The organism is Pseudomonas sp. TE31087, assembly GCF_057284075.1.
Genome location: NZ_JBXVNN010000001.1, coordinates 5,836,090 through 5,893,244 on the forward strand (window position 1 = coordinate 5,836,090; position 57,155 = coordinate 5,893,244).

Below are 57,155 nucleotides of genomic sequence, written 5' to 3' on the forward strand. Positions count from 1 at the left end.
GAGGAAGTGAGCAGGCAATCGATCGCGTTGCCCACCAGCGTGTCGAGTCGGCTGCCAAGGCCAGTGTCATCGGGGTCAATGCGCCTGCGGGCGAGGCCGTGGATAGCTACGTTCCCCCACCGAGCGTAGGTGCGCAGGCCGCCGAGCTGGTGGCGCAGGAGCCGGGTATCGGCGCTCGCCCCTGGATTGCGGGTGTCACTCGCCTGCCGGATAGCCAGTACACGAGCAAGCCGCACAAGTATCTGATCGAAACCAATCCGGTGCTGACCGACCTCAAGCAGTTCATGAGCTCCGATTACCTGCTTGGCAACCTGGGCTTCGATCCGGACAAGAGCTGGAAGCGTCTGGGTGACGGCTTTTACGAGCAACGCCTGATCCAGCAGGCGGTGGTGGCTCGCACCGGCCAGCAGTTCATCGATGGCCAGACCTCCGGCGAGCAGCTGTACAAGCACCTGATGGACAATGCCATCCGCAGCAAAGACCAGCTCAACCTGAGCCTGGGTGTCGGTTTGACCTCCGCCCAGGTCGCGGCGTTGACCCACGACATCGTCTGGCTCGAAGCACGCGAGATCAATGGTGAGCAGGTACTTGCGCCAGTGCTGTACCTGGCCCATGCCAATGGCCGACTGGCGCCTGACGGTGCGCTGATCGCGGGGCAGGACGTCCAGTTGATCGCCGGGGAGAATCTCGACAACGTAGGCACGCTGCGTGCCTCGCGCAACCTCAGCGCCACCGCCGGCAAGGACCTGACCAACACCGGCCTGGTCCAGGCCGGCGAGCGCCTGGACCTGCTGGCCGGCAACAGCCTGGTCAACAGTGCCGGTGGCATCGTCTCCGGTCGTGACGTCAGCCTGACCGCCATCAACGGTGACCTGATCAACCGACGCGATCTCACGCGCACGGACATCGTTTACGGCAGCGTGCGTGAGCAGAAGGATTATCTTGAAAGCGCCGCGCGTATCGAGGCCGGCAACAGCCTCAGCCTCAAGGCCGGGCAGGACATCAAGAACGTCGCCAGCGTGATCCAGAGCGGCGGCGACCTGTCGCTCAGTGCCGGTCGTGATGTGAGCCTGCTGTCGGTCGAGGAACGTCAAGGCTTCTACACCGATCGCCAGCGCAGCAGCACGGTGCAGCAGCACGGCGCCACGGTCAGCGCCGGCCGCGACCTGAGCCTCGGCGCCGGCCGCGACCTCACCGCCGTGGCCAGCCAGATCGACGCGGGCCGCAACCTTACCCTGGCCGCCGGCGAGGACCTGAACCTGACCTCCGCCGCCAACGAAGCCCACAGCTTCAGCCGCAGCAAGAAGGTCACCCAGTCCAATGACCAGGTCACCCAGGTCTCGACCACGGTCAAGGCCGGTGGTGACGTGTCGCTGTCTGCCGGCCAGGACATGGCCATCGTCGCCAGCCAGGTCAAGGGCAAGGGCGCTGTCGACATCGACGCCGAGCGCGACTTGACCATCGCCTCCGAGCAGAACGAAAGCGCTTCGTACTACCTGAAGAAGAGCAAGGGGTCGTTCGGTCGCGGCAGCTCCAAGCAGCAGGAGAGCTACCACAGCACCAACGTCGCCTCGGTGATCGAGGCCGGTGGCGACCTCACGGTCAACGTCAGCAAGAAGGACGGCGGCGGCATTGCCCTGGACGGTGGCCGCGATGTCTCGGTGATCGGCAGCCAGCTCAAGGCCGGCGGCGATGTCATGCTCGGTGCCACCGGCGATGTGGCGGTGCTGTCCGGCGTCGAGGAGCACGGCGAGTACAGCAAGAAGACCAAGTCCGGCTTCCTGGGCCTTTCGAAGAGCGGCAAGAGCCAGCTGCAGACCCACGCCACGCAGGTCGGCAGCAAGCTGGATGCGGGTAACGACATCGTTATCGCCGCAGGCAGCGATGTGCGCCTGCGCGCCAGTGAGGCCAATGCCGGCAAGGACGTCGAGCTGCGTGCGGGGTTGATCGACAAGGCGGGTGACATCAACCTGGTATCGGCCAATGACACGGCCTATAGCCGGTCGGAGGAATACAAGAAGAAGTTCAAACTGTCGCTTTCCCCCGAGATCATCCTGAACCCGGCAGCGCTGATGATGCCGATCGCACCGGGCACGGTCCTGCCATCGGTGTCGATCGGTTCGGCCAAGGCTTCCGGGCAGGAGGCTCGCAGCAGCACCAGCGTCGGCAGTCAGGTGAGTGGAGAGCGTGACGCCACCCTGCAGGCGGCCCGCGATATCAACGTGCTGGGTAGCGGCGTCAGCGCCGGACGCAACGTCAGCCTCAACGCCGGGCGCGATGTCAATGTCAGCGCCGCGCAGAACCAGAGCGACAACTCGCACTGGTCGAGTTCGAGCAAGACAGGCCTGCGTTTCGACAGTGACGACAACGGCATGAACTTCTTCGCCGGTGTCGAGAAGGAGAAGGCCAAGGACCGTCTGCGCGAGCAGCTGGCTGCGGGTAGTCGCATCCAGGCCGGGCAGGATCTGGATGTCAAGGCCGGTCGCGACATCAACCAGACTGGCTCCGACCTGGTGGCCGGCCATGACATCAGCCTGGGGGCTGGTCGCGATATCAACATCGACGCGGGACGCGAAACCCGTATCCAGGAACTGGAGCGTGAGTACGAGGGGCATGGTATCAGTGGCTCGATCAACCATAACCTGGGCAAGACCAAGGACGCGCTGAGCAACACCGGCAAGGGCGAGAATGGGGTGAGCAAGGGCTCCAGCGCCCTGCAGACCCTGGATGCGATCAGTCAATTCCTCGCCGGCCCGACCGGTGACGGCAAGATCGGCAGCAGCAAGCAGACCAGCAGCCAGCAAAGTGTCGAACAGAACAACCGTCCCTCGACGCTGGACGCTGGCAACGATGTGAAGCTACAGGCGGGCAACGACGTCAATATCAAGGGCAGCCAGGTGCAGGCCGGGCGGGATATCGACGTCAAGGCGCGCGATATCAACATCGATGTGGCCAAGGGCAGCAGCAGCCAGGAAAGCAACCGGTCGCAGAGCTGGGGGGGCATCCACGGCGGTACCAGCGGTGGCTTCAAAGTTGGTATTGGTGGCAGTCACGGTACTGCGGGTGCCGATGGCACCCAGGGCAACTCGACGCCGAGTCAGCTCGAGGCGGGGCGCGATATCAAGCTCGACGCCAGCCACGACCTGAACATCGTCGGTTCGCAGGTCAAGGCCGGGCGTGACATCGACCTGGCCGCAGGCAATGACCTGAACATCCGCGCTGCGCAGAACGACTCGCACTACGAGCAGAACCGCCGCAGCGGCGGAGGTGAAGTCGGCCTGGCGTTCGGCTCGGAAGGGGTAGGTATCTATGCCAGCGTCAACCTTGGCAAGGGCGCGCTGGAGCGCGATGCCCAGCGTCACCAGGAGGCCTATGTCTACGCGGGCGACCAGCTGAAGTTCAGCAGCGGCAAGGACACCAACATCCAGGGTGCCCAGGTGCGCGGGGACGAAGTCATCGGCCGTGTGGGGGGCGACCTGAACGTGGCCTCGGCCATTGACACCGGCAAGGTCAAGGGCAAGGAGTTCGACCTGAGTGCCACCGTCACCATCGGCCCGGGCTCGGGTATCAGTGGCTCGGTCGGCAAAGGCAAGACCACGGGTGAAACCGAGTGGGTGGAGAACCAGACCCGCATCAGCGCTCGGGACAAGGTCGATATCCGTACCGAAAACCACACCCAGCTCGATGGTGCCTTGATCGCCTCCGACAACGGCAACCTCAAGCTCGACACCGGCACGTTGGGGCACCGTGATATCGCGGGCAAGGACCAGGAGCATGGTTATTACCTGAATGTCGGTGGCAGCTGGAAGCCGGTCAAGAATGCCAAGGACGAGAAGAGTGCAACCGTCAGTGGCTGGGAGTACGAGAAAGACCGCGAGCAGATTGTCCGTGCCACCGTTGGTGCCGGCGACATCACAGTGCGCGGGGATGCCGCCACCGGCCAGGACTCCACGGTCGGTCTGAATCGGGACCTGGACAAGGCTTACCAGATCACTCGAGACCACGAGTCGCGCACCGACCTCTACATCAGTGACACGGCGGTCAACGATGCGCTTCATCCAGTAGCCACGGTGAACAGGTGGTCCAACGAGCTTCGCAACTATGACAAGACTGCGCTGAAGAACCTCGAGCAGGCCGGCAATGTCGTCAATGTTCTGGTCAATCGCTTCGAGCGCCTTCAAGGGCGTCAGTTGGATGCAGGTGCCGTGGCCATTGGCGGGGTGAAGCTCGCAGAGGACACCTATGAAGCCCTGCTGATGGCGAACTTCAAGCCTGATGAAGCCAAGGCGCTCATGCGCACGCCGAGTTTCCAGCAGGAGGTGCTGGCACGCCTTAACCAGATCGAACATGTGTTCGATAAGCACGAGGAGTCGACGAACGAGCTTGCCCGTCTGTGGGGGGCGATTGAGCTTGACCCTACGCCGATCACTGAACGTCGTGGTCCGGTGCAGATGGCGCTGACCTATAGCTCGCAAATCAATGAGTATCTGGATGCAGACCCGGAGCGAGGTCAGAAACTGGCTCTGGCTCTGGCGATGATCCAGGGGCCCAAGGCGGTTATACAGCTGGCGGTGTCGACAGCGATTGGGCAGACGGAGCTCGGTCAAGACCTCAATGAACAGTACGACCGTGCCATGACCCGAGTCGGCACGATGCTTGCCGAGCACATGGAAGGCGGCGGTGTTGTCCTGAATGGGGAGTCTGACAGCGACAAGTTTCTGGTGGGGGGCGGCAAGCTCATCAGCAGCATGATTCTGGGTGTTGCCTCGGGGCGCAAAGGGAGTGGTGGGCATGAGGCCAAAAAGCCAACGACTACTCCTGTGGAGTTGCCAGGGGGCGGGAAAGATGTCATAGATGGTAAAAAAGGGGGAGCTGCTAGCTCCGGCGCTGAAAATGCAGCCTTGTATCCAAAGCTGAAGGATCAACTGATACAAGAAAATCTGAGCAATATTGCGGCTCAGGACTCAAGATTAGCTGCAGCTGTGAACGGCAGTGGAACGAAAAATCCGAACTTCTCTATAGGTCAAGGTACATCTTCCGAAGCTAATCAGTTGGGTAAAACCTGGGTTGGAGATGGTGCAACAAAAACAAGTGATGGGCTTGGTTTGATTAGCGCAGACGGCACTCGTGTATATAGGCCGCCAACACCAAAAGATTCATCTTTTGCAACGACAGGCGTGCAGGCCAATTTTGAAATGTACAACATCAACCCGGTAACAGGTCAGCGCGTAAAAGTAAGTAACGGCCATCTGAATGTGACTGACTAGGAGGAATGATGCGTGCTGTTATAAAAGGTATTTCTAATGATTTATTTGATGTCGAGACCTACGTTCCTGAGGATGTAGACAACTTTTCTTTGAGTCTTCGTATTCGAATTGGGCTTGATATTACACAAGGGGCAGATGATTTTGAGCTTTTCATCTGCACTCCAAAGTGGTTGGAAGAGACGATGTGGGAGCCTCGTTGGGGGAGAGGTCTATTAATTGTTCGAGAATATGATTATTCGACTATTAATGGGTTAATTCATGAGTATGTGAGTCGCTGCGAGGGGGATGGCTGGGAAACTATCGTGATAAAGCTGGGGAAGGTATTTGCCTGGGAGTTTGATGATTACCAATCCTAATTAATAAGATTGTTTATCTAACGCCGGTCATGTACCGGTGTTGCTTTATCTGTAGAAGTCTCAGGCTTGATCTGACACCCTGACGCCGACCTTGGGGAAAAAGGGGACAGACCCGGAGCGAGGTCAGAAACTGGCGCTGGCTCTGGCGATGATCCAGGGGCCCAAGGCGGTTATACAGCTGGCGGTGTCGACAGCGATTGGGCAGACGGAGCTCGGTCAAGACCTCAATGAACAGTACGACCTTGCCATGACCCGAGTCGGCACGATGCTTGCTGAGCATATGGAAGGCGGCGGTGTTGTCCTGAATGGGGAGTCTGACAGCGACAAATTCCTGGTGGGGGGCGGCAAGCTCATCAGCAGCATGATTCTGGGTGTTGCCTCGGGGCGCAAAGGGAGTGGTGGGCATGAGGCCAAAAAGCCAACGACTACTCCTGTGGAGTTGCCAGGGGGCGGGAAGGGTGTCAAAGATGGTACAAAAGGAGGAGGAGCTGCGGGCCAAAAGCTGCCATCTGCGCTACCAGAAAACCTGACCGGTTATGCGAATCCGAAAGATATCCGCTTCACGCAAGATAGTGTTTCGAATAACTCCAAGGATGGCAAAACTCTGCAGTCAACAATCGATGGGTTGAAGTCAGGAAAAATATCTCCAGATGACCTGCCTCCTATCCGTGTATTTGAGAAGGATGGAGTTGTCTATAGCTTGGATAATAGACGATTGCTTGCTGCATCTGAGGCGGGCGTTCCAATCAAAATTGTTCCGGCTACGCCAGCGGAGGTAGCCAAGGAAGGATGGAAGATGACCACGCCAAATAATGGGTCGGTTATCTGTGTTCGAGGTATTTGTAAGTGAGGTTCATATGAGCTTTGAGCGAGTTAGAGATATACAGACAAAAGAAGACCTTGCTGATTTTGTTGGAGAGTTAAGAGAGGGGCTGGTGCTTAATCCCGATGACTGGGAGAATCCGGACTTAGAAAGATTTTTGGGTGCAATGGAAGCCTGGATTAGGTCAATGGAGATGTATGCAAAAAATTCTGGCGATAATGATGTTGTTAGCCCTGGCTGGAGTACTTTTGCAAAAATATTGTGCGCGTCGAAAGTTTATGAATAGTCGTTCCGCATAGACTTGAATCAGCATCGGTCTCGTGCAGGGGCGTATACGATCGATGCCCCCTTAAAGCTGGGCAAGCATTTGACGTTGGTGGGGGCGGAATTCGTACAGAGGGGGGAAGGGGACCGGGGAAAGCGGGAAAAAGGGGACAGATTTATTTTTCCTGCTCTAGTTTCGATTCTGTAGTGGAGGAGGGGTCGAACAGTCATGCAGGGCAGGTCGAAACTAGAGTATAGAAAATAAATCTGTCCTCTTTTGCGCTTTTGCGTGGGATTAGAGATGCAGGAGTTCATGTTTGTGGGTGCAGAGCCTACTAGGATGTGGGGTGATACACCTCTATTCAATTTAGAAGATGGACGTAAGTTGCTGGATTTTTGTGAGGTGCACGATGCGGCTGTACTCGGTATTGAGGGGTTTAAAGTTGTAGGGTATAAAAGAATTCCTGACTTAGATTGTATTGCAGACTTTTCTTCCTTGGCGGTATCCGCCGGAAAGAGATTTCCTGCTGCGTCGAGAAAGTCAGCCAGATATTTTCTTGACACGATTTCAGGTTCTGATGTTTTTTTGGAATTCGTTCTAGTAAAAACTTGATGGCGCAAAGGGGGAGGGGCGGGGAAAAGGGGACGGATTTTTTCCTGCTCTAATTTCGGTGTCTTTGGATGAAGGGGGCTGGTAGTCATGCAGGGTCGGTGAAAGTTAGAGTCGAGAGAATAAATCTATTCCCTTTTGTTGCAGATGGAGGTGGGTGACATTCGCTCTCGTTTTGGCAGCAAATAAGATGCGGTGATCGAGCGGATGTTAAAGTGTGCGGGCGCACTAGACTCAAATGGTTTCATCGAAAGGTGATGGCTTGAATTTTACGTATAGTTCAAAAGATGGGCTTGATATATTTGCTGGGGTGCGAGGGCGTGATAAAGTCAGGGCCAAGTTACAGCTCCCCTACAAGGTGTTTGCCAAGACTGCTTTCTCCGAAAGCTCGACGGATGTCTTTGGTGACGTCCTGATGAAGTCATGGTATGACCAGCACGATATCTTGAGCGGAGTGCAACTTTACTATCCTGAAGCATCGTTGAACTTTAAGGGGCAGGCACTTCTCGGGGTTTCGGTCGATTTGCTAGAGCAATTTCTCCAACGGATCCATGTCAATTATGAGTTCGAGGACGATGGCTCCGGTTTGAAATTACTGACAGATGGTCTCGAAATAGGGCTCTATGTTCCAGATTTGGAGAATGGCAAAAGTGCAATGGTGGAGGCTGTTTATATACCTGTCCCGGCACAGGTGTGAGCAAATTTAGATTGCCGCTGCTGCGTGTTGGGGATTTCCCGATACGAATGCTTTTAGGTGTGCTAACGAACGAAAAAGGGGACAGATTTATTTTTCCTGCTCTTGTTTCGATTCTGTAGTAGAGAAGGGGGCGAGCAGTCATGCAGGGAAGGTGGAGTCTAGAGTATAGAAAATAAACCTGTCCCCTTTGCGCTACTTTAGTGATAAAGGTGTTCTCTGATAAAGCCGGTAACTTGATAAGTACCTTCCCGGTTAAGGTGATGAACTAATGAGGTCTCTCCCTGTGCATGTGTGGCGTGAGCTTCAGTTGGCTGTGATGCTGCTTAGTGAAGAGTCATCGTTAAGAGATGTTCTTGGGGTTATTCTTTTGTGGGTCAGAGGTAATTATAAGTATTTTACTGTTGTGCCGTTTTTGAGTTATGGAGTCGATGAGCTTTCAGATGTAAATGAAAGTTTGATGCCTGTTGATTATTCGTCATTTTTACCTAGTGATATAACACGTTTCAAAAAGGTCATTCTGGGACATCAGGCTAAGGACGTTGAGTCTATAGCGCGGTTTCTACGCGATACAATCGAGGCCTTGATAACTGTTGAAGTTGATAAACAATGCCCTAGGTGTGAGTCTACTGGGCTGCGCGTCTTTATAGGTAGGCATAACGGGTTACTGGCTTACCAATGTGACGTCTGTGGTCATTCCCATTACATAGACGGATCCAAGGTGGACGCTGGTGGGTTAGAATTTGTAAGTGAGGGAGTGTTGCGAAATATTGGCATGATTTAATGGTGTAAAAAGGAAAAAGGGGACGGATTTATTTTCCCTGCTCTAATTTCGGTCCTGGTAGTCATGCAGGGGCAGTAAAAATTAGAGTGGGGAAAATAAATCTGTCCCCTTTACTGGTGCTTTTTTACTGATGGATACTAGGCTTATATGGAAATAGTCTTCTTCTGGAGTGGCGAAGGTAGCGACCGCGAGCCAGGCTGTCGGTCTGATGTGCTCGGTCGTGATGGAATAGATTTCTTAGCGTGCTTGCTGACTGATCATGGCGGACAAAAATATGAAAGCACCATGGCTTGGCTGGATGAAGGGCTATCTAGAATCGGCTTGGTAAGGTCTGGAACTATTGGTGGTTGCGATTGGAGTCGTGATACTTGGGGGGTGGAGCTCAAGGGTCAAGTTGCAAAGATATATTCGCTATGTGATGAAGGCTGTTGTTTTGTTTTGAGTATTAATGATTTTGAGAAGGCGCTCTTAGACTGGAAGAAACTTATTATGACTGTCTGAAAGTGAAAGGTCGCAGGTGCCTCGCTGGACAAAGACCGGAAAGTGGCAGGTCTATTTTTTCTACTCTAATTTCGATCCCTTTAGATGAAGGTGTCTAGCGGTCATGCAGGGGGGATAGAAGTTAGAGTAGGGGGGTGAATTTGTCCCCTTTTATCGTACCATTTTATACTTGGCTCAGTTCGTGCGGCAGATACGACCAGCCGTTCTAGCTGGAGAGTCGGTAAACTATTGGGCTATTCTTATCTACTCAGGCAGCAACCTAATGCTGACTGGCGTGACGTTGACCGCTCGAGACTCCATCGGTTTACAATGTGGATATATCCAGCCCTAGCATCAATGGAATCAAGTAATGCTTGCCGACCTAATGAAGCTGTTGCCTCCACCGGCTTCTCCTGCCTACTCGAACCCTGACTGGGCAAGAGTGGAAAATGACCATGGCATCCGATTGCCTGCTGACTACAAGGCTTACATCGAGCGTTTTGGGGCGGGGTGCATAGACGATTTTTTATGGGTAATCGATCCATTCTCCAGCAGTAGTGATCTGAATATCGATAAAGGTGATTACTTTCGTGAATCTTATGCGGTGATGAAAGCTGAGTTCCCTAGTGACTATCCTAGGCCAGCCTACCCAGCTCAGGGGGCGTTTTGGCCTTGGGGATTCACTGAAAATGGCGAGACGCTGGTGTGGATTGTTAACGATGAACCAGACTCTTGGTCCGTTGCGCTTCATAGTGTGGACCAGGGGGAGGAAGATCTAATCGCCTGTGGTTGTGTTGAGTTTTTATGTAAGCTGCTCAGAAGTGAGATCCACTCACGACTCTTGCCGGAGGACTTCCCCAGTGGAGGAGGATCTCCTTATCGTTTCGTGCCTTTCAAGTAGTCGCTATATGTTGTGGGGCTGAGTTTGTCCGCTTTTGTACGGCTTCCTGAATGTTTGATGCCAAAAGGTGGTTGGGGAAAATACATTGAATTAATAAGTAACGACGGAGAAAATAACTCGGGGCAATTGAAAGGGTTAGGTGATGGGTGTGAGTGCAACGCATGAAGGGCGCCAGATTTTAGATATTGTTGAGTATTTGGGAGAGACCGAGTGGCGTAAAGGGTCTACCAGTACGTATGTTGTAAAAACACATGCGGGGTTGTCTCTCAGGAGTCAGATTGAATATCCTCCCTCAGTTTGTTTTCGCTTCGTTAAAGAGGATGTTGCGGTTGTTACTGAGTTGATTAGGTGCGTGGATATCTATCGGGGGAATTTGAAGTGGACAATGATCGGCGAGGGCAGGGAGGATGGGCGACATAGTTGGGTTATTGCTCCTCAACGTTTGTTTGATGTGGAGGAGCAGGCGAATCGGGACGATGAAACTGCGAAGCAGTTTCTGGCTAAAAATGATCCTGGCTTCGGAAAGCAGGCATATGAAGATATGGCGGGGCTTACTGCACATATGAAGAGTTATTTTGGAATGGGCTAAGGTTTAATGTGGCGGATTTATTTTTGCTGCTCTGATTTCTGCTGTTGTGTGGCCAGAGTGACGGCGAAGTCTGGTGTTTAAGTTGCCAGTGAAAGCGTCGAGTGCTGGAAGCGGAGTATCGAATTGATCGCATGAAGAATAGATCTGTCTTCCTTTGTGCCTGTTTGTTGTGTGGGGTGCTCCGTTAGGTGAATAATGTGCTTGCTCGGTTTTGAGAATGCCGAAGTGATGCCAGATTTCTCGGTTGAGTTCCGTCGTTGGGTAGTATTATGGAAAAGATTGAGTTAATTCGTGCTTTGATTAAAGCGGGCAGGAGCGATGATCTTCTTGCTTTTGTCGAAGGAGAGTCTCCCTATCTGACTGATGCCTCACAGGGGGTGCCGGAATCACCTTGGCTGAGAAGAATCTGGGTGCTTGTTGTAACGCATCTCAGATTTGTCACGCGATATGGAGAGGTAACGAAACCTCTGATCGCTGATGGCCAAGTGCTGTCACCCTATCCTGCAGAGTTCCAGCTGTGGTTGGCGGCAGGTGCACCGGGTATAGCACTCGAGGATTTGCAGGCCTATGTCAGAGAACATCCATTGGATTGACAAAGCTTTTCTCTTTTATTTTTCTTTGCAATGATGTTTCCCAGGGGTATGGGGTCGCTTGGTGGTGCTCCCATCACCGATAGGGGTGAGGTCAGAGAGCAGGCTAAGTGAAAAATCAGTTGAAATGGCTAGGCGGGCGACGAAGTGCAAAATGATTGACGGTATTACTAAACATCGGGTCCAGGTTCTCATGGATCCCCGTTATGGGCCTTATATCAGAGTTTTTTCATTTCAGGACAGTGGGGCGCTCCGGGATCTGTTTGATGATGAATTCAATGTGCTCTACTGGTTGGGCCCTTGCCCGGACCTTAGTGTTCATGGGGGGAGCGAGTACTATTTTGGCACCATTGCCGACCCTGTAAAACTTCAGGCACTGCTCGATAGCATCGAGCTATAGGCGTTCGCCAAGGTTTCAAGAGAGAGGGTAAGTCACTTATGATCGATTCTGTAACCGGTGAGCGGGTTCAGGTTCATCTGGACCCTGAGCAGGGACCTTTCGTTTATGTTGTGGGGGCCGAGGACTGCAAACGGCTGGAGTATCTGCTGGATGCTGAGTATTTTGTTCCCTATCTGAAGGGTGAAATCGCCAGATCTCTCTCTACCAGTAGCGTGGATTTATTCCTTCGGCAGCATTGCTGATCCACGAAAGCTTCAGGCGCTTCTGGATGGTATTTGACCGTATACTTCACGGAGTGGGTTTATGGATTCCAAGGCACCCAATGCAGGTGTAGGTATTGACACCGTTATCAGGTTATATTTCATGCCTTTTTAGTGATGGTTTAAGTAGTGCGACCTGGCGGAGGCACGCTTCGATAGACCAGACAGCGGAAAAGCAGAATGCCAAAGTTTTTGTGTAGATGTGGTTATGTCATGAATTTGTCGCAGGGATGGTCAGATCATGAAATGACATTGATGCCTGAGTCAGTGATCGAGCGGGTTGCTGAGCGCCTGGAGGTGGGGCCAATGTCTTCGGAGCAATTCTATGAGGCGATTGAAGTGACTGCCATGACAGTTTACCGTTGCCCCCAATGCAAACGATTGTATTTGGAGGAGGGTAAGAATAGTTTCACGGCCTATGCCGTAGAACAGGCAGGGGCTTGAGGGTTGGTAGCGAGTTGCTCGGAAAGTAGAATTGGGCTGAACGTGGCCGGGTTTAGTCTGTTTTTGGAGGCATGGCGATGGGACTGAATGAGAAATGGGTTCCAGGTTTTGGAGAGGTATTCACTTGGTTCGCCATGGATAAATTTGGTCGAATTGCAGTCATGGTGAATAATTGCTACGGGGCCATTCCCGAGGTACTGCTGAGGCTGGAAGGGGTAGAGCAGGTACTGGACTCGATAAGCGAGTTTGTTTGGCAGGAGTCCCAGGAATATTCTGATTACCCACCAGCAAAGCAGGGTGGCTTTGCAGTGGATCTTTACTCAGCTTGGCGCTGGCAAGATAAGTCGAAAGCCAGTGTAGCAAGCGCACTGCAAAATGATCTGGAAGAACGGCTGAACTATAGCGAGGCGAACCTTGCTTTTAACAAGGGATTATTCGTGTATCACGCCGTGGAGGGTAGCCGTGCGGGTGAGGACTACCCCGAAGGGTATGCTGGGGATACGGCGATGGGTGATTACTTCAGGTTTTTAGTGCCAGGAGAGTACGCCACGCTTGAGGATTTTCCCGTTGGGCTGAGGCGAGGGCTGGTGGTGTCTGATAGCTTGGACTTTTCTTTGCTCCAGGTGCTGGAGAGTAGGCTTGTCAGCCAGCATTTTTGTTCGTTGTACCAGGCGTAGGCAGGGCAGGTTGTACGCTCAGGCTGTTTCCCAGGCGCTCGCAAAGGTCGCCGGACGCGATAATCATTGGATGGGCCGAGATGATCTCACTGTGCTTTGAAACGGGAGAGTGCTGGGTGTTTGACCAAGATAATTTGCCCGGCGCCAACCTCGATGGACTGTCATTGCACCGGGCGCAGTTCGACGGCCTCGATGCCAGAGCTACGACGTTCATTGGTAGCGATCTCAGAAACGCATCGTTCATCGAGACGGATCTGACCGCCGCCGACATGCGAGGAGCGACGTTGGCCAATGCCCTGTTCAATGGTGCCCGGCTGCGCAATGCCGATCTTTCTCGGGCGCTGGCCGCCTCTGCCGACTTCAGCGGGGCCGACCTGCGCGCTGCAAACCTGGCAGAGGCTGATATCGGAGGGGCTGTATTCAAGGGCAGCAATCTATGCGGTGCCGATTTACGCGCGCGCAGGATCGAGAAGGCAGAATTCCAGTTGGCCATGTTCAACGACAGTACCCGATGGCCAGCAGGATTCGATCCTGTCGCTCAAGGCGCAGTCCGGCAAAGCGATGATTCTGCTTTTGAAGTGCCTTCTGAAGAGATCCTATGATCGGCTGACACGGTAATTGGGGGGCGTATGGCGCTCAGTTCAGCCTGAATAGATGGGCTTGATGCGTTGACGCCCAGAGGCAAGCCTGCGTATCTCCCGTTGAGCGATGCGGGCAAGAAAACCTGTACGCCCCTGATTACTCAAGCCTTCGCCATGACACGGACCGGAGACGGGACAATTTAGGCTGGCATCGCCAAGGCCGGTCACCCGATAATCGGGATCCATTCTCACTGCCGAGCCTTGCCATGTCGTTCAACCCGCTGAGGGGCCGCCCATGACCGCGGTCCGCAAGAACCCCGACGCCTTCGCCTTCCAGGTCATGCTGGGGCTGTGCCTGATCTGGGGCTGCCAGCAGGTGCTGATCAAATCCGCTGCCGTGGACATTGCACCGGTCATGCAGGCGGCGTTTCGCAATGGCATCGCCGCGCTGCTGGTGGGGCTGCTGGTCTGCTGGCGGGGTGGCTGGAGCCAGGTGGGCAGCACCTGGCGCGCCGGGTTGCTGGCCGGCGCGCTGTTCGGCCTGGAGTTCCTGTTCATCGCCGAGGGGCTGAAGCTGACCTCGGCGGCGCACATGTCGGTGTTCCTCTACACCGCGCCGATCTTCACCGCCCTGGGGCTGCATTTCATGATGCCCAGCGAACGGCTGCGGCTGTTGCAGTGGCTGGGCATCCTGCTGGCCTTCGGGGGGATTGCCCTTGGCCTTTGCCGGTGGCGTTTCCCTAGAGCACCTCGATGGACGCATGTTGCTCGGCGATGCCATGGCGATCCTGGCGGGACTGGCCTGGGGCGCGACCACGGTGGTGGTGCGCGGCTCGCGCCTGTCCGAGGCGCCGGCGACCCTGACCCTGTTCTATCAGCTGGCGGTGGGGTTTGTCGGGCTGGTGCTGATCGCCCTGGTGAGCGGGCAGATCGGCGATTTCTCGCTGACCCCGCTGGCGGTGGGCAGTGTGCTGTTCCAGGGGATCGTGGTGTCGTTCGTCAGTTACCTGACCTGGTTCTGGTTGCTGCGCAAATACCTGGCCTCGAACCTGGCGGTGTTTTCCTTCATCACGCCGCTGTTCGGGGTGACCTTCGGCGTGCTGCTGCTGGATGAGCCGCTGAGCGTGAACTTCGTTATCGGTGCGGTGATGGTGCTGCTCGGGGTGGTCATGGTCAGCGCCGAGGCGTGGGTGCGGCAGCAGTTGCGCAGGGTGGTGGGGTAGGCGTTCGGCGGGGCCGGCCCTATCGCGGGGCAAGCCCGCTCCCACGAGGACTGTAGGTGCTTGCCCCGCCATAGGGCCTGTATTCCTTCAGCCTGCCTGTTGCAGGCTGGCACAGGCTTGTGAGCGCGAGGAGCCCTTGGCCAAGATCCCGGCCAATCCCATCCCTGCCGCCGCCAGCACCAACGCTGGCTGTAATCCACCACTGAAATGGCTGCTCAACGCCGCCAGCAACGGCCCGCTCAACTGCCCCAGGGCAAAGCACGCAGTCAGCAGCCCGGCATTGCGCTGCGTGGCATGCGGCGCCAGCTCCCGTGAGCGCTGCATCACCAGTTGCATGCAGGCCAGGAACGGCCCGCCGCATAGCAGCACGCCCAATGCCAGGCCGATGCCGCCACCGAGCAGGCAGGCCAGTACGCCGAGCCCTTGCAGCCACAGGGTGGTGGTCAGCCAGGCAGAGGTCCGCCCTGGGCGGCGCAGGCTGACGATGGCCACACCGAGCGCAGATGCCAATCCGAACGCGGGCCAGAACAGGTCGGCTTGCCACTGCCCTTGGAACTGCTGGCTGGCCATCTGCGACAGGAAGGTGGCCGGCAGGATGTAGCCGATCCCGTAGAGCGCATAGACCAGCCCCAGGCGTCCGATGCCGGTGCCACGGCCTTGTTCGTTAACGGCCGCAGGCGTGGCGGCGGGTTCCTGCGCCTGTGGCAGCCACGGCAGCACCGCCAGCAGCATGACCAGCGCGGCGATGCCATAGACCAGCCACAGGGCTGCCGAATCCAGCCCCAGAAGGTGCGCGCCCAGGGCCAGCACGCCCGTCACCGCGATGCCGACGCCGGGCCCGGCGAACACCAGCGCACCGAGGCGCTGCCGGCCATGGGCGCTGGCCAGTTGCTGGCTGAGGCTGGCGATCATCACCAGCACCCAGGCGCTGGCCACGCCGGTGCCGAAACGCAGCAGCAGGTGGCTCCAGAAACCGTCGGCGGCCCAGGAGGCCAGGGTCAGCAGCACGCACAGCCACAGCCCTCCATGCAGACGCAGGCGCACCTGGGCCGGCTGGCGGGCGAACATGGCGTCCACCGCGCCGAGGAAGTAGCCCAGGTAGTTGGCGGCGGCTACCAGGCCGCCGGCGGTGAGGTCGAACTGGCCCTCGGCGATCAGTCGGGGCAGTTGTGGCGTGAGGGCAAAGCGGCCGATGCCCATGGCCATCATCAGCGCCACGGCGCTGGCCAGCAGTTGCACGATGGGTGACATGGAAAGTCTCCTGCACGAAGGGATGCGATGGATGGCAGGGTAGGACTCATTGACTTTCAATAAAATTGAATAATGATGATCAAGTTGTTCTGTTTTGGAGAATCCTATGGAGTTCAGCCAACTGCGCATCTTCCAGGCCGTGGCCGAGGAGGGCTCGGTGACCCGCGCCGCCGAGCGATTGCACCGGGTGCCGTCGAACCTGTCGACGCGCCTGCGCCAGCTCGAGGAGCAACTGGGGGTGGAGCTGTTCCTGCGCGAGCGCCAGCGCTTGCAGCTGTCGCCGGCCGGCAAGGTGCTGCTGGACTACGCCCACCGGCTGTCCAACCTGCGTGACGAGGCCCTGGCTGCGGTGCAGGGCGGCCAGCCAGCGGGGGATTTCGTGCTGGGCACGATGTACAGCACGGCGGCCATCCACTTGCCGGCGTTGCTGGCGCGTTACCACCAGGCCTACCCAGCGGTGAACCTGCAGGTGCAGGCGGCGCCCAGTGCCGAGCTGCTGGAAGGGGTGCTCAGCCATCGGCTGGACGCGGCGCTGGTGGACGGCCCGCTCAACCTGGCCGGGCTGGATGGCGTGCCGTTGTGCGAGGAAACCCTGGTGCTGATCACCAGCCCCGAGCACCCGACGGTGCACAGCGCCAGGGATGTGGCCGGCAAGGCGGTGTTCACCTTCCGCCAGGGCTGTTCGTACCGCATGCGCCTGGAAGCCTGGTACGCCCATGCCCACACGCCCATGGGGCGGGTCATGGAGATCGAGTCGTACCAGAGCATGCTGGCCTGCGTGATCGCCGGGGCCGGGGTGGCGTTGATGGCGCAATCCATGCTCGACAGCCTGCCGGGCCGCGAGCAGGTGCGGGCGCATCGGTTGCAGGCACCGTTCGACCAGGCGATGACCTGGCTGATGTGGCGCCAGGGCAAACGCGGGGCGAATCTGCAGGCCTGGATCGACTTGCAACAAAGCGAAACGATTGACCGACCGTCGGAAGCTGCCGTCTGCGCTTGATCCGGGTCAAAATCGCCCCTATGTGTAGGAACAGAGGCATGCGCAATACAGGACATAGGTCTATGATCTGTATGACGCATCGCAAGTTTGATTGACCGTGAGGCTGACCCGTCAAGGGGGCACTATGAACGAACGCATGTACAACTGGCTCCATGACCTCGCCGTCGCCCTGGGCCTGCTCCCGCCACCGTTGCAGCCGGTGCCGATCCCGACCGACGAAGAACAGCGCAAGCGCCAGCCGCGTCGGCGCTGACAACTGACAAAAAGGCCGCCGCATCCGAGTGATGCGGCGGCCTTTTGCGTTTTACCGGCTTGAACCTCTCATCCCTGTAGGAGCGGCCTTGTGCCGCGAAAGGGCCGCAAAGCGGCCCCGTCGGATTCAGCGCTTAGCCGAGACAGGGGCCGCTACGCAGCCCTTTCGCGGCACAAGGCCGCTCCTACAGGGGATGGTGTGGAAGTGGCCTCAGGCCAGGTTCGCCGTCGCCACCGGCTTGCGCGAAGCCAGGCTGACCACCACGAAGCTCACCAGGCCGATGGCCAGGCTGTAGTAGATCGGCGAGTTGGCCTCCAGGCCGTCCTTGAACATGAACAACAGCGCGGTGCTAAAGCCCAGCGACATGCTGGCGATGGCCCCCGCGGTGGTCGCGCGCTTCCAGAAGATCGCGCCGATCAGCGGGATCAGCATGCCGCCAACCAACAGGTTGTAGGCCAGGGTCAGGGCGCTGATCACATCGTTCACAGCCAGGGCGATACCCAGCACCACCAGGCCGGTGAGCAGGGTGAACAGGCGGTTGATGCCCAGGCTCGACTGCTTGCCGCCGCGCAGCTTGGGCAGCAGGTCTTCGGTCAGGGTGGTCGAGGCGGCCAGCAGGCCCGCGCTGGCGGTGGACATCATCGCGGCCAGGGCGGCGGCCATCAGCAGGCCACGGATACCTTCGGGCAGTTGGCCCTTGATCATCTCGGCGAAGGCGTTGTTCGGGTTGGCCAGGTCCGGCATCAGTACATGGGCGGCCATGCCGATCAGGGCGCAGGCCAGGCCGTACAGCACGCAGTAGACACCGGCGGTGGTGCCGGCGCGCTGGCAGACCTTCTCGTCACGGGCGGTGAACACCCGCTGCCAGATGTCCTGGCCGATCAGGATGCCGAAGAAGTAGATCAGGAAGTAGGTGATGATGGTGTCCCAGCCGATGGTGGTCCAGCTGAAGCTGGCCGCCGGCAGCTTGGCCACCAGGGCGTCCCAGCCGCCGGCCTTGTACAGGCACACCGGCAGCAGGATGAACATCAGGCCCACGGTCTTGATCACGAACTGGACGATGTCGGTCAGGGTCAGCGACCACATGCCGCCGATGGTCGAGTACACCACCACCACGCCGCCGCCGAACAGCAGGGCCATCCAGAACGGCACGTCGAGCAGCACCTGCAGCACGGTGCCCATGGCCAGGGTCGAGGTCACCGCGATCATCAGCGCGTAGGCGAGCATGATCGCCGCGCTGGCCTGGCGGGCCATCGGGTTGTAGCGGCGCTCCAGCACCTGGGTGACGGTGAAGATCTTCAGGCGCAGCAGCGGCTTGGCCAGGAACAGGTTGAGGGCGATGATCCCCAGGCCCAGGGCGGCGCACAGCCAGAAACCGGAAATACCGTGGACGTAACCCAGGCGCACGGTGCCGACGGTGGAGGCGCCGCCGAGCACGGTGGTGGCCATGGTGCCCATGTACAGGGTCGGGCCGAGGTTGCGCCCGGCCACCAGGTAGTCTTCGTGGGTCTTCGCGCGCCGCATGCCGTACCAGCCGAGGGCGAGCATGCCGGCGGCATAGATCAGTACAACGATGATGTCCAAGGCCATTGGGGGTCTCCCGATTATCTTTATTATGGCGAGATCGGCCGTCTGGACGCTGCAAGGCGCCCGGCGGTCCTGTCATGTGTTGGCGGGCCTCTATGGCCCTCCCGAATGGCTCCTGCCGGGGTCAAGCAATCGCTTGCAGCGCAACGCCCTGTGTGTAGGAGCGGCCTTGTGCCGCGAAAGGGCTGCAAGGCAGCCCCGGCGTTCTCTGCGAAAACGCTGAAAACCGGGGGCGCTGTGCGCCCCTTTCGCGGCACAAGGCCGCTCCTACAAACAGGCGGTGCTTGACGGCTAGCGGCGTACCACGCCCGGCAGCACGCAGAGCATTTCGAACAGCAGGTTGGCGCCCAGCAGCGAGGTGTTGCCGGTGGTGTCGTAGGGTGGGGAGACTTCGACCAGGTCGCAGCCGATCAGGTCCAGGCCGTGGCAGCCGCGGATGATCTCCATCGCCTGGATGGTGGTCAAGCCGCCGATTTCCGGGGTGCCGGTGCCGGGCGCCCAGGCCGGATCGATGCCGTCGATGTCGAACGACAGGTACACCGGGCCGCCACCGACTTTTTCGCGCACTTCGGCCATCAGCGGCTCCAGCGACTTGTGCCAGCACTCTTCGGCCTGGACCACACGGAAGCCCTGGCGACGGCTCCAGTTGAAGTCGTCGGCGGTGTAGCCCTGGGCGCGCAGGCCGATCTGCACCACGCGATCGCAATCGAGCAGGCCCTCTTCCACGGCGCGGCGGAAGGTGGTGCCGTGGGCGATTTTCTCGCCGAACATGTGGTCGTTGACGTCGGCGTGGGCGTCGATGTGCACCAGGCCGATCTTGCCGTGCTTCTTGTGCAGGGCGCGCAGGATCGGCAGGGTGATGGTGTGGTCGCCACCGAGGGTCAGCGGGATGACATTGTGCTCGACGATCTCGTCGTAGGCTTCTTCGATGATGCGCACGGCGTCCAGCAGGTTGAAGGTGTTGATCGCCACGTCACCGATGTCGGCCACCGACAACGAGTCGAACGGGGCGGCGCCGGTGGCCATGTTGTACGGGCGGATCATCACCGACTCGGCGCGGATCTGCCGTGGGCCGAAGCGGGTACCGGAGCGCAGCGAGGTGCCGATGTCCAGGGGCACGCCGATGAACGCGGCGTCGAGCCCTTCGGCGCTTTGCAGGTGGGGGAGACGGAGCATGGTGGCGATGCCGCCGAAACGCGGCATTTCGTTGCCGCCCAGTGGTTGGTGGAGAATCTTGTCCACGGTGGGCCTCATCAGTCGGTCGATTGTTCTGTTTGTTCGAACCTGTGCCGCCGCGCGCCTCGTTGCTATGGTCATGTCGGCGGGCAGGGACATTTCGCCGCAGTCTGCGCAAGGTAGTGCCCGGGAAGAATCGCTACCGACAAAAACTTACTTCAGGAATTTCTGAACTATCGGTGTGCGGCCGGGTTAGACTCTGGCCATTTCCAGCCCACGGACCCGTTGCCCCATGGCCTCATCGCTGCCCGACCTGAAACTGCTGCGCATCTTCGCCAGCGTGGTGCGTCACCAGGGCTTCGCCAATGCCCAGCGCGACCTCAACCTGTCGACCTCGGCCATCAGCACCTACATGAGCCAGCTGGAAAGCGTCCTGGGCATCGTGCTCTGCCACCGTGGCCGTGGCGGTTTCAGCCTGACCAGCAAGGGCGAGCTGTTCCACCAGGAGACCTTGCGCCTGCTGGGGGAGCTGGATGGCTTCGAGCAGTATGCGGCGGCACTCAAGGGCGAGTTGCGCGGCACCCTCAACCTGGGGGTGATCGACTCCACCGTGGGCGACCGCGCCTTGCCGCTGGCCGAGGCCATCGGTGCCTATAGCCAGGAACACCCGGCGGTGCACCTGCACCTGTCGGTGTCCAGCCCGTACGAACTGCAACTGGGCGTGCAGGACAACCGCCTGGACCTGGCCATCGGCGCGTTTTCGTCGCGCATGAGCGGCCTGGTCTACCAGCCGCTGTACCGCGAGCAGCACTGGCTGTATTGCAGCAACCGCCATGCGCTGTTCGGCGAGCGACGGATCCCGGAGCCGGTGATTACCCAGCAGCGCATGGTCGGGCGTGGCTACTGGAGCCAGGCGGAGCTGGCCCGGCATGGTTTCAAGCACAGCGCCGCCACCGTGGAAAGCATGGAGGCGCAGCTGATTCTGATTCTCTCCGGCGCCTACATCGGTTACCTGCCCGAGCACTATGCCCAGGCCTGGGTCGACAAGGGTGATCTGCGCGTGTTGTCGCCGGCGACCTTCGGCTACCAGGCGCCGTTTTCCCTGATCATCCGCCGTGGTCGGAGCCGGGAACCCTTGATCCAGACGTTCCGCGACCTGCTCAAGAGCCAGCTCAACGTGGGCTGAGCTGGGCCGTGTTCAGCACATTCCGTCAGGTCGAGTGAATTTCCTACAAAACTTGACCGCTGACGTGATGGCCTTCTGCTAAATATCTACTTGCTTTGATGATTTTCCCACTCATCTGGATAAGCAAGGGATCGCCAACGATGCGCATGAATTTGCCCGTCACCGAGCACGAAAGAACCTTTCCCCAAGACCAGCGGCTGATCTCCACCACCGACCTGAACAGCCGCATCACTTACTGCAACGACGCATTCGTGGCCATCAGCGGTTTCACCTACGACGAACTGGTCGGCCAGCCCCATAACCTGGTGCGGCATCCCGACATGCCGCCAGCGGTCTTCGGGCATATGTGGGACACCATCAAGCAAGGCAAACCCTGGATGGGCGTGGTCAAGAACCGCGCCAAGAACGGCGACTTCTACTGGGTCAGCGCCTACGTCACGGCGGTGTACGAGAACGGCCGCATCAGCGGCTACGAGTCGGTGCGCTCGGTACCGACCCGGGAGCAGATCCGCCGGGCCGAGAACTTGTACGCCCGCTTGCGGGCAGGGCGCTCGCCGGTACCGCTGGCGGCGCGACTCGGTTATGGAGTCGGCCATGGCTGGCCGTTGATCGGTGCGGGATTGCTGTCGGCCGCCGCCTATCTGTTGCTGCCCCCCTATGCGGCACTGGGTGTGCTGATGGCCAGCCTGCTGGCGGCCTGGTACGTGGTCGAGCACCGGCAGAACCAGTCGATCCGGCGCACCCTGCAGGAGCACCCCAAGGCGTTCACCAGCCCGTTGGTGGCGCTGACCTACAGCGACAACCCCGGGTTGCAGGGCCAGCTCGACCTGGCGATCATCAGCGAAGAGGCGCGCCTGCAGACCGCGCTGACCCGCTTGGTGGATGCCGGTGTCGGGGTCAAGTCGCGAGCCGCGCAGTCCGCCGACCTGTCCGATGCCCAGGCGCAGATGCTCGACCGCCAGCGCAGCGAGACCGACCAATCGGCCACCGCCATCGCGCAGATGGCGGCGACCATCCAGCAGGTCACCCACAACGTGCAGAGCACCGCCCACGCCGCCAGCGACGCCGACCAGCTGGCCCAGCAGGGCAGCGACCTGGCGCAGCAGAGCCTGCGCGCGATGGGCAGCATGAGCGAGGCGGTGAGCGACATCGGCCAGGCGGTCAATGCCCTGGCCGAGCAAACCCAGTCGATCGGCAGTGTGGTGGATGTGATCACCTCGATCGCCGAGCAGACCAACCTGCTGGCGCTCAATGCCGCCATCGAGGCGGCGCGGGCCGGCGAGCAGGGCAGAGGCTTCGCCGTGGTGGCGGACGAAGTGCGTTCGCTGGCGCAGCGCACCCGCGCCTCGACCGAGGAGATCCACCACATCATCTCCACCCTGCGCTCCGGTGCCGACCGCGCGGTGGCCAGCGCCAGTCGCGGCCAGCAGATCTCCAGCGACAGCGTGCACAGCGTCGAGGCGGTGCAGGCGGCGTTGTCGGGGATCGCCCAGGCGGTTAGTCGCATCACTGGCATGAGTCAGCAGATGGCCACGGCGTCCGAGCAGCAGAGCCATGTCGCCGAGGACATCAACCAGCAGATCGTGCGCATTGCCCATTTGTGCGACGAAAGCGCGGGGCAGGCCAGGCAGGGTGCCGAGATCAGCCAGGACCTGGAGCGCATGGCGGAGTACCTGCACAGCCTGGCGGAGCGGTTCAACCGCTGAAGTTGGGCCGTGTGAGCGGGGCGTGGGAGCGGGCTTGCCCCGCGATTGCAGTGCTGGCTTTGTCGCGGGGCAAGCCCGCTCCCACGAACGCCTCGCAGCCCCCGGGGATGGCAACCCTGTGGCAAACTACCCGCCCCAAGGAGCCCCCCATGCCCAGACCCCGCTGCGAGCGTTGCCAGCGCCCGCTCGCCCATTGCCTTTGCCCACTGATCCCGCACCTGGACAGCCGCACCCGCGTGGTCGTGCTGCAGCACCCCAGCGAGACCGCCCACGCCCTGAACACCGCACGCCTGGCGGCCCTTGGGCTGGTCAACGCCGAGTTGCGGATCGGCGAGGTGTTCGACGACCTGGACGCGCTGCTGGCAACGCCAGGTTACCGACCGGCGCTGCTGTTCCCCGGTGACGAGGCCGAGGTCCTGCAAGGCTATGGTCAAAACATCGACCTGCCGCTGCTGCTGATCGTGCCGGATGGCACCTGGCGCAAGGCGCGCAAGTTGCTGTACCTGAACCCGCTGCTGGAGAGTCTGCCACGGGTGACGCTCGGCCACGTCCAGCCCTCGCGCTATCGGTTGCGCAAGGCACCGGAACCGGGTGCCCTGTCGACGCTCGAGGCGGTGGTGCAGGCGTTGAATGTGCTGGAGGCTCCGGCAGCGTTCGATGAGTTACTGCGCCCGTTCGAGGCGCTGATCGAAGGGCAGATCGAGGCCATGGGAGCGCAGACATATCAACGCAATCATGGGCAGGTTTGAATCGGAGCCCGCCCCTTCAAGGTGTGATAGTAGGCGCCCGGCCTGGAGTTGCCGGGGCTGCTTTGCAGCCCTTTCGCGGCACAAGGCCGCTCCTACTGGGCACGCGTTCTCCTGTAGGAGCGGCCTTGTGCCGCGAAAGGGTTGCAAAGCGACCCCGGCAATCTTGAATTGGAGCGGCCCTTTCAAGGGGTGAGCCTGATCGCGTAGCAAGCCCACCATGCGACGGGCTAATGATCAGTGGGAGCGGGCTTGCCCCGCGATTGCACTGCCATGCTGGCGATCACCGCTCGCGCAACGCCTCCGTCCGCGCCTTCAGCACCGGTTTCAACAGATAGTCCAGCACGCTCTTCTGCCCGGTGATGATATCCACCGTGGCCACCATCCCAGGGATGATCAGCAGCGGTTTGTTGTCCCCACCCAGGTGGTTCTTGTCGGTGCGCACCTGGATCAGGTAGAACGCATTGCCCTTGTCGTCGGTGACGGTATCCGCGCCAATCAGCTCCAGCTTGGCCTTGAGCCCGCCGTAGATGGTGTAGTCGTAGGCGCTGAACTTGACCATCGCGGTCTGTCCCGGGTGCAGGAACGCCACGTCCTGGGGCCTTACCTTGGCCTCGATCAGCAGGTTGTCCTCGATCGGCACGATCTCCACCAGGTCGCTGCCGGGCTGGACCACGCCGCCGATGGTGTTGACCTTGAGCAGCTTGACGATGCCGCGCACCGGCGACACCACGGTGGTGCGGTTGACCCGGTCGTCGATGGCGATGCTGGTGGCGGTGATCTTCGACAGCTCCGTGCGCTTGTCGTTGAGCTCCTTGGCGGCGTCGGAGCGGAAGCTGGCGTCGGATTCCTGGATCTTGCTGCGGATCTCCGCGATCGCCGCCTCGGCGCGGGGGATCGCCAGGTTGGTGGCATTGAGCTGGCCGCGCGCCTCGACGCTGCGCTGCTTGAGGCGCAGGATCTCCACGGGGGAGATGGCGCCCTTGCTCACCAGTGGCGAGGACATGTCCAGTTCCTGTTGCAGCAGGCCCACGGCCGAGCGGTATTGATCGACCTTGGAGCGGAACTCGGCCAGCTCCTGGGTCTTCTGCCGCAGTTGTTCGTTGAGGGTCTGTTTCTCGCTGGCCAGACGGCGCTGGCGCGAGTCATACAGCGCGGCTTCGTCCTCGGCCACCTGTGGTGCCTTGGCGCGGACTTCGTTCGACAACACGAAGGGCCTGCCCTCGGACTCGGCCGACAGGCGCTCGACCTGGGCGGTGAGCGCGTAACGGTCGGCTTCACTCTCGCCCTTGTTCGACTTGAAGCGGGTGTCGTCCAGGCGCAGCAGGGTCGCGCCCTTGTCGACCATTTGCCCTTCACGCACGAAGATCTCGGTGACGATGCCGCCCTCGAGGTTCTGCACCACCTGCACCTTGCTCGACGGAATGGCCTTGCCCTCGCCGACGGTGACCTCGTCGAGCACCGCGAAGTTGGCCCAGACCAGGGCCACCAGCAGCAGGATCGCCGCCAGCCACACGGTCAGGCGTGACAGGCTGGGCGACTCCTGCAAGGTGGCGCCGGCCAGCTCCGGCATGTAGTCGCGTTCGGCGCGCTTGTCGGCGCCCTGGAGGTAGCTGCGCACGCTGTGGCTGAGGGGCATGTTCTACCTCCATTGCGGGGTTTGACACGGATCCCTGTGGGAGCGGGTTTACCCGCGAATGCTGCGGTGGCTTTGCCGACGCTTTCGCGGGTAAACCCGCTCCCACAGAGACCGCGTCGTCTTTGAAGTCCTACAGCGCCGCGCCGATACGACCCTTGCGCAGCGCGTCGATGACCGCGTCCTTCGGCCCGTCGGCGACGATCTTGCCGTTGTCCAGCACCAGCAGCCGATCCACCAGGCTGAGCATCGAGGTGCGGTGGGTGACCAGCAGCAGGGTCTTGCCCGGCACCCAGTTCAGCAGGCGCTGGCGCAGTTGCTCCTCGCTGCTGTTGTCCATGTGGCTGGTGGGTTCGTCGAGGATCAGGATCGGCGGTTCCAGCAGCAGCGCCCGGGCCAGCAGCACGGCCTGGCGCTGGCCACCGGACAACAGCTGGCCGCGTTCGCCCACCGGGCGGTCGAAGCCTTGCGGGTGCTGGCGGGCCAGTTCGCTGACCCCGGTCAGCTCGGCCACTTCGAGCATGCGCGCATCGCTGACATGACGGGCGCCGAGGGTGAGGTTGTCGCGCAGGCTGCCGGCCAGCAGGGGCAGGTCGTGGGCCACGTAGCCAACCTGGCTGCGCAGGTCGGCGATGTCCAGCTGGCGCAGGTCGAGGTTGTCCAGCAACACCTGGCCTTCGTCAGGGTGATGAAAGCCCATCAGCAGGCGGGCGAGGGTGCTCTTGCCCGAGCCGCTGCGGCCGATGATGCCGATGCGCTCGCCTGGCTTGAGCGTGGCACTCACATCGTTGAGTGCCGGGGCCGCTTGCCCGGCATAGCGGAAGGTGGCGTGGTTGATGCTGATGCCACCCAGCAGCGCGGTGTGCTCCAGGGCCTGGTGCTCGGCTTCGCGTTCCTGGGGCAGGCTCATCAGCGCATCGGTGCTGCGCATGGTCAGCTGCGCCTGCTGGTAGCGGGTGATCAGCCCGGCAATCTGGCCCAGCGGCGCGAGGACCCGGCTGCCGAGCATGTAGCTGGCCACCAGCGCGCCGACGCTGAGGTTGCCGGCGATGATGCTGTACACCCCGGCGACGATGGTGGCCATGCCGCAGAACTGCTGGATGAACAGCGTGCCGTTGCTGGCCAGCGAGGACAGGTTGCGGGCATGGGCGTCGAGGCGGGCGATGGCGCCGTTGGTGTGTTCCCACTGGTATTGACGCTCGCTTTCGGCGCCGCAGGCCTTGAGGGTCTCCAGGCCGCCGAGGGTCTCGATCAGCAATGCCTGGCGCACCGCGCCGAGGCTCAGGCTCTTCTGCACCGTGTCACGCAGGCGTACCTGGATGAACAGCGCCAGGCCCACCGCCAGCGGAAAGGCGATCAGCGGGATCACCACCAGCCAGCCGCCGAGCAGGCCGATCACCAGCAGCATCAGCGCCACGAACGGCAGGTCGATGATGCTGGTCAGGGTGACCGCGGTGAGGAATTCGCGCAGTCCCTGGAAGTCATGGATGCTCTGGGCGAAGCCGCCGATGGTGGCGGGCCGGGCCTTCATGCTCATGCCGGTGATGCGTTCGAACAGGGTGGCCGAGAGGATCAGGTCGGTCTTCTTGCCGGCCTGGTCCAGCAGGTGGGCGCGGACCATGCGCAGCACCAGCTCGAAGGCGGTGCCGATGAACAGCCCGGCCACCAGCACCCACAAGGTGGACAGCGCCTGGTTGGGCACCACGCGGTCGTAGGTCTGCATGACGAACAGCGGCACCATCAACCCCAGCAGGTTGATCAGCAGGCTGGCCAGCAGGGCATCGCCATACAGCCAGCGGGAATGCCGCAGGGTGTCGCGGAACCAGGCATTGACCCGTGGGATCAGCGGGGCACGCACGTCCTCCAGGGTATGGCGAGGACGGGCGAACAGGACCTGGCCGCTGTAGGCCTCGGCCAGGACTTCGCGTTCCACCCACTGCTCGCCGCCTTCGGCTTCGCACGGCAGCAACAGGGCCCGGCCATTGTCCCCCCAGCGTTGTAGCACGGCGCTGCGGCCGTCATTGAGGATCAGCAGAACCGGCAGGTTGAGTGGCGAGATGGCGTCCAGCTCACGCTGCAGGACCCGCGCCTGCAACCCCGCACGCGCCGCGGCGCGGGGCAGCAGGGCCAGGGGCAGGCGCTGCTCGGCCAGCGGCAGGCCGCTGCCCAGGCTGGCGCGGCTGGCAGGGCAGCCGTGCAGCTTGCACAGGATCAGCAGGCCATCGAGCAACGGATCATCAACATCCAGGCGCGGTTGCGCGCTTTGCATACTGGTCACGATGGCCTACTCCTGCCGCGGTGGACGGGAAATGGGCGCTGGCGAAAAGTCCCTTGTCTCGTCAGAACCTAACGCATGTCGGGCAGTTTCGCCTCGTTGCGCACTTCGGTCTTGGCGATGGCCTCGGGCGGCAGCGAGATGTGCTGCTTGCTCAGCAACTCACCCATGGTCGCCAGGACCCGGTACATGGAGAACTCTTCGGTGTAGCGCACTTCGGTATAGCGCCGGTTGGCGTTGTACAGCTCGTTCTCGCTGTCGAGCACGTCGAGCAGGGTACGCTGGCCCAGGCCGAACTGGTCCTGGTAGGCGGCGCGCACGCGCTGGGTGGTTTCGGCGTACTCGCGGGCGCTCGGGGTTTGCTTGCGGGCGTTGTTCATCGCGTTCCAGGCCAGGCTGAGGTTTTCGTTCAGCTCGCGCAGGGCGTTGTTGCGGATGTCCATCGCCTGGTTGATCTTGTGCGCGTCGGACTGCAGGCGGGCCTTGTCGCTGCCGCCGCGGAACAGGTTGTAGCTGAGCTCGACGCCGGCCTGCCAGTCGTTGTTGTCGTGGCCCTTCTGACCGCCGATGTTGTTGTTGGCACCGGTGGCCAGCACCGCGTCCAGGCGCGGGTAGAAGGGCGACTTGGCCACTTCGTATTGCTGCTCGGCGGAGCGCACGTCAGCCTGCGCCGACTTCAGGTAGGGGTTGTTCTCCAGCATGCCCTGGCGGGCATTGAGCAGGTCACCCGGTACTTCGCCCTTGATCGTGACCGGTGTTTCCAGCTCGTCCGGCATGCGCCCGACTACGCTGTAGAAGTTGGCCTCGGCGTCGGCCAGGTCGACCTCGGCGGTGTCCAGGTTGTTCTCGGCCAGGGCGCGACGGGCGCGGGACTGGTCGAGGTCGGCGGTGCTGCCCACGCCACGTTCGCTGCGCAGGCCGATCTGGTCGTTGACTCGCAGGTGGGCCTGCAGGTTGTTCTTGGCCAGAGTCACCAGTTCGCGGCGCTTGAGTACCTCGAGGTAGACCTCGATGGCACGCAGGGCGATGCTCTCGGCGGTGGCCTGGGTGTAGTAGGCGCGCGAGGTGGCCACCGCTTCGGTGCGGGCGACCTCGTTGGAGGTGTTGAAGCCATCGAACAGCATCTGCCGCAGGCGCAGTTCCGACTGGGTGTAGTTGAGGGTTTCCTTGTTGTGGTTACGCGTGCCGTCGGGGTTGAAGCCGCGGGTATTGGTGTTGTCCGAGCGTTGCCGGCCGTAGCCTGCGACCAGATCGACGGTTGGGTAGTACCCCCCGCGGGCGAACTTCACATCCTCGTCGGCCGACAGCCTGCTGTTGCGGCTGGCGCTGATCTCGGGATGCTGGTCCACGGCGTTCTGGACAGCCTCGGTGATCGACATCGCCTGACTGTTGGCACACGCCATGGCCAACAAAATCGCACTGGTGATGGGGGTTAAAGCGCGCATGGGGTACATCTCCCTGGTCTTGAAAAATGTCCTGCTAATCGCCAAAAAAATGACGAAAAATTAGAATCAAACCGTTTCAGGTTTGTAACAACAGAGCTAAGAACATTTATCGGGCGAGCTAAGAAGATTTTTTCATAAGATATATGCGAAAAAAAACTTATGCGGTCTAAGGAATCCGCGACATTGTTTCATTCAGGCGGTTACGGGAATTGGCTGGGACAGGCGATTTTCGGGCCTTGGTGAAAGTTCCAGATTTTTTGCAGCTAAGGAGACAGGGGAGGAAGGCGAAAGCGGAATTTGGCGACAGAAAAATGGCACTCGATAATGGCCATTCGCCCACTTCGCTATCGTGGCAGTCGTCACAAGGAGCGTGGTTTCTCACGAACGTGACAGCAACGATCCATCAGCCATGGCACTCGGAACGTTGCGCACATTACCCGGCACGCCTTGATCTGCGAAAAGCCCATCGGCAGGGGAGGCGTACGCTCATGGCTAAATTAGTCGGTGTAGTCGGCAAGGTGATCGGCCAGGTATTCGCGGTGGGCGACGATGGTCATCGCCGCCTGTTGGTGGAAGGCGACCGGTTGTTCGTCGGCGAACAGCTCGAGACCGGCAGCGAGGGCGCCGTGGCGGTGCGGCTGCAAAATGGTGCGCAGCTGACCCTGGGCCGCGGCAGCAGCCTGGAGATGACCACCGACCTGCTGGCCAATCGCGCGCCCCACGTGCAGGCGCCGGACGCGCAGCCCAGCGACGCCCAGCTCAGTGATGTCGAGCAACTGCAAAAAGCCATTGCCGCTGGCGCCGACCCCACGCAGGAAGCCGAAGCGACGGCGGCGGGCGGCAACCCGTCAGGCGTGTCGGGGGCGCTCGGCGGGGGTCACAGTTTCGTGATACTGACCGAGGTGGCCGCCCGGGTGGATCCCACCATCGGCTTCCCCACCGCAGGATTCAATGGTTTCCCACTGCTGGCCAATCTCGAACTCGGTGGCCTCGACGGCAACGATGACGGGCCGGTTTTGGCCGATACACCAGCGATCGACAATCCGGTCAGCCTCACTGGCCTGGAGGTCAACCCTGCAGAATTGACCCTGGACGAGGCCAACCTGGCCCAAGGCTCGGCCAGCAATCCGGCGGCCCTGACCCAGTCCGGCAGTTTCACGGTGGTGGCCGCCGATGGCGTGTTCAACCTCAGTGTCGGCGGCATCAATGTGGTCACGGCGGGCGTGGTCACCGGCATCGGGCAGTCCATCGTCACCGGGCTCGGCAATGTGCTGACCATTACCGGCTACAACCCGGCCACGGGTGTGGTGAGCTACAGCTACACCCTGACCGGCGCCGAGCATCACCCGGACGGTGCGGGCAGCAATACCCTGGGCGAGCAGTTCCCGGTGCTGGTCAGCGACACGGATGGCGACGTGGCCAGCGGTACGCTCGACGTGATCATCCGTGACGATGTGCCACGGGCGGTGAACGACACCAATGCCACCGCCGCCACCGAGCAGCATGTGGAACTCAGCGGCAATGTGCTGGGCAACGACATCCAGGGGGCAGACCGCATCCCCAGCGGCCCGGTGGTAGCCGGTACCTTCGTCGGCACCTACGGCACCCTGGTCCTGGCGGCGGACGGCTCCTACACCTACACCCTCAACACCAACGACCCCGACTTCAAGAACCTGCAAGGCGGTGGCAATGGGGTGGAGACCTTCACCTACACCCTGAAGGACGCCGACGGCGACTCCAGCACCGCGACCCTGACCCTGAACGTCAGCAACCTCGACGACCCGGTGACCCTGGGCGGTCTGGACGTGAACGGTGGCGAGCTGACGGTCTACGAGAAAAACCTGGCCGACGGCAGCGCGCCGAACCCGGGCGCCCTGACCCAGAGCGGCACGTTCACGGTCAGTGCACCGGATGGCCTGCAATCCTTGAGCGTCGGCGGTATCAGCGTGGTCAGCGGTGGCGTGGCGGCAAGCTTCCCGCAGTCGATCACCACGGCGCTGGGCAATACCCTGACCATCACTGGCTACAACCCGGCCACGGGCGTGATCAGCTATAGCTACACCTTGCTGGACAATGAGAGCCACGCCAACGGCGACGGCGCCAACAGCCTGTCCGAGCACTTCACCGTCACGGCCACGGACACCGACGGCAGCACGGCCAGCGGCTCGCTGGATGTGAACATCGTTGATGACCTGCCCAAGGCCAATCCCGATTCGGCCAGTGTCGTCGAAGGTGGCACGGTCAGCGGCAACGTGCTCGACAACGACACCTCAGGCGCCGACGTGCGCGCCGATGGCAAGTACGTGGTCGGCGTGCGGGCCGGCTCCGATACCTCGACCTCGGCCAGCGGCCAGCTGGGCACTCAGGTCCAGGGCCAGTACGGCTACCTGACCCTGGACGCCCAGGGCAACGCCACCTATCACGCCAATCCCAACGCCGTGGCACCTGCCGGGGCCACAGACGTGTTCGTCTACACCGTGCGAGACAGTGACGGCGACGAAAGCACCACCACCATCACCATCGACGTACGTGATTGCTCGCTGATCGCCGGCGCCGACAGCGAGGTCACGGTCTACGAGAAAGCGCTCGACCTGACCAAGGATGGCAACGACCTGGCTGCGGGGAACGTGGTCGGCAGCCAGCCAGGTTCGACCGCCGAGACGGCCAGCGGCTCGCTGGTCAGCTCCATCAGTGGCGGAACAGGGGCGCTGACCTTCACCCTGGTCGGCAATGCCACCGGCCAGTACGGCCAGATCCAGCTGAACGCCGATGGCTCCTACACCTATACCCTGACCTCGGCGCCGAATTCGCCGAATCACGTCAACGACGGGCCGAACGTGCTGACGGAAACCTTCACCTACCAGGTGAAGGACTCGCTCGGCAACTCGACCACCAGCACCATCGTGATCAGCATCGTCGACGACGTGCCCAAGGCTCACAGCGATTTCGCCAATGTCTACGAAGGCGGCACTGTCAGCGGCAACGTGCTGGTCAACGACGTGATCGGCGCGGACGTGCCGGCCGATGGCAAGTATGTGGTCGGCGTGCGCGCAGGCAGCGACACCTCGACCTCGGCCATCGGCCAGCTGGGCAGCAATGTGCTGGGGCAATATGGCTACCTGACCCTCGACGCCCAGGGCAACGCCACCTACCACGCCAACCCCGACAGCGTGGCGCCGGCCGGTGCCACGGACGTCTTCGTCTACACCATCCGCGACGCCGATGGCGACGAGAGCACCACCACCATCACCATCGACGTGCACGATATCTCGCTGGTCGCCTGCCCCGACGACACGGCCAAGGTCTACGAGAAAGCCCTGGACCTGACCAAGGACGGCAACGACCTGGCCGCAGGCACCGTCACCGGCAGCGATCCGCACGCCACCACGGAAACCACCAGCGGCTCGCTGGCCGGTTCGGTCAGTGGCGGCATCGGTGCCCTGACCTTCACCCTGGTGGGCAATGCCGCCGGGCAGTATGGCCAGATCCAGCTGAACAGCGATGGCACCTATACCTACACCCTGACCTCGGCGCCGAACTCGCCCAACCACGCCAACGACGGCCCGAATGTGGTCACCGAGAGCTTCACCTACCAGGTGAAGGATTCGCTCGGCAATACCACTACCAGTACCATCGTGGTCAGCATCGTCGACGACGTGCCCAAGGCCCATTGCGACGTGGCCTCGGTCAAAGAGGGCGCCAGTGTCAGCGGCAACGTGCTGGACAACGATGTGGTCGGCGCCGATGTACGTGCCGACGGACAATACGTGGTGGGCGTGCGCGCAGGTTCCGATACCTCGACTTCTGCCATTGGCCATGTGGGCGACACGATCATTGGCCAGTACGGCTACCTGACCCTGGACAGCCAGGGCAACGCCACCTACCACGCCAACCCCGACAGCGTGCCGCCCGCCGGGGCGACCGACAGCTTCGTCTACACCATTCGCGACGCCGATGGCGACGAAAGCACCACGACCATCCGCATCAATGTTCAGGACAGCAAGCTGGTGGCGTGCGAGGACAACGACGTCACCGTCTACGAAAAGGCCCTGGACCTGCACAAGGATGGCAACGACCTGGCCGCCGGCAACGTGACCGGCAGCGATCCGGGCTCCACCGGCGAGACCGCCTCCGGCAGCCTGGTCGGCTCGGTGCATGGCGGCGTCGGTGCACTGACCTACAGCCTGGTCGGCAACGCCGTGGGCCAGTACGGACAGATCCAGCTCAACGCCGACGGCTCCTATACCTACACCCTGACCTCGGCGCCGAAGACCGCGGGTGGCGCCAACGATGGGGCCAACACCGTCAACGAGTACTTCACCTACAAGGCCACAGACGCCCTGGGCAACAGCGTCACCAGCACCATCGCCATCAACATCGTCGACGATGTGCCGACGGTGCAGTGTGCGGTGCGCAGCATCACGCCCGGCCAGGTGGACTCCAACATCCTGCTGGTGGTGGACGTTTCCAGCAGCATGGCCGCAAGCTCCGGCGTGCCGGGGCTGACCCGCCTTGAACTGGCCAAGCAGGCCATCAATGCCTTGCTCGACAAGTACGACGAGATGGGCGACATCAAGGTGCAGATCGTCACCTTCGGCACCGGCGCCGAGATCAAGACACCGGTGTGGGTCTCGATCAGCGAGGCCAAGAGCCTGATCGCCGGGCTCAATCCCGGCGGCTCGACCTATTACGACTCGGCGGCCACCAAGGCCCAGGAAGCCTTCGCCACCACCGGCAAGCTGGTGGGGGCGCAGAACATCAGCTACTTCTTCTCCGACGGCGAACCCACCAACGGCCACGCGATGACGGCGCCGCGCGAGACCGCCTGGGAAACCTTCCTCGACAACAACGGCATCAAGTCCTACGCCATCGGCATGGGCAGCGGCGTCAACGAGGGCAACCTCAACCCGCTGGCCTACGACGGCAGCAGTCATACCGACACCAACTCGGTGGTGGTCACCGACCTCAGCCAGCTGAGTGCGGTGCTCTCCGGCACGGTGCAGGGCGCGCCGATCACCGGCAGCCTGATGAGTGGCGGCGACTTCGGGGCCGACGGCGGCTTCATCAAGGCGCTGCTGGTGGACGGCACCACCTACACCTACGATCCGAAGGCCAATGGCGGGCAGGGCGGCTATACGGTCAGTGGCGGGGCGGACAAGGCTTCGTTCGACACCGTGAGCAACAGCCTGAACATCAAGACCGGCCTGGGCGGCACCCTGGTGGTGAACATGGACAGCGGCGAGTTCACCTACACGCCGCCGAAGGACAACGGCAGCGGCCAGGCGGAGAAGTTCGGCTTCACCGCCAGCGACAACGACGGCGATACCCGCAGCGCCAGCCTGACGGTGAACATCAACAGCAACGGCGCGCCGGTCGCCGGCGCCGACCACATCATCACCAACATCAAGGGCGCCACCCTGAGCGTGCCGGCAGAGGCCTTGCTGGCCAATGACAGCGATCCGGATCACGACACCCTGAGCGCCGCGCCGACCACCTTCAATACCAACTTCGCCGACAAGGGCGCGGGTTTCACGGCGGGCACGCAGGCACAGACCATTACCTTCAACGCCACCGCCAACAAGGCCGAGAACCAGTTGCGCGAGCTGGCCCGCAGCGAGTTCACCAGCCTCAACGGCAGCATGACCGCCGCCCTGGTGGTGGCCGGTTACCTGGGCTCGATCAGCACCGGCAATGCCAACGACGAGGACACCCTGACGGTCACCCTGCGCAAGGGCGAGACCCTGACCCTCGACCATGACCGGCCCGCCGGCAACCTGCTGATGGAGTGGAAGGATGCCAGCGGCAGCTACCAGACCATCGCCGATGGCGGCAGCTTCACGGCCACCCATGACGGCGTGTACAGCATCCATGTGATCAACACCGAGAACGCCTCGGGCAACAGCAAGGCCGCCGAGAATTACAAGCTGAGTCTGGTGGTGGACTACAGCAACGCCAGCAACGACGACTACCACGGCAGCTACACCGTCAGCGACAACCATGGCGGCACGGCGAACGGGGCGGTGGACATCACCTACCAGGCCGGCAATACCCTCACCGGTACTTCAGGGGACGATGTACTGCTGGCCGGAGCGGGCGACACCCTCCTGCACGGTGGTGCCGGCAACGATGTGCTGGTGGCCGGCGCAGGCAACAACAGTCTGTACGGTGGCGACGGCAACGACTTGCTGATTGGCGGTCCGGGCAATGACCTGCTCGACGGTGGCGCCGGCAACGACACCGCCAGCTATGCCAGGGCAACCAGTGGCGTGACCGTCGACCTCGGCCATGTCGGCCAGCAGAATACCGTCGGCGCGGGGCTGGACACCCTCACCGGCATCGAGAACCTGGTCGGCTCGGACTACAACGACACCCTGACCGGCAACGACGGCGACAACCTGCTCAACGGCGGCGCGGGCAACGATGTGCTCAGGGGCGGTGCAGGCAATGACATCCTGATCGGTGGGCGCGGCGATGACACCCTCACCGGTGGCAGCGGCAATGACACCTTCGTCTGGCAGAAGGGCGACACCGGCCACGACACCGTGACCGACTTCACCCCGGGCAGCGATCGGCTGGACCTGTCGCAATTGCTGCAGGGCGAGAGCGCCACCAGCGCGTCGCTTGACGACTACCTGCACTTCAAGGTCAGTGGCAGCGGCGGCAATGTGGTGTCGACCATCGAAGTCAGCAGCGTCGCCGGCGCGGCGCCGACCCAGACCATCGACCTGGCCGGGGTGGACCTGGCGCAGCACTACGGGGTCGCGGCCGGGGCGGGCGGGTTGATTGCGGCGGGGCATGACACCGCGACCATCATCACCGGCATGCTCAATGACCATTCGTTGAAGGTGGATACGGTGTAAGCGGCGGGGAGATGAACCGAGGCGTGCTGTTACGCATTCCCCTGTAGGAGCGGCCTTGCCGAGGCGTCGGACCGGTCGGAAAGGGGCGCGGAGCGGCCCCAGGATTTCAGCATTGATGCAAAGATCGCCGGGGCCGCTTCGCGGCCCTTTCGCGACGCAAGGCCGCTCCTACAGGGGGGTTGCGCTTGGCCATCCGGCTCAATTCGGTCGCTGCAAGGTCTTCTGCTTGAGGATGTAGAGGCTGACCAGCACCGCGCTGGTCAGCATGAACACCCGTGCCCAGAACAACGGCACCAGGTAGCAGGACAGGCCGATGCTGGCCCACATCAGGCCGATCGCATAGACCTTGCCCCGCAGCGGAATCCCCTCGCCGCTGAGGTAGTCGCGGATCCATGGCCCGAGTTTCGGATGATTCACCAGCCAGTGGTGAAAGCGCGGCGAGCTGCGGGCGAAGCAGGCCGCCGCCAGCAGCAGGAACGGAGTGGTGGGCAGCACCGGCAGGAAGATCCCCGCCACCCCGAGCGCGACACTGAGCCAGCCGGCGGCCAGCAGCAGGTAGCGCACCACGTTGATCAGTGGCGGCGTGGTTTGAGTACGGCAGGTTTTTCGTCCGGTGCGTGCTGCAGCAGGAACAGCGCGCTCAGCGCTTCGGGGATCTGTACGATCATGTCGTCCTGCAAGTTGGCATCGCTGGCGATGTCGGCGAACTCCGGCTGCTCGTCGAACAGGCCCGAGCCGACCATGATCGGCAGGAGCATTTCGCTGACTTCATCCTCGGAATTGTCGAACCAGGCCTCTTCACGCAGGAACACGCCCTCCATGAAACCGATGCACCAGCCGCGCAGGTCGGAGTCGTCCGGCTCGTCGGTGAGGTCGAGGTCGCACGGCAGGTCGAATTCCTCTTCGCTGGCCAACTGGCGAGCGATGTGGCCTTTGAGGGCTACCAGCGTCGCTTCGATCTCGGTGCGCTGGGCATCGCTGGTGTAGTGGGGCTCTTCGGCGAACAGCGCGTCGATCCATTCGCGTTCAGGAACTTCCTCCGAGCAGATCGACAGCGCGGTCAGGTAGCCGTGTGCGGCGACGTAGTCCAGCGCTTCTTCGTGCAGCTCATCGGCGTCGAGGAAGGCTTGCAGGCGGGTCAGTTGCTCGGCGAAGGACATTACAGGGCTACCTTGGGGAATAAACGATAGTGAATTCTAGCACCTTGCGGCGGCTGCGGGGCAAAGGGAACGTCTGTCTGCGGGGCATGCCGGGGGTGGGGCAGTCGGGTATACTCCGCAGTTTTTCGTGCTCCGGTGGCGTTTTCCCGTCATCTGGCAAAAACCGCTTACGCATTCGATGTGTGCGCGGCGGATTTATCGTCCAGCCTGAGTCCAGGATGGTACGGCGATTTTGGAGTGGCAAATGCTCGAACAGGCTCAGCGCGTCCTCAAGGATGTCTTCGGTTACGACAGTTTCCGCGGGCGCCAGGCAGCGATCATCGAATGTGTGGCTGGCGGAGGCGACGCCCTGGTGCTGATGCCAACCGGTGGCGGCAAGTCCCTGTGCTTCCAGGTGCCTGGTCTGCTGCGCCCGGGCCTGACCGTGGTGGTGTCGCCGCTGATCGCGTTGATGGACGACCAGGTCGCCACCCTCGACGAGCTGGGCGTGGCCGCCGCGGCGCTGAACTCCACGCTCAGCGCCGAGCAGCAGCGCGACCTGGCCGGGCGCCTGCGCCGCGGCGAGGTGAAGATGCTCTACCTGGCCCCCGAGCGCCTGGTGCAGCCGCGCATGCTGGACTTCCTGCGCGGCCTCGACGTTTCCCTGTTCGCCATCGACGAGGCCCACTGCGTGTCGCAATGGGGCCACGACTTCCGCCCCGAGTACCTGCAACTGGGCCAGCTCGCCGAGCTGTTCCCGCATGTACCGCGTATCGCCCTGACCGCCACCGCCGACATGCGTACCCGCGAGGAGATCGTCCAGCGCCTGCACCTGCAGGGCGCCGAGCGTTTCCTGTCGAGCTTCGACCGGCCGAACATCTTCTACCGCATCGTGCCCAAGGAGTCGCCGCGCAAGCAGCTGATGGCGTTCCTCGGCGAGCGTCGCGGCAACGCCGGCATCGTCTATTGCCTGTCGCGCAAGAAGGTCGACGAGACCGCTGCCTTCCTTTGCGAGCAGGGCTTCCCGGCGTTGCCGTATCACGCAGGCCTGGCCGCCGAGACCCGCGCCGCCAACCAGCACCGCTTCCTCAACGAGGAAGGGCTGATCATGGTCGCCACCATCGCCTTCGGCATGGGCATCGACAAGCCCAACGTGCGCTTCGTCGCCCACCTTGACCTGCCCAAGTCGCTCGAGGCCTATTACCAGGAGACCGGCCGCGCCGGCCGTGACGGCCTGCCGTCTGATGCCTGGATGGCCTACGGCCTGCAGGACATGGTGATGCTCAAGCAGATGCTGCAGAACTCCGAGGGCGACGAGCGCCACAAGCGCATCGAGCAGCACAAGCTCGACGCCATGCTGGCGCTGTGCGAAGAGACCCGCTGCCGCCGCCAGTCGCTGCTGGCCTACTTCGACGAAGTGCTCGAGCAGCCGTGCGGGCATTGCGACAACTGCGTCGACCAGGTGCAGACCTGGGACGCCACCGAACCTGCCCGTCAGGCGCTGTCGGCAGTGTTCCGCACCGGCCAGCGCTACGGCGTCGGCCACCTGGTCGACGTGCTGTTGGGCAAGGACACCGAGAAGGTGCGCAATTTCGGCCACGAGAAGCTCTCGGTGTTCGGCGTCGGCAAGTCGCTGGCCGAAGCCGAGTGGCGCTCGCTGTTCCGCCAGTTGGTGGCGCGCGGCCTGGTGGACATCGACCTGGAAGGCTACGGCGGCCTGCGGCTGTCCGACAGTTGCCGGCCGTTGCTGCGCGGCGAGGTGAACCTGCAGCTGCGCCGCGACCTCAAGCCGCAGACCGTGGCCAAGTCCTCCTCCAGCGGTGGCGGTAGCCCGGCCAGCCAGCTGGTGCGGGCCGAGGAGCGCGAGCTGTGGGAGGCGCTGCGCACCCTGCGGCGCAAGCTGGCCGAGGAGCACAGCGTGCCGCCCTATGTCATCTTCCCCGACTCCACCTTGCTGGAGATGCTGCGCAGCATGCCCACCAGCCTCAGCGACATGGCCCAGGTCAGCGGCGTCGGTGCGCGCAAGCTGGAGCGCTACGGCCAGGCCTTCCTCGAAGTGCTCAACGGCGCCGGTGGCACCGAGGAGGCGCCGAAGGTGGTGCTCGACTTGCGCCACGAACTGGTCAGCCTGGCTCGCGCCGGCATGACCCCGGCGCAGATCGCAGGGCAGCTGAACTGCACCGAGAAGAACGTCTACAGCCTGCTGGCCGAGGCCATTGGCCGCCAGGAACTGAGCCTGGAGCAGGCGCTGGACCTGCCGGAAGAGCTGATGATGGAAGTGCAGGACGCCTTCCTCGACGGCGAGGGCGAGTTGCCGCCGGTGTCCGGCGTGGCGCCGCTGTTCGGCCAGCGGGTGCCGGAAGGCGTCCTGCATTGCGTACGGGCGGCGCTGGCGCTGGAGTTCGGCCTGTGATCGCCGGCATTTGCGCCAATTGCTGACCTTTGTCATACCCTTACATGATTATCAGCCATTTCCGCGGCATCGAACCTTGCCTGATTGGCCGGGCCATGATTAGCTGGCTAATAATTAGTTCTATTCATTGAGTTGCTTATGCCCCTGACCGACAACCAACACCGCTTCGGCATGCAGCTGGCCCAGATGTCCCGGGGCTGGCGTGCCGAACTGGACCGCCGCCTGGCCGGGCTCAACCTGTCGCAAGCCCGTTGGCTGGTGCTGTTGCACCTGGCCAGGTTCGACGAGGCGCCGACCCAGCGTGAGCTGGCCCAGAGCGTGGGCGTCGAGGGCCCGACCCTGGCGCGCCTGCTCGACAGCCTCGAGAGCCAGGGGCTGGTGCGCCGCCAGGCGGTGATGGAAGATCGCCGGGCCAAGAAGATCCTGCTGTGCCCGCCGGCCAAGCCGCTGATCGACCAGATCGAGACCATCGCCAATGCCCTGCGCCTCGAGCTGTTCACCGGCATAGACGAGGCCGACATGGAAGTGTGCATGCGCGTGCATGCGAAGATTCTCGATAATCTCGAGAAGTCCTGAACCCTTCATCAATCGCGGGGCAAGCCCGCTCCCACAAGTCATGCAGCCTATTGTGGGAGCAGACTCGTGGGAGCGGGCTTGCCCCGCGATCGTTCTAGAAGGTATGCCCCAGGTTCAGGTACACCGCCTTCTCATGGGCATCGTTGGCCCCATAGCTCAGGTTCAACGGCCCCAGCGGCGTTTCCAGCCCCAGGAAGATGCTCGCCGCATTGATATAGCCACTGTCGAACTCATTGTCATTGTTCCATGCCCGGCCGCGCTCCAGCGAGCCGCCCAGGTACAGCGGGAAGTCCAGGGGCAGGTAGGCCCGAGGCGTCAGGCGACGGTAGTAGACCATGCGCAGCAGGCTCATGTTCTGCCCGGAGATCGAATCCTGGCGGAAACCTGACAGCTGCCGGGCGCCACCGAACACGAAGCTCGAAGTGACTACCTCGGCGTCATCCAGCGTTCGTCCATACCTGCCACCCAGCACCAGGGTGTTCGGCCCGCTGCTGAAGGCCTTGTCCAGGTTGAACAGCCACTGCCGGTAGTTCTGGTCCGAGTCCAGTGACTTGTCGTACTTGCGCACGGTCAGGCCGATATCCTCGCCACTGTGGGGGAAGTAGACGTTGTCGAAGGTATCGAAGGAATACTTGAGCTCGTAGAACCCCTCGTTGAAGCTGACCTTGGGCAGGTCCTGGTCGCCGATGCGCACCTCGGCGTTGCCCCAGGCCTTGCCCACGCCCAGGCGCACTTCGCCATAGGTGCCGATCTGCCGGCCGACGTTGAGCCCGAAGCCATAGCGCTCCAGGCGGTACTCGGCCACCGGGTCGTTGTCCAGGGTCGCCTCGACGTTCTGCGAGCCCAGCGCCAGGTAGGGCGCGATGAAGTAGCGCGAGCCCACGTCCAGCGGCTGGTAGAACTCGCTGTACAGTTCCTGCTCGTCGCCGATCTGCGCGCGGGTCAGCCATTCGCCGCCAAGCCGGTTGATGCCGTTGACCCGGTAGCTGGCGCCGAGGTTGAAAGCGCTGTCGCCGCGCAGGTCGTCCGACAGGTTCAGGCCCAGGCGCAGGTAGTCGGTGCCGCCACGCCGACCACGGGCGTTGATCACCAGGGTATGCTCGTCGCCCTTGTGCGCCACGCGGTACTGCACCTGGTCGAAGTAGTCCAGGCCGTAGAGGGTGCCCATGTCGGTCTGCAGGCGGCCGAGATCCAGCGGTTCGCCGACAGGCTGGCGAATGTAGTAGCGGATCACGTCGTCGCTGACCTTGGAGTCGTTCTCCACGCGGATGGCAGTGATGATCGGCGTGCGCTGTTTCGGTGAGCGCGCCACCGCCAGGTTGCTGTCGCCCTCGGGCTGGCGCAGCGCCGCCAGGCGCGGGTCGAGGGCGCGGGTGGCGCGGTAGCCGGCGTCGATCATGTCCTGGGCGCGGCCGAAATCGGTGACGCCGAAGGCCGACAGCGGCGGCTGGACGAGGATGTCCTCGCGACGCAGGCTGGCCAGTTGCTCCTCGGAGTTGCGCCGGGTCATCAGGGTGATCGACTGGTTGAGCACATCCACCACAGTGGCCAGCTGCTTGCGGTTGCGCAGTGGAGTGCCGATGTCGACGACGATGGCCAGGTCCACGCCCATCTCGCGCACCACGTCCACCGGGATGTTGTCGGTCATGCCGCCGTCCACCAGCAGCCGGCCGTCCAGCTCCACCGGGGCGAACACCGCCGGGATCGACATGCTGGCGCGGATCACCTGGGGCAGGTGGCCGCGGCGGAAGATCACCTTCTCGCCGCTGGTGATGTCGGTGGCCACGGCGCGGAACGGAATCGGCAGCTTGTCGAAGTCGCGGATGTCGGCGGTGTGGGCCAGCTTGCTTTCCAGCAGCAGGGCCAGGTTCTGGCCCTGGATCACCCCCAGCGGCAGGCCCAGACTGCCGTCGTCGCGAAAGCTCAGCCTCTGCTTGACCAGGAAGTCGCGGTCATCCTGCTTGCGCCGGAACGGCACGTCCTTGCGCGGCGGCGCATCGGACAGCGCCTGCTGCCAGTCCAGCGTGGTGGCCAGCTTTTCCAGCTCGGCGATGCTGTAGCCCGAGGCGTACAACCCGCCGACCACCGCGCCCATGCTGGTGCCGGCGATGGCGTCGATGCGCACGCCCTGTTCCTCCAGGGCCTTGAGCACGCCGATATGGGCCAGGCCGCGGGCGGCGCCGCCCGACAGCACCAGGCCGATCTTTGGCCGTGCCGCTTCGGCGGCCAGCACGGTGAAGGAGGTGAGCATCAGCAGGAGGCAGTACAGCAGGCGGCGCATCGTGAGTCTCAAACCAGAGGATAAAGACCGCTAGTATAAGCGGCCCTTCCTACGGAGTTTCCCTACATGGCAGACAGCAAGCCACAAATCGTCATCACTTATTGCACCCAGTGCCAGTGGCTGCTGCGCGCTGCCTGGCTGGCCCAGGAACTGCTCAGCACCTTCGCCGATGATATCGGCCAGGTAGCGCTGGAGCCTGGCACCGGTGGGGTGTTCCGCATCACCTGCGACGGCGTGCAGATCTGGGAGCGCAAGGCCGACGGCGGCTTCCCCGAGGCCAAGGTGCTCAAGCAGCGGGTGCGCGACCAGATCGATCCGCAGCGCGACCTGGGCCACAACGATCGCTGATCAGGCGCTTTCGGGCTGTGGCTGGCGGGCCGGTTGCTCGGCGGCCAGGCGGCTGGACAGCACGATGGCGAAGATGATCAAGGCGCCACCGGCGAGCATGCGCAGGGTCGGCTGTTCGGCGAACACCACCCAGGCCACGGCGATGCCGTAGACCGGCTCCATGCCGAACACCACGGCGGCGGTGCGCGCCTTGATCACCGCCAGGCTGGCGACGAACAGGCTGTGGGCGACGCCGGTGCAGAAGACGCCGAGCAGGGCGATCCACAACCAGTCCTGCGGCGCCACCGCGCCCAGGCCGGGGGCTGCGAACGGCAGCAGGCACAGGCTCACCACCAGGTTCTGCCACAGCGCCGCCTGCACGGCGGGCAGGCGCCCGGAACCGGCGCGGTTGGTCAGCGACAGCAGCGAGAACAGCAAGCCCGAGAGCAGCGCCCAAAGCAACCCGCCGGTGGCCTCGCTGGCCAGGTCGAATGCCGGGGTGACCAGCACCAGGCCGATGCTCACCAGCAGCACCAGCAGCGCTTCGTTGCGGCGGATGCGTTCGCGGAACAGCAGGCCCTCGAGGATCACGGTGAAGGCCGGGAAGCTGGCGAAACCGAGGGTGGCGATGGCCACGCCGGCGACCTTGACCGCAATGAAGAAGCTCACCCAGTGCCCGGCCAGCAGCGCGCCGCCCAGCAGCAGGCGGCGCAGGTCCTGGCCGCGTAGCGGTTGCCAGGCCTGGCGCGCCAGGCTGGCGAACAGGGCCAGGGCCAGCACCGCGAACAGGGCGCGGCCGAAGACGATGATCGAGGGGCTGGCGCTGGCGGCCAGCTTGCCGAAGACGCCGGTCAGGCCGAAGAACAGCGCGCCGATGTGCAGGGCGCCGAGGGCGGTGCGGTGGTTCATGGTGGTCCTTTGCATTCGCAGGTTCCTGTGCCGGCCTCTTCGCGGGTAAACCCGCTCCCATAGGTCAGTGCGAATCCTGTGGGAGCGGGTTTACCCGCGAAGAGGCCAGCACAGGGAGAGAAGATCTAGGCGCTCAGTGTAAGAGCCCGGTCTGCCCGTGTCTGTCGCGCATCTCGCGTCAGTTGTCGCCAGACTCGCGCCGCAACGCCAGCGGCGTACAGCCGAACGCCCGCATCACCGCCGCGCTGAAGGCGCTCTGCGAGCCATACCCCACCCGCGCCGCGACCTCTCCCACCGGCAACAGCGTCTCACGCAACAATCGTCGCGCCATCGACAGCCGCCGCTGGCGGATGTAGTCCATCGGCGTCATGCCGCACTCGCTGGCAAAACGCGCGTGCAGTCGCGCGCTGGACAGCCCGGCCAGGCGTGCCAGGTCGGCGACCTGCAATGGATAGGCGGCGTGCTGCTCGATATGCCGGTCGAAGGCGGCATAGGGCAGGCGCCTGCTGGCCAGTAGCGGAGCGCCGGCCTGCGGGTTGAGGCTGGCCAGCAGCAGCACCGCGCCCTGGCGGGCAATCAGCGGGTCGTCCACCGGGCTTGCCGCCAGCCAGTCGACCAACTGCTGCTGGCGGCTGTTCAGGCCCAGGGGGCCGGGGCGGTCGAGCAGGCGGCGGCTGTTATCGGCGTGTTCGCCCAGATGGTCACCGAGCCAGTGCCCGCCCGGCACGTCCAGCACCAGGCAGTGGCTGCCCTCAGGGCTGCCGCAGGTGTGGTGGGCACCGGCAGGCACCACCATCAGGTCCTGGCGACCGACCCGGCCGCCGTGGCCATTCACCTCGAAGTCCAGGCGCCCGCCCAGGCCGAACACCAGCTGCGGGTGGTCGTGACTGTGGGCGATCAGGTCGTGGCGATAATGGCGCAGCGAAAGCAGGGGGCCGGCGGTCATGGTGAGTCCTCACGAAGCAGGTGAAGAGTGTACACCTCAAGGCGGGCGCAGGATGGTCATGTGCCTGCCACCAATCTGTCACCTGTGCCTGCCAGTCTCCAGCAAACAGCGCCGGAGCCTGCCCATGACCCACGCCGAACCTCTCCGCCCGTCACGCAAGCAGCGTGTCCGTACCCTGTGGATTTCCGATGTGCACCTGGGCACCCGGGATTGCCAGGCCGAACACCTCGCGCACTTTCTCAAGGGCTACCAGGCCGAGCGCATCTACCTGGTCGGCGATATCATCGACGGCTGGAAACTGCGCGGCGGCATCTACTGGCCCCAGGCCCACACCAACGTCATCCGCCGCCTGCTGACCCTGAGCAAGCGCGGTACCGAAGTGATCTATGTCACCGGCAACCACGACGAGTTCCTGCGCCGCTATTCGAAACTGATCCTGGGCAATATCCAGCTGGTGGACGAGGCCGAGCACCTTACCGTCGATGGTCGGCGGCTGCTGGTGATCCACGGCGACCAGTTCGACGTGATTACCCGCTACCACCGCTGGCTGGCGTTTCTCGGCGACCGGGCCTACGAGTTCACCCTGGTGCTCAACCGTTGGCTCAACCACTGGCGCGCCCGTTATGGCTATGGCTACTGGTCGCTGTCGGCGTACCTCAAGCACAAGGTCAAGGGCGCGGTGAACTTCATCAGCGATTTCGAGGACGCCATCGCCCACGAGTGCACCCGGCGTGGCTTCCAGGGCGTGGTGTGCGGTCATATCCACCATGCCGAGATACGCCGGGGTGGGCGAGGTGGAGTACCTCAACTGCGGCGACTGGGTGGAGTCGTGCACGGCGCTGATCGAGCACTGGGACGGGAGGATCGAACTGTACCGGTTCGCCGATGCTCAGGCGCGCGAGGCGGCGTCGCGGTTGGCGGAGCTGGGTGAGCCGGCCTAGGTCGCCTTCAGCCCTGTAGGAGCGGCCTTGTGCCGCGAAAGGGGCGCGCAGCGGCCCCAGGATCTCGGGTATGTCTCAAGATCGTCGGGGCTGCTGCGCAGCCCCTTTCGCGGCACAAGGCCGCTCCTACAGGTGGCGGGTAGCTGGAATCAGGCCGACGCCTTCAAGGCCGCCTTGTAGATCGACTGCCTGGGCTGGGCGAACAGCCGCTCCATCATCGGTTCGAAGAACGACAGCGGCAGGCTCGGGTACTCGGGGTCGAACGCCGCCGCGTCGTAGCGTGCGCAGAATTCGATGGTCCGCTGGTACTGCGGGTGATCGCTGAACTGCTCGCGCAGGTGGCGATCCATGCCCAGGTGGTGGAAGAAGTAGTAGCCCTGGAAGATCCCGTGCTTTTCGATCATCCACAGGTTCTCGGCGCTGACGAAGGGCTTGAGGATCGCCGCGGCGATATCCGGGTGGTTGTAGCTGCCGAGGGTGTCGCCGATGTCGTGCAGCAGGGCGCAGACCACGTATTCCTCGTCGCGGCCGTCACGGTAGGCGCGGGTGGCGGTCTGCAGCGAGTGGCTCAGGCGATCGATGGGAAAGCCGCCGAAGTCGCCATCGAGCAGGCGCAGGTGGGCGACGATGCGTTGGGGCAACTGCCGGGCATAGGCGCGAAAGTCGTCGGCGATGATCGCCCAGTCCTGGGCGGTGCCGTCGCGCATGTGGCTGAAGTTCGCTTGCTTGTTCATCGCCGCGGGCCACTCGTGTCGGGGACATGTCTGGCAGTGTTGGCCAGGACACGGGCTTTGGCAGTGGCCGGCCGGGACGCGAACCTGGCCTTGCGGGCCGATTCAGAGGCTGAGGCGGCCCAGCAGGATGTCGCGGAACATGGCGAAGTCGCCGACCAGGCTGTACCAGGGGTGGGTGAAGGTGGCCGGCCGGTTCTTCTCGAAGAAGAAATGCCCGGCCCAGGCAAAGCCGTAGCCGGCCAGCGGCACGGCCAGCAGCAACAGCCACTGGCCGCTGCCGATGCTGTAGGCGAGCAGGGCGATCACCAGGCTGGTGCCGACGAAGTGCAGGCGGCGGCAGGTGGCGTTGCTGTGCTCGCCCAGGTAGTAGGGATAGAACTCGGCAAAACTGCGGAACTGCGCTGTGCGGGTCATGGCGGGTTTCCGGATCTGCGGGTCGTGCTTACAGGATACACGGCGTGGAGCCTGAATCGAGTCTAGAGTCACTGGGTGCAGTGGCCAGTGACAATAGGCGCCAATTGAGTATCCTTTCGGTTCACCGCAGGAGCGGTCAGCACAAGAGCCTGTCATGAGTGAGAGAACCACGTCAGCCAGCTGGGCATCAGGGATCGTCAAGGCACTCGAGCTGGAAGGGCTCGATTGCCCGGCCATGTTCAAGCAGCTCGGGCTCGACTTTTCCGCCCTCGACGACCCCGATGCGCGATTCACCCAGGATTCGATGACCCGGCTGTGGCAGCTGGCGGTCGAGTTGTCGGGCAACGAGGCCATCGGCCTGAACATGGCCCGGGTGGTGCGACCGGCGTCGTTCCATGTGGTGGGCTATGCGCTGATGTCCAGTCGCACCCTGGCCGAGGGTTTCGAACGCCTGGTGCGCTACCAGCGGATCATCGCCGAGAGCTCGGACCTGAGCTTTCGCCGCGAGCCCGACGGCTACGCCCTGGTGCTGACCGTGCATGGCGACCACCTGCCGCCGACCCGGCACAGCGCCGAGGCGTCCCTGGCCTGCGCCCTGGCCCTGTGCACCTGGCTCAGCGGGCGGCCGATCCAGCCGCGGCGGGTGCTGATCCAGGGCGGCCAGCCGAAGAATGTCGAGCCGTACAAGGTGGCCTTCCATGCGCCGCTGGTATTTGGCGCGCCCCATGACGCGCTGGTGCTCGAGCGTGCCGACATGGAGGCGCCGCTGCCGACCGCCAACGAGGCGATGGCGGTGCTGCATGATCGCTTTGCCGGGGAATACCTGGCGCGCTTCTCGGAAAGCCGCGTGACCCACCGGGTGCGCCAGGTGCTGTGCCGCATCCTGCCCCAGGGCGAGCCCAAGCGCGAGACCGTGGCCCAGGCCCTGCACCTGTCGCAGCGCACCTTGCAAAGGCGTCTGCAGGACGAGGGTACCAGCTTCCAGACCCTGCTCGACGACACCCGCCGCGAACTGGCCGAGCAGTACCTGGCGCAGCCCGGCACCACCTTGCTGGAGACCGCCTACCTTTTGGGTTTCGCCGATCCGAGCAACTTCTACCGGGCGTTCCGCCGCTGGTTCGACACCACGCCGAGCGAGTACCGCACGCGGCTGTCGGTCAGTGACGCCAGAACGCCGGCATGCACAACACCAGCACCGTGATGATCTCCAGGCGGCCCAGCAGCATGCCGCCAGCGAGGATCCACTTGGCCGCGTCCGGCAGGCTGGCGTAGTTGCCGGCCGGGCCGATCACCTCGCCCAGCCCGGGGCCTACGCCCGACACCGTGCCGGCGGCGCCGGTCAGCGCGGTCATCCAGTCCACGCCCAGCAGCGACAGCAGCAGGGCGATGATGCAGATGGTGATGGCGAAGAAGAACGAGAAGGTCAGGATCGAACGCACGATCTCTTCGTCGAGGCGATGGCCGTTGTACTTCTGCTTGATCACCGCCCGTGGGTGGATCAGCTGGTTGAGGTTGGCCTTGAGCAGGATGTAGGCGACCTGGAAGCGGAAGATCTTGATACCGCCGGCGGTGGAGCCGGAGCAGCCGCCGACGAAGCCCAGGTAGAAGAACAGCATCAGCGAGAAGTTGCCCCACATGCTGTAGTCGCCCAGGGCGAAACCGGTGGTGGTGACCACCGAGGTGACGTTCAGCGCCACGTGACGCAGGGCGTCGAGCCAATGCAGGTCAGTGGTGGCCCAATACCAGGTGCCGAGCACCAGCCAGGTGGCCACCAGCATGGCCAGCAGTCCCTGCACCTGCTGGTCCTTGATCAGCGCCTTGCGGTGGCCGCGCAGGGTGGCCACGTACAAGGTGAATGGCACGCTGCCCATGATCATCACCACCACCGCGACCCAGTGCACCGCGGGGATGTCCCATTTGGCCAGGGACTGGTCGGACGTGGAGAAACCGCCGGTGGAGATCGCCGACATGGCATGGTTGATCGCGTCGAACGGGCTCATCCCCGCCCACCAGAACGCCAGGCTGCCGAGCACGGTAATGCCCACATACACCGCGACGATCGACTTGGCGACCATGTGCGAGCGCGGCATGACCTTTTCCGAGCGGTCGGAGGACTCGGTCTGGAACAGGCGCATGCCACCGATGCGCAGCAGTGGCAGGATCGCCACCGCCATACCGATGAAGCCGATGCCGCCCAGCCAGTGCAGCATCGAGCGCCACATCAGGATGCCCGGCGACATGTTGTCCAGGCCGCTGAGCACGGTGGCGCCGGTGGCGGTGATGCCGGACATGCTTTCGAAGAAGGCGTCGGTGTAGCTGATGTGCTGCGTCAGCAGGAACGGCAGGGCGGCGAACACGCAGACCACCAGCCAGCTGCTGACGGTCAGCAGGTACATGTCGCGTGGGCGCAGGTGCACGTGCTCGGGGCGGCCGGGGATGACCAGGCCGAGCCCGGCGAGGAAGGTGATCAGGCTCGACCAGAGGAACGACGGCATGTCGCCGGTGCGCTCGAAGACCACCAGGGTCGCCATGGGCACCACCATGCTCACCGCCAGGGTGATCAGGAAGATGCCGATGATGAAACCAATGATCCTTAAGGTCGGCAACGCCATGTGATCTGCTCTGACTCGCTACGGAAAGGGCGCCATTCTACCTGTGCACCGGGGCTTGTAAACGAACGATTGGCTGGGGCATGGTAGCGGGCTTGCACCGCGATACCTACCGGGTCGATGCCATCGCGGGACAAGCCCACTCACATGTTGCCTTCTGGTTAGTGCAGAATGGCCGCACTTTCAATCTGCCAGGAGGTAAGCCCATGGAGGCTCTCGACGCATTGCTCAACCGTGTTTCCGTGCCACGCCTGACCGAACCGGCGCCCAATGCCGCCCAGCGCGAGGCGCTGTTCCAGGCCGCGCTGCGTGCGCCGGACCATGGCCAGCTGCGTCCCTGGCGCTTCCTGACCATCGAGGGACAGGGCCGCGAGAAGCTCGGCGAACTGTTCGCCGAGGCGGTGCAGGCCAAGGGCGATGCCACCCCGGCCGCGCTGGACAAGGCCCGGGCGATGCCGCTGCGGGCACCGTTGCTGATTGTGGTGGTGGCCCGGTTGCAGGAGCATTTCAAGGTGCCGAAGATCGAACAGCGCCTGGCCGCCGGCTGCGCCGCCCACGGCATCCTCGTTTCCGCCCACGCCCAGGGTATCGGCGCGGTGTGGCGCACCGGCGACATGGCGTATGACGTCCATGTGCACGAGGGCTTGGGTCTTGAGGCGAATGAAGAGGTGATCGGCTACCTGTATGTCGGCACGCCGATGGGCGAGCCGCGCACGGCGCCGGTCCTGGAGACAGCCCGGTACGTCAGTGCCTGGGGTAACTGAAGCATTGGGTCATCGCGGGGCAAGCCCGCTCCCACGCAAGCCCGCCCCACGGGAATGCGTGGGAGCGGGCTTGCCCCGCGATGGGTTCATCACCACTGTCAGCTATTCATGCGCCAAGGGCAGCTCCAGCGTCGCAATGAACCCACCCTGCGGATGATTGCCCAACACCAGGCTGCCGCCATGGCGCTCTGCCGCCTTGCGCGCAATCGCCAGCCCCAGTCCATGCCCAGGTGCGTCCTGCCCCGGCGCCCGGAAGAACGGCTCGCCCAGTTGCGCCAGGTGCTCTGCCGCCACCCCCGGCCCATGATCGCGCACGCTCAGCACGATGCGATCCTGCTCACGACGGGCATGCACCTCGATCGGCTGCCCGGCCGGATTGAAACGCAGGGCATTGCGCAACAAATTGTCCACCGCCCGTTCGATCAAGGTCGGCCAGCCGTGCAAGGTCAGGCCTGCCTGCGCTTCCAGTCGCACTTCCTGTTCCGGCGCTGACAGTTGGGCGTCCTTGCGCACGCCGCCCAGCAAGGCATTGAGGTCCACGGGTTCGGCATGGGCCTGGTCGGCATCGACCCGGGCCAGCACCAGGATCTCGCTGATCAGGTCTTCCAGGCGATCGCACTCGCGGGTCAGGCGTGGCCACAGGGCCTGGCGCTGTTCGGGCTCGGCGCGTTCGGCCAGGGCCAGGGCGATGCGCAGCCGCGCCAGCGGCGAGCGCAGTTCGTGGGACACATCGCGCAGCAGCTGGCGCTGGCTGCCGATCAGGCTCTGCAGGCGCGCGCCCATCTTGTTGAAGTCGTTGGCCAGCACGCCAAACTCGTCGCGGCGCACCGCCAGCCGCGCCAGGCTGTTCTGCTGGTAGCTGGCCTGCCCCAGGTCGTGCACCGCGCCGCGCAGGCGGCTGAGCGGGCGGGTGATCGACAGGGTCACCAGCAGGCTGAACAGGGTCAGCACCACCAGGGCGATCCCCAGGGCGCTGAGCGGCCAGATCAGGCTTTCGCGGTGCCAGGCAGCCAGTTCGGGGTGGGGAATGCGGTAGATCAGCAGGTAGGTCTCGCCGCTGCTGGGGCTGGTGTATTCCTCGGTCAGGCGGCGCCAGGGCAGGCGCCGCTCGTCGTTGTGCTGGCGCGCCTCGAAGGCGGCGGCGCGGCGCGGAAAGGTGCCGGGCACCACGGCGTCGCCGCTGTCATCGAGCACCTGCACGTCGATCTTGTAGCGCTGCTTGCGTCTTTCCAGGAAGCGCTGCGACGACTCCAGGCCGTCCTGTTCATAGTGCTGGGCCCAGTGGCTGGCCAGGTTGTTCAGGCCCGGATGGCGGCTGAGGATCCAGGTGTCCTGGTTGAGCATGTGCCCGAGTAGGATCGACAGCCCGGCGACCAGGGCGATGGCCAGCCAGAAGCTGGCCAGGATGCGCCAGAACAGTGAACGCAAGACGAGCACCTCCGAGAAATGGCGAAAGCCCGGCCCGCGGGGGTGCGGGCCGGACATCGGGCTGACAGCTTACTGGGCCTTGCCGGCTTTTTCAGCCTTCCAGGCCTGGAACTCCTGCCACTCGGCCTTGCGCGCGGCGCGTTCCTTCTGCAGGTCGTCGAACTTCTTCTGCTGCTCGGGCTTGAGCAGGGCGCGGATCTGGCCGTCGGTCTTGTCGTGGCTGGCCTTGAGTTCGTCCTTCATGGCTTTCTGCTCGGCGGCCGGCAGCTTGGCCATGTAGCGCTCGGTGATGTCGCGGCGCTGCTGCATCTGCTCGCCCATCAGCTTGCCGATCTGCTGGCGCTGGTCGCGGCTCAGGTCCAGCTGGGCGAAAGGCGCGTCACCGCGATGATGCGGGCCGTCGTGGCGCGGGCCGCCGTCAGGCATGGCCATGGCCACGGTCGGCAGGGCGGCGGCGAACATCAGGGCGATCAGGGTCTTGCGCATGGTGTCTCTCCTTTCAGGGGCCGGTGGTTACCGGATGAGCCCAGTCTAGGGAGATCAAGGTCAAGGGCGGTCAGGTGAGGGTAAAGGCTGGGTAAAGATGCAGGTAGCCACCGCGCGGACCCTGTAGGAGCGGCCTTGTGTCGCGATGGGCTGCACAGCAGCCCCGGCAATTTTGCATATTGCCGCGATTCTGGGGGCGCTTCGCGCCCCATCGCGACACAAGGCCGCTCCTACAGAGATCGTGTTGCTTGTCAGAGGCTGTAGTAGTAGCCGCGGCTGCGCAGCGCGACGATGCGCGGGCGGCCGTCCGGGTGCGGGCCGATCTTCTTGCGCAGGTTGCTGACGTGCATGTCCAGGCTGCGGTCATAGAGCGTGAGTTTGCGACCCAGGCCGATCTGCGCCAGCTCCTGCTTGTCCAGCGGTTCGCCGGGCTGGCGCAGCAGCGCCTCGAGGATGCGGCTCTCGGACAGCGTGAGGGTCATCTCGCGCTCGTCGATGCTGACCACGCCGCGCACCGGACTGAAGGTCAGGTCGCCGATCTCGACCTGGCTGCTGGGCGCGCTGGGGTGGCTGCGGCGCAGCACGGCGCGCAGGCGGGCGGTAAGTTCGCGGGGGTCGCAGGGCTTGGCCAGGTAGTCGTCGGCGCCCAGCTCAAGGCCGAGTATGCGGTCCAGCGGCTCGCCACGGGCCGAGAGCATCAGCACCGGCAGGTCGGTGTGCTCGCTGCGCAACTGTTTGAGCAGTTCCAGGCCGCTGCCGTCGGGCAGCATGACATCCAGCACCACCGCCGCCGGGGCGTGGCTGGCCAAGGCCTGGCGCGCACTCTGGCCATCGTGGCAGGCGCGCACCGCAAACCCTTCCTGGGTCAGCCAGCTGCCGAGCAGCTCGCACAGTTCCTGGTCATCATCAATCAGTAACAGCTCGCTCATGTCTCACTCAATTCAACCATTGCCGGCGTCTTCTGTGTCCGCCGCTGGCTAAGATACCGCAGACTGCCGACAACAGTGCAACGACCGAGCCGATCAGGAACCACTGCTGCTGGTCGGTGAGCAGGCGCTGGGGGGCGCTGCTGGCGGCCTGCAGTTCCTTGACCGTCAGTTTCAGGCGCTGGTTGTCCTGGCGCAGGCGCGAGAGCTGGGCGCTTTCGCGTTCGCTGTCCTGGTTCTGCAGTTGCAGGGTCAGCGCGTCGCGCTGTTTCTCGCTCTCTTCCAGGCGCTGCTGCAGCTCGGTGATCCGCGCCCCGGCTTCCAGCGACAGCGGCTGCTCGGCCGCGGCGAAAGGGGACAGCAGTAACAGGCAAAGCAGCAGGGACATCGGACCTTGACGCATTGGAACTCCTGATTCGTATCGATTCAGGAGGTTGTCGGCCAGTTGTCGGAATTTATGAATAGTGCCGCGTGGGGTGTAGCTGGGAGCGGCTTTGTGGGAGCGGCGCACCGCCGCTCCCACAAAGCCGCTCCCTCAACAGCCTGTTACGGCAGGACTTGCTTGAACGGCTTGACCACGACCTTGTCGTAGACGCCTGCGGCGATATACGGGTCGGCGTCGGCCCAGGCTTGGGCGGCGGCCAGCGAATCGAACTCGGCGACGATCAGGCTGCCGCTGAAACCGGCGGCGCCCGGGTCGTTGCTGTCGATGGCCGGGTGCGGGCCGGCGAGGACCACGCGGCCCTCGGCCTTGAGCTGCTGCAGGCGCTCAATATGGGCGGGGCGGGCGGCCAGGCGTTTTTCCAGGGAGTTTTCGACGTCGCTGGCGATGATGGCGTAGAGCATGTCAGTCCTTGGGTTTGGAGGTGGAAGGATCGGCATCGTGCAGGTGGCGCGACAGATAGACACCCTGGGCCACCAGGAACAGCACGGTCATGCCGAGGCTGCCGAACACCTTGAAGTCGACCCAGATGTCCTGGAAGGTGAAAGCGACAAACAGGTTGGCGGCGCCGCACACCAGGAAGAAACCGATCCACGCCAGGTTCAGGCGGGTCCAGACTGTTTCAGGGAGTGTCAGGGCGTGACCCATGATGCGCTTGATCAGCACCCGGTCACCGATGAAGTGGCTGCCGGCGAAGGCCAGTGCGAACAGCCAGTTGACCACCGGTGCTTTCCACTTGAGGAAGGTCTCGCTGTGGAAGGCCAGGGTCAGGCCACCGAACACCAGGCAGGCGACCAGGGTCAGCAACTGACCCTTTTCCAGCTTGCCGTGGCGCAGGAACAGCGCGCCGTAGACCACCACGGAGCTGGCGATCAGCATGGCGGTGGCGCTGTAGATCCCGCCGAACTCGAAGCCGTGGCCGGCGAATTCGACCGGGCGCGGGTCCAGTTTGTAGACGATGAAGAACAGCAGCAGCGGGATGAAATCGATGAATTGTTTCACAGTGGCAGCCAGAAGCGGGATGTGACGGCATAATAACAAACATCGATTCCTGCGAAAGCGCTCCTCCATGAATGTTGATCTGCACTGTCACAGCACGGCCTCCGACGGCGCCCTGTCGCCCACGGCACTGGTCGCCCGGGCCCACGAGCACGGGGTGCGGACGCTGTCGCTCACCGACCACGACACCCTCGAAGGCCTGCCCGAGGCCCGCCAGGCCTGCCTGGACAACGGCATGCAGTGGGTCAGCGGGGTAGAGTTGTCGTGCACCTGGGGCGGCGCCACCATCCATGTGCTGGGTTACGATTTCCCGCTCGATGCCCCGCCCTTGCTCGAAGCCATCGGCAATCTGCATCGCGGCCGCTGGCTGCGCGCCGAGGAAATCGACCGCAAGCTGGCGGCCAAGGGCATGCCCGGCGCGCTGGACGGTGCGCGGGCCGTGCAGCAGGAACTGGGTGACAGCGGCAACGCCCCGGCGCGCCCGCATTTCGCCGAATTCCTGGTGCGCGCAGGCTTCGTCAAGGACCGTGGCGAGGCCTTTCGCAAGTGGCTGGGCGCCGGCAAGCTGGGGGACGTCAAGCTGCACTGGCCGACGCTGGAGGAAACCGTCGCCACGTTGCGCCAGTCCAATGCCTGGGTGAGCCTGGCCCATCCCATGCACTACGAACTGACCCGCAGCAAGCGCAGACGGCTGATTGCCGACTATATTCAGGCAGGGGGGCAGGCGCTGGAAGTGGTCAATGGGATGATGCCGCCCGAGCAGGTGGGGACAATGTCGATCCTCACCCGTGAGTTCGGCTTGCTGGCAAGCGCCGGCAGTGACTTCCACGGCCCCGGCACCTGGGGCGAGATCGGTGCCTACCGGCCATTGCCCGAGGACCTGCCACCTCTGTGGCGTCGATTCCGACATGAACAGTCTATGGCGGTATGAACAGGACGACTACGTGAGCCAATTTTTCCAGATTCATGCGGAAAACCCGCAGGCGCGCCTGATCAAACAGGCCGTGGAGATCATCCGCAAGGGTGGGGTGGTGGTCTACCCGACCGACTCGGCCTATGCGATGGGCTGCCAGATCGGCGACAAGGGCGCCATCGAGCGGGTGCGCCGCCTGCGTCAGCTGGACAAGAACCACAACTTCACCCTGTTGTGCTGCGACCTGTCCGAGATGGGCACCTTCGCCAAGATCGACACGGCGACGTTCCGCCTGCTCAAGGCGCACATTCCGGGGCCCTACACCTTCATCCTCAACGCCACTCGTGAAGTGCCGCGCCTGTTGTTGCACGACAAGCGCCGCACCATCGGCCTGCGCGTGCCGTCCAACCCCATTGTCCTGGCGCTGCTCGAGGAGCTTGGCGAGCCGCTGATGAGCGTCAGCCTCATCCTGCCGGGCGACGACGAGCCGATGACCGACCCTTACGAGATCCGCCAGCGCCTGGAGCATCATGTCGACCTGATCATCGACGGCGGCTTCGGTGACCTGAAGGCTTCGACCGTCATCGACCTGTCCGGTGACGAGCCGGAGCTGATTCGTGAAGGGTGCGGGGATCCGACGCCGTTCCTGGTCAACGCATGAGCCAGATGGAAACGCCCGAGGCGCCGACCGACCAGGCCGATGCCCCCCAGCAGTTGCAGCTGGCCCTGGTCTATGGGGAGGTGCTGACCGAGCTGCCGGTGGACCTGTACATCCCGCCGGACGCGCTGGAAGTGATCCTCGAGGCCTTCGAAGGCCCGCTGGACCTGCTGCTGTACCTGATCCGCAAGCAGAACATCGATATCCTCGACATCCCGGTGGCCGAGATCACTCGCCAGTACATGGGCTATGTCGAGCTGATGAAGAACGTGCGCCTGGAACTGGCCGCCGAGTACCTGGTGATGGCCGCCATGCTCGCCGAGATCAAGTCGCGCATGCTGCTGCCGCGTTCCAGCGAGATCGAGGAAGAGGAAGGCGATCCACGCGCCGAGCTGATCCGCCGCCTGCAGGAGTACGAGCGCTTCAAGGCTGCCGCCGAAGGTATCGATGAGCTGCCGCGGGTTGGCCGCGACGTCGTCGTGCCGCGTCTCGAGGCCCCTCAGGCCAAGGTGCGCAAGCTGCTGCCGGAGGTCGCCCTGGAGGAGATCCTGCTGTCCATGGCCGAGGTCATGCGCCGCAACGACCTGTTCGAGAGCCACCAGATCACTCGCGAGACCTTGTCGACCCGCGAGCGCATGAGCGAGGTGCTCGAACGCCTCAAGGGCGGTGGCTTCGTGCCCTTCGTCGAACTGTTCACCCGCGAGGAGGGCAAGCTCGGCGTGGTGGTGACCTTCATGGCGATTCTCGAACTGGTGAAGGAATCGCTGATCGAACTCGTGCAAAATGAGCCTTTCGCCCCGATCCACGTCCGTGCCCGGGCAGAGTGACCTGACGACTACCGATGAACCTGAACGAACCCCGCGAACTGGCGTCGCTGATCGAGGCCTTCCTGCTCGCCTCGGGCAAGCCGCAATCCCTCGAGCGCCTCTATGAGCTGTTCGAGGAAGCCGAGCGCCCGGCCCCCGCCGTTTTCAAAAAGGCCCTGGAGGTGCTGGGCAAGTCCTGCAGCGGCCGTGCCTTCGAGCTCAAGGAAGTGGCCAGCGGCTATCGGCTGCAAATCCGCGAAGACTATGCACCCTGGGTCGGCCGCCTGTGGGAGGAGCGCCCGCAGCGCTATTCCCGTGCGCTGCTGGAAACCATGGCGCTGATCGCCTACCGCCAGCCCATCACCCGGGGCGAGATCGAG

47 protein-coding genes and 5 pseudogenes (2 of these 52 only partly in view) are annotated in these 57,155 nt (G+C 63.0%); 32 read left to right on the forward strand and 20 right to left on the reverse strand.

The features are described 5' to 3' along the window. The 15 genes and pseudogenes from ACZ899_RS26425 to ACZ899_RS26495 all read left to right on the forward strand — a co-directional run. A protein-coding gene (locus ACZ899_RS26425; protein WP_485627985.1) for a hemagglutinin repeat-containing protein crosses the window boundary here: on the forward strand, positions 1 to 5,267 show its final stretch. Its footprint begins 8,251 nt before the window's first position; the window shows 5,267 of its 13,518 coding nt (coding positions 8,252–13,518); its start codon lies beyond the left edge, outside the window; the stop codon is at positions 5,265 to 5,267. Between the two features lie 8 nt (positions 5,268 to 5,275). Further along, positions 5,276 to 5,623 (forward strand): immunity 8 family protein, encoded by a 348-nt coding sequence (locus ACZ899_RS26430; RefSeq protein ID WP_186714549.1) that lies wholly within the window; start codon positions 5,276 to 5,278, stop codon positions 5,621 to 5,623. A gap of 148 nt (positions 5,624 to 5,771) precedes the next feature. Next, complete coding sequence (locus tag ACZ899_RS26435; RefSeq protein ID WP_234562391.1) at positions 5,772 to 6,473, forward strand: hypothetical protein; 702 nt, start codon at positions 5,772 to 5,774, stop codon at positions 6,471 to 6,473. Positions 6,474 to 6,480: 7 nt separating this feature from the next. Next, positions 6,481 to 6,732 carry a DUF7660 family protein gene (locus ACZ899_RS26440; protein WP_186714547.1) on the forward strand — a complete coding sequence of 84 codons (252 nt, stop codon included), beginning with the start codon at positions 6,481 to 6,483 and terminating at the stop codon, positions 6,730 to 6,732. 279 nt (positions 6,733 to 7,011) lie between these two features. Continuing rightward, positions 7,012 to 7,323, forward strand: a complete 312-nt coding sequence (locus ACZ899_RS26445; RefSeq protein ID WP_186714546.1) for a hypothetical protein — start codon at positions 7,012 to 7,014, stop codon at positions 7,321 to 7,323. 235 nt (positions 7,324 to 7,558) lie between these two features. Beyond that, on the forward strand, positions 7,559 to 8,017 hold the full coding sequence (locus ACZ899_RS26450; protein ID WP_186714545.1) for a hypothetical protein: 459 nt from the start codon (positions 7,559 to 7,561) through the stop codon (positions 8,015 to 8,017). A 268-nt stretch (positions 8,018 to 8,285) separates the two neighbouring features. Further along, the gene (locus ACZ899_RS26455; protein ID WP_234562389.1) at positions 8,286 to 8,798 is read left to right on the forward strand and encodes a hypothetical protein; all 513 of its coding nucleotides are present in this window, start codon (positions 8,286 to 8,288) and stop codon (positions 8,796 to 8,798) included. 147 nt (positions 8,799 to 8,945) lie between these two features. Then, complete coding sequence (locus ACZ899_RS26460; RefSeq protein ID WP_234562388.1) at positions 8,946 to 9,299, forward strand: hypothetical protein; 354 nt, start codon at positions 8,946 to 8,948, stop codon at positions 9,297 to 9,299. Positions 9,300 to 9,648: 349 nt separating this feature from the next. Then, complete coding sequence (locus tag ACZ899_RS26465; protein WP_186714543.1) at positions 9,649 to 10,179, forward strand: SMI1/KNR4 family protein; 531 nt, start codon at positions 9,649 to 9,651, stop codon at positions 10,177 to 10,179. 148 nt (positions 10,180 to 10,327) lie between these two features. After that, complete coding sequence (locus tag ACZ899_RS26470; RefSeq protein ID WP_234562387.1) at positions 10,328 to 10,768, forward strand: hypothetical protein; 441 nt, start codon at positions 10,328 to 10,330, stop codon at positions 10,766 to 10,768. Positions 10,769 to 11,037: 269 nt separating this feature from the next. After that, the gene (locus ACZ899_RS26475; RefSeq protein WP_234562386.1) at positions 11,038 to 11,361 is read left to right on the forward strand and encodes a hypothetical protein; all 324 of its coding nucleotides are present in this window, start codon (positions 11,038 to 11,040) and stop codon (positions 11,359 to 11,361) included. A gap of 435 nt (positions 11,362 to 11,796) precedes the next feature. Continuing rightward, positions 11,797 to 12,000, forward strand: coding sequence for a hypothetical protein (locus ACZ899_RS26480; protein ID WP_485627990.1), 204 nt, complete (start codon positions 11,797 to 11,799; stop codon positions 11,998 to 12,000). A gap of 539 nt (positions 12,001 to 12,539) precedes the next feature. Beyond that, the gene (locus ACZ899_RS26485; protein WP_234562385.1) at positions 12,540 to 13,139 is read left to right on the forward strand and encodes a hypothetical protein; all 600 of its coding nucleotides are present in this window, start codon (positions 12,540 to 12,542) and stop codon (positions 13,137 to 13,139) included. 80 nt (positions 13,140 to 13,219) lie between these two features. Then, positions 13,220 to 13,741: a pentapeptide repeat-containing protein gene (locus ACZ899_RS26490; RefSeq protein ID WP_234562384.1), complete on the forward strand. Its 522-nt coding sequence runs from the start codon at positions 13,220 to 13,222 to the stop codon at positions 13,739 to 13,741. A gap of 274 nt (positions 13,742 to 14,015) precedes the next feature. Then, positions 14,016 to 14,943 (forward strand): annotated as a pseudogene (locus ACZ899_RS26495) (DMT family transporter). An 87-nt stretch (positions 14,944 to 15,030) separates the two neighbouring features. On the opposite strand, the gene ACZ899_RS26500 reads toward ACZ899_RS26495, so the two are convergent. After that, positions 15,031 to 16,194, reverse strand: coding sequence for an MFS transporter (locus ACZ899_RS26500; protein ID WP_234562382.1), 1,164 nt, complete (start codon positions 16,192 to 16,194; stop codon positions 15,031 to 15,033). Positions 16,195 to 16,300: 106 nt separating this feature from the next. Between ACZ899_RS26500 and ptrR the strand changes: the two genes are divergently transcribed. Both ptrR and ACZ899_RS26510 read left to right on the forward strand, forming a co-directional pair. Continuing rightward, positions 16,301 to 17,194 (forward strand): putrescine utilization regulator PtrR, encoded by an 894-nt coding sequence (gene ptrR, locus ACZ899_RS26505; protein WP_234562381.1) that lies wholly within the window; start codon positions 16,301 to 16,303, stop codon positions 17,192 to 17,194. A gap of 124 nt (positions 17,195 to 17,318) precedes the next feature. Then, positions 17,319 to 17,447, forward strand: a complete 129-nt coding sequence (locus ACZ899_RS26510; RefSeq protein WP_256206021.1) for a PA1414 family protein — start codon at positions 17,319 to 17,321, stop codon at positions 17,445 to 17,447. A 210-nt stretch (positions 17,448 to 17,657) separates the two neighbouring features. Here the strand turns inward: ACZ899_RS26510 and ACZ899_RS26515 are convergent, their stop codons facing one another. Further along, on the reverse strand, positions 17,658 to 19,037 hold the full coding sequence (locus ACZ899_RS26515) for a sodium:solute symporter family protein (protein ID WP_234562380.1): 1,380 nt from the start codon (positions 19,035 to 19,037) through the stop codon (positions 17,658 to 17,660). A gap of 288 nt (positions 19,038 to 19,325) precedes the next feature. Then, positions 19,326 to 20,276: an agmatinase gene (gene speB / locus ACZ899_RS26520; protein ID WP_062574808.1), complete on the reverse strand. Its 951-nt coding sequence runs from the start codon at positions 20,274 to 20,276 to the stop codon at positions 19,326 to 19,328. A 226-nt stretch (positions 20,277 to 20,502) separates the two neighbouring features. On the opposite strand from speB, the gene ACZ899_RS26525 reads away from it, so the two are divergent. From ACZ899_RS26525 to ACZ899_RS26540, 4 genes and pseudogenes are all read left to right on the forward strand, one after another. Further along, positions 20,503 to 21,396, forward strand: coding sequence for a LysR family transcriptional regulator (locus ACZ899_RS26525; protein WP_234562379.1), 894 nt, complete (start codon positions 20,503 to 20,505; stop codon positions 21,394 to 21,396). 146 nt (positions 21,397 to 21,542) lie between these two features. After that, positions 21,543 to 21,839, forward strand: a pseudogene (locus ACZ899_RS26530) (PAS domain-containing protein); the annotation flags it as partial. A gap of 282 nt (positions 21,840 to 22,121) precedes the next feature. Beyond that, a pseudogene (locus ACZ899_RS26535) lies at positions 22,122 to 23,102 on the forward strand (methyl-accepting chemotaxis protein); the annotation flags it as partial. A 149-nt stretch (positions 23,103 to 23,251) separates the two neighbouring features. After that, positions 23,252 to 23,851: a tRNA-uridine aminocarboxypropyltransferase gene (locus ACZ899_RS26540; RefSeq protein WP_485627995.1), complete on the forward strand. Its 600-nt coding sequence runs from the start codon at positions 23,252 to 23,254 to the stop codon at positions 23,849 to 23,851. Positions 23,852 to 24,131: 280 nt separating this feature from the next. On the opposite strand, the gene ACZ899_RS26545 is transcribed toward ACZ899_RS26540, so the two are convergent. The 3 genes from ACZ899_RS26545 to ACZ899_RS26555 form a co-directional block, all read right to left on the reverse strand. Further along, positions 24,132 to 25,487: an HlyD family type I secretion periplasmic adaptor subunit gene (locus tag ACZ899_RS26545; RefSeq protein ID WP_485627997.1), complete on the reverse strand. Its 1,356-nt coding sequence runs from the start codon at positions 25,485 to 25,487 to the stop codon at positions 24,132 to 24,134. 130 nt (positions 25,488 to 25,617) lie between these two features. Continuing rightward, positions 25,618 to 27,753 (reverse strand): type I secretion system permease/ATPase, encoded by a 2,136-nt coding sequence (locus ACZ899_RS26550; protein ID WP_232857340.1) that lies wholly within the window; start codon positions 27,751 to 27,753, stop codon positions 25,618 to 25,620. Between the two features lie 77 nt (positions 27,754 to 27,830). Beyond that, entirely contained in the window at positions 27,831 to 29,204 is a 1,374-nt protein-coding gene (locus tag ACZ899_RS26555; RefSeq protein WP_186714529.1) for a TolC family outer membrane protein, read from the reverse strand. A 488-nt stretch (positions 29,205 to 29,692) separates the two neighbouring features. Between ACZ899_RS26555 and ACZ899_RS26560 the strand changes: the two genes are divergently transcribed. Beyond that, positions 29,693 to 36,064, forward strand: a complete 6,372-nt coding sequence (locus tag ACZ899_RS26560) for a retention module-containing protein (protein WP_234562894.1) — start codon at positions 29,693 to 29,695, stop codon at positions 36,062 to 36,064. Positions 36,065 to 36,262: 198 nt separating this feature from the next. Here the strand turns inward: ACZ899_RS26560 and ACZ899_RS26565 are convergent, their stop codons facing one another. Both ACZ899_RS26565 and ACZ899_RS26570 read right to left on the reverse strand, forming a co-directional pair. Continuing rightward, positions 36,263 to 36,628 (reverse strand): YbaN family protein, encoded by a 366-nt coding sequence (locus ACZ899_RS26565; protein WP_203651494.1) that lies wholly within the window; start codon positions 36,626 to 36,628, stop codon positions 36,263 to 36,265. Between the two features lie 8 nt (positions 36,629 to 36,636). Next, entirely contained in the window at positions 36,637 to 37,224 is a 588-nt protein-coding gene (locus ACZ899_RS26570; protein ID WP_125859577.1) for a YecA/YgfB family protein, read from the reverse strand. 244 nt (positions 37,225 to 37,468) lie between these two features. Between ACZ899_RS26570 and recQ the strand changes: the two genes are divergently transcribed. Next, positions 37,469 to 39,616, forward strand: coding sequence for a DNA helicase RecQ (gene recQ, locus ACZ899_RS26575; RefSeq protein WP_203651498.1), 2,148 nt, complete (start codon positions 37,469 to 37,471; stop codon positions 39,614 to 39,616). Between the two features lie 138 nt (positions 39,617 to 39,754). Next, positions 39,755 to 40,192 (forward strand): MarR family transcriptional regulator, encoded by a 438-nt coding sequence (locus ACZ899_RS26580; protein WP_028691103.1) that lies wholly within the window; start codon positions 39,755 to 39,757, stop codon positions 40,190 to 40,192. A 94-nt stretch (positions 40,193 to 40,286) separates the two neighbouring features. Here ACZ899_RS26580 and ACZ899_RS26585 read toward each other — a convergent pair whose 3' ends face one another. Continuing rightward, on the reverse strand, positions 40,287 to 42,473 hold the full coding sequence (locus tag ACZ899_RS26585; RefSeq protein WP_232857332.1) for a patatin-like phospholipase family protein: 2,187 nt from the start codon (positions 42,471 to 42,473) through the stop codon (positions 40,287 to 40,289). A gap of 66 nt (positions 42,474 to 42,539) precedes the next feature. Between ACZ899_RS26585 and ACZ899_RS26590 the strand changes: the two genes are divergently transcribed. Beyond that, positions 42,540 to 42,821, forward strand: coding sequence for an Rdx family protein (locus ACZ899_RS26590; RefSeq protein WP_203651500.1), 282 nt, complete (start codon positions 42,540 to 42,542; stop codon positions 42,819 to 42,821). Here ACZ899_RS26590 and ACZ899_RS26595 read toward each other — a convergent pair whose 3' ends face one another. Together ACZ899_RS26595 and ACZ899_RS26600 are read right to left on the reverse strand one after the other, a co-directional pair. After that, on the reverse strand, positions 42,822 to 43,709 hold the full coding sequence (locus ACZ899_RS26595) for a DMT family transporter (protein ID WP_234562895.1): 888 nt from the start codon (positions 43,707 to 43,709) through the stop codon (positions 42,822 to 42,824). A gap of 178 nt (positions 43,710 to 43,887) precedes the next feature. Continuing rightward, entirely contained in the window at positions 43,888 to 44,655 is a 768-nt protein-coding gene (locus tag ACZ899_RS26600) for a helix-turn-helix transcriptional regulator (RefSeq protein WP_203651502.1), read from the reverse strand. A gap of 124 nt (positions 44,656 to 44,779) precedes the next feature. Between ACZ899_RS26600 and ACZ899_RS26605 the strand changes: the two are divergent. Next, positions 44,780 to 45,596 (forward strand): annotated as a pseudogene (locus ACZ899_RS26605) (UDP-2,3-diacylglucosamine diphosphatase). Between the two features lie 149 nt (positions 45,597 to 45,745). On the opposite strand, the gene ACZ899_RS26610 reads toward ACZ899_RS26605, so the two are convergent. Beyond that, complete coding sequence (locus ACZ899_RS26610) at positions 45,746 to 46,330, reverse strand: HD domain-containing protein (protein WP_186714522.1); 585 nt, start codon at positions 46,328 to 46,330, stop codon at positions 45,746 to 45,748. A 102-nt stretch (positions 46,331 to 46,432) separates the two neighbouring features. Then, a complete protein-coding gene (locus ACZ899_RS26615; RefSeq protein WP_186714521.1) occupies positions 46,433 to 46,744 on the reverse strand; it encodes an Mpo1-like protein in 312 nt (103 codons plus the stop codon). Between the two features lie 154 nt (positions 46,745 to 46,898). On the opposite strand from ACZ899_RS26615, the gene ACZ899_RS26620 reads away from it, so the two are divergent. After that, complete coding sequence (locus tag ACZ899_RS26620) at positions 46,899 to 47,945, forward strand: AraC family transcriptional regulator (RefSeq protein ID WP_050706761.1); 1,047 nt, start codon at positions 46,899 to 46,901, stop codon at positions 47,943 to 47,945. Here the strand turns inward: ACZ899_RS26620 and ACZ899_RS26625 are convergent. Continuing rightward, positions 47,902 to 49,356: a TrkH family potassium uptake protein gene (locus ACZ899_RS26625; RefSeq protein ID WP_110739850.1), complete on the reverse strand. Its 1,455-nt coding sequence runs from the start codon at positions 49,354 to 49,356 to the stop codon at positions 47,902 to 47,904. The genes ACZ899_RS26620 and ACZ899_RS26625 overlap by 44 nt on opposite strands. 203 nt (positions 49,357 to 49,559) lie before the next feature. On the opposite strand from ACZ899_RS26625, the gene ACZ899_RS26630 reads away from it, so the two are divergent. Further along, on the forward strand, positions 49,560 to 50,117 hold the full coding sequence (locus ACZ899_RS26630; protein ID WP_234563098.1) for a nitroreductase family protein: 558 nt from the start codon (positions 49,560 to 49,562) through the stop codon (positions 50,115 to 50,117). Positions 50,118 to 50,219: 102 nt separating this feature from the next. On the opposite strand, the gene ACZ899_RS26635 is transcribed toward ACZ899_RS26630, so the two are convergent. The 6 genes from ACZ899_RS26635 to ACZ899_RS26660 all read right to left on the reverse strand — a co-directional run bounded on the left by ACZ899_RS26635 (position 50,220) and on the right by ACZ899_RS26660 (position 54,401). After that, complete coding sequence (locus tag ACZ899_RS26635) at positions 50,220 to 51,602, reverse strand: sensor histidine kinase (RefSeq protein ID WP_234563097.1); 1,383 nt, start codon at positions 51,600 to 51,602, stop codon at positions 50,220 to 50,222. Positions 51,603 to 51,614: 12 nt separating this feature from the next. Continuing rightward, positions 51,615 to 52,031, reverse strand: a complete 417-nt coding sequence (locus tag ACZ899_RS26640) for a Spy/CpxP family protein refolding chaperone (RefSeq protein ID WP_203651507.1) — start codon at positions 52,029 to 52,031, stop codon at positions 51,615 to 51,617. 251 nt (positions 52,032 to 52,282) lie between these two features. Continuing rightward, entirely contained in the window at positions 52,283 to 52,960 is a 678-nt protein-coding gene (locus ACZ899_RS26645) for a response regulator transcription factor (RefSeq protein ID WP_110739854.1), read from the reverse strand. A gap of 7 nt (positions 52,961 to 52,967) precedes the next feature. Continuing rightward, positions 52,968 to 53,360, reverse strand: a complete 393-nt coding sequence (locus ACZ899_RS26650; protein ID WP_203651508.1) for an SH3 domain-containing protein — start codon at positions 53,358 to 53,360, stop codon at positions 52,968 to 52,970. Positions 53,361 to 53,503: 143 nt separating this feature from the next. After that, a complete protein-coding gene (locus ACZ899_RS26655) occupies positions 53,504 to 53,803 on the reverse strand; it encodes a YciI family protein (RefSeq protein ID WP_186732960.1) in 300 nt (99 codons plus the stop codon). Position 53,804: 1 nt separating this feature from the next. After that, positions 53,805 to 54,401, reverse strand: a complete 597-nt coding sequence (locus ACZ899_RS26660; protein WP_234561908.1) for a septation protein A — start codon at positions 54,399 to 54,401, stop codon at positions 53,805 to 53,807. A gap of 67 nt (positions 54,402 to 54,468) precedes the next feature. On the opposite strand from ACZ899_RS26660, the gene ACZ899_RS26665 reads away from it, so the two are divergent. The 4 genes and pseudogenes from ACZ899_RS26665 to scpB form a co-directional block, all read left to right on the forward strand. Further along, positions 54,469 to 55,329, forward strand: a complete 861-nt coding sequence (locus tag ACZ899_RS26665) for a PHP domain-containing protein (protein ID WP_203651510.1) — start codon at positions 54,469 to 54,471, stop codon at positions 55,327 to 55,329. A 13-nt stretch (positions 55,330 to 55,342) separates the two neighbouring features. Beyond that, positions 55,343 to 55,972, forward strand: coding sequence for an L-threonylcarbamoyladenylate synthase (locus tag ACZ899_RS26670; protein ID WP_082337815.1), 630 nt, complete (start codon positions 55,343 to 55,345; stop codon positions 55,970 to 55,972). A gap of 125 nt (positions 55,973 to 56,097) precedes the next feature. Continuing rightward, positions 56,098 to 56,796: a segregation and condensation protein A gene (locus tag ACZ899_RS26675; protein WP_234561911.1), complete on the forward strand. Its 699-nt coding sequence runs from the start codon at positions 56,098 to 56,100 to the stop codon at positions 56,794 to 56,796. 14 nt (positions 56,797 to 56,810) lie between these two features. Continuing rightward, positions 56,811 to 57,155: pseudogene (gene scpB, locus ACZ899_RS26680) on the forward strand (SMC-Scp complex subunit ScpB) (its annotated part continues 411 nt past the right edge of the window); the annotation flags it as partial.

What these genes read in the sequence shown, in the direction of transcription:
- ACZ899_RS26430 (WP_186714549.1), top strand. Translation starts at nt 5,276, where the DNA reads ATGCGTGCTGTTATAAAAGGTATTTCTAATGATTTATTTGATGTCGAG.
- ACZ899_RS26435 (WP_234562391.1), top strand. Translation starts at nt 5,772, where the DNA reads ATGATCCAGGGGCCCAAGGCGGTTATACAGCTGGCGGTGTCGACAGCG.
- ACZ899_RS26440 (WP_186714547.1), top strand. Translation starts at nt 6,481, where the DNA reads ATGAGCTTTGAGCGAGTTAGAGATATACAGACAAAAGAAGACCTTGCT.
- ACZ899_RS26445 (WP_186714546.1), top strand. Translation starts at nt 7,012, where the DNA reads ATGCAGGAGTTCATGTTTGTGGGTGCAGAGCCTACTAGGATGTGGGGT.
- ACZ899_RS26450 (WP_186714545.1), top strand. Translation starts at nt 7,559, where the DNA reads ATGGTTTCATCGAAAGGTGATGGCTTGAATTTTACGTATAGTTCAAAA.
- ACZ899_RS26455 (WP_234562389.1), top strand. Translation starts at nt 8,286, where the DNA reads ATGAGGTCTCTCCCTGTGCATGTGTGGCGTGAGCTTCAGTTGGCTGTG.
- ACZ899_RS26460 (WP_234562388.1), top strand. Translation starts at nt 8,946, where the DNA reads ATGGAAATAGTCTTCTTCTGGAGTGGCGAAGGTAGCGACCGCGAGCCA.
- ACZ899_RS26465 (WP_186714543.1), top strand. Translation starts at nt 9,649, where the DNA reads ATGCTTGCCGACCTAATGAAGCTGTTGCCTCCACCGGCTTCTCCTGCC.
- ACZ899_RS26475 (WP_234562386.1), top strand. Translation starts at nt 11,038, where the DNA reads ATGGAAAAGATTGAGTTAATTCGTGCTTTGATTAAAGCGGGCAGGAGC.
- ACZ899_RS26480 (WP_485627990.1), top strand. Translation starts at nt 11,797, where the DNA reads ATGATCGATTCTGTAACCGGTGAGCGGGTTCAGGTTCATCTGGACCCT.
- ACZ899_RS26485 (WP_234562385.1), top strand. Translation starts at nt 12,540, where the DNA reads ATGGGACTGAATGAGAAATGGGTTCCAGGTTTTGGAGAGGTATTCACT.
- ACZ899_RS26490 (WP_234562384.1), top strand. Translation starts at nt 13,220, where the DNA reads ATGATCTCACTGTGCTTTGAAACGGGAGAGTGCTGGGTGTTTGACCAA.
- ACZ899_RS26500 (WP_234562382.1), bottom strand. Translation starts at nt 16,194, where the DNA reads ATGTCACCCATCGTGCAACTGCTGGCCAGCGCCGTGGCGCTGATGATG.
- ptrR (WP_234562381.1), top strand. Translation starts at nt 16,301, where the DNA reads ATGGAGTTCAGCCAACTGCGCATCTTCCAGGCCGTGGCCGAGGAGGGC.
- ACZ899_RS26510 (WP_256206021.1), top strand. Translation starts at nt 17,319, where the DNA reads ATGAACGAACGCATGTACAACTGGCTCCATGACCTCGCCGTCGCCCTG.
- ACZ899_RS26515 (WP_234562380.1), bottom strand. Translation starts at nt 19,037, where the DNA reads ATGGCCTTGGACATCATCGTTGTACTGATCTATGCCGCCGGCATGCTC.
- ACZ899_RS26525 (WP_234562379.1), top strand. Translation starts at nt 20,503, where the DNA reads ATGGCCTCATCGCTGCCCGACCTGAAACTGCTGCGCATCTTCGCCAGC.
- ACZ899_RS26540 (WP_485627995.1), top strand. Translation starts at nt 23,252, where the DNA reads ATGCCCAGACCCCGCTGCGAGCGTTGCCAGCGCCCGCTCGCCCATTGC.
- ACZ899_RS26545 (WP_485627997.1), bottom strand. Translation starts at nt 25,487, where the DNA reads ATGCCCCTCAGCCACAGCGTGCGCAGCTACCTCCAGGGCGCCGACAAG.
- ACZ899_RS26550 (WP_232857340.1), bottom strand. Translation starts at nt 27,753, where the DNA reads ATGCAAAGCGCGCAACCGCGCCTGGATGTTGATGATCCGTTGCTCGAT.
- ACZ899_RS26555 (WP_186714529.1), bottom strand. Translation starts at nt 29,204, where the DNA reads ATGCGCGCTTTAACCCCCATCACCAGTGCGATTTTGTTGGCCATGGCG.
- ACZ899_RS26560 (WP_234562894.1), top strand. Translation starts at nt 29,693, where the DNA reads ATGGCTAAATTAGTCGGTGTAGTCGGCAAGGTGATCGGCCAGGTATTC.
- ACZ899_RS26570 (WP_125859577.1), bottom strand. Translation starts at nt 37,224, where the DNA reads ATGTCCTTCGCCGAGCAACTGACCCGCCTGCAAGCCTTCCTCGACGCC.
- recQ (WP_203651498.1), top strand. Translation starts at nt 37,469, where the DNA reads ATGCTCGAACAGGCTCAGCGCGTCCTCAAGGATGTCTTCGGTTACGAC.
- ACZ899_RS26580 (WP_028691103.1), top strand. Translation starts at nt 39,755, where the DNA reads ATGCCCCTGACCGACAACCAACACCGCTTCGGCATGCAGCTGGCCCAG.
- ACZ899_RS26585 (WP_232857332.1), bottom strand. Translation starts at nt 42,473, where the DNA reads ATGCGCCGCCTGCTGTACTGCCTCCTGCTGATGCTCACCTCCTTCACC.
- ACZ899_RS26590 (WP_203651500.1), top strand. Translation starts at nt 42,540, where the DNA reads ATGGCAGACAGCAAGCCACAAATCGTCATCACTTATTGCACCCAGTGC.
- ACZ899_RS26595 (WP_234562895.1), bottom strand. Translation starts at nt 43,709, where the DNA reads ATGAACCACCGCACCGCCCTCGGCGCCCTGCACATCGGCGCGCTGTTC.
- ACZ899_RS26600 (WP_203651502.1), bottom strand. Translation starts at nt 44,655, where the DNA reads ATGACCGCCGGCCCCCTGCTTTCGCTGCGCCATTATCGCCACGACCTG.
- ACZ899_RS26610 (WP_186714522.1), bottom strand. Translation starts at nt 46,330, where the DNA reads ATGAACAAGCAAGCGAACTTCAGCCACATGCGCGACGGCACCGCCCAG.
- ACZ899_RS26615 (WP_186714521.1), bottom strand. Translation starts at nt 46,744, where the DNA reads ATGACCCGCACAGCGCAGTTCCGCAGTTTTGCCGAGTTCTATCCCTAC.
- ACZ899_RS26620 (WP_050706761.1), top strand. Translation starts at nt 46,899, where the DNA reads ATGAGTGAGAGAACCACGTCAGCCAGCTGGGCATCAGGGATCGTCAAG.
- ACZ899_RS26625 (WP_110739850.1), bottom strand. Translation starts at nt 49,356, where the DNA reads ATGGCGTTGCCGACCTTAAGGATCATTGGTTTCATCATCGGCATCTTC.
- ACZ899_RS26630 (WP_234563098.1), top strand. Translation starts at nt 49,560, where the DNA reads ATGGAGGCTCTCGACGCATTGCTCAACCGTGTTTCCGTGCCACGCCTG.
- ACZ899_RS26635 (WP_234563097.1), bottom strand. Translation starts at nt 51,602, where the DNA reads ATGTCCGGCCCGCACCCCCGCGGGCCGGGCTTTCGCCATTTCTCGGAG.
- ACZ899_RS26640 (WP_203651507.1), bottom strand. Translation starts at nt 52,031, where the DNA reads ATGCGCAAGACCCTGATCGCCCTGATGTTCGCCGCCGCCCTGCCGACC.
- ACZ899_RS26645 (WP_110739854.1), bottom strand. Translation starts at nt 52,960, where the DNA reads ATGAGCGAGCTGTTACTGATTGATGATGACCAGGAACTGTGCGAGCTG.
- ACZ899_RS26650 (WP_203651508.1), bottom strand. Translation starts at nt 53,360, where the DNA reads ATGCGTCAAGGTCCGATGTCCCTGCTGCTTTGCCTGTTACTGCTGTCC.
- ACZ899_RS26655 (WP_186732960.1), bottom strand. Translation starts at nt 53,803, where the DNA reads ATGCTCTACGCCATCATCGCCAGCGACGTCGAAAACTCCCTGGAAAAA.
- ACZ899_RS26665 (WP_203651510.1), top strand. Translation starts at nt 54,469, where the DNA reads ATGAATGTTGATCTGCACTGTCACAGCACGGCCTCCGACGGCGCCCTG.